This window comes from Streptomyces sp. CB01249, from assembly GCF_001905735.1.
Lineage (GTDB): Bacteria > Actinomycetota > Actinomycetes > Streptomycetales > Streptomycetaceae > Streptomyces.
Map to the genome: position 1 here is coordinate 57,672 of NZ_LISW01000010.1, position 57,671 is coordinate 115,342.

Annotated in this window: 35 protein-coding genes and 1 pseudogene (2 of these 36 cut by a window edge); 11 read left to right on the top strand and 25 right to left on the bottom strand. The window is 71.3% G+C overall.

Annotation, left to right across the window (positions count from 1 at the left end):
- From AMK18_RS32670 to AMK18_RS35410, 3 genes are all read left to right on the top strand, one after another.
- Positions 1-136 carry the 3' end of an FAD-dependent oxidoreductase gene (locus AMK18_RS32670; protein ID WP_073865673.1) on the top strand. Its footprint begins 1,187 nt before the window's first position, so 136 of the gene's 1,323 nt are visible here — the last part of the coding sequence; the start codon falls outside the window, past its left edge; it ends in the stop codon at positions 134-136.
- 241 nt (positions 137-377) lie between these two features.
- On the top strand, positions 378-1,112 hold the full coding sequence (locus AMK18_RS32675) for a hypothetical protein (protein WP_241836705.1): 735 nt from the start codon (positions 378-380) through the stop codon (positions 1,110-1,112).
- Positions 1,113-1,116: 4 nt separating this feature from the next.
- Positions 1,117-1,737, top strand: coding sequence for a Fic family protein (locus AMK18_RS35410; RefSeq protein WP_241836706.1), 621 nt, complete (start codon positions 1,117-1,119; stop codon positions 1,735-1,737).
- A 78-nt stretch (positions 1,738-1,815) separates the two neighbouring features.
- Here the strand turns inward: AMK18_RS35410 and AMK18_RS32685 are convergent, their stop codons facing one another.
- The 4 genes and pseudogenes from AMK18_RS32685 to AMK18_RS35415 all read right to left on the bottom strand — a co-directional run.
- The gene (locus AMK18_RS32685) at positions 1,816-2,217 is read right to left on the bottom strand and encodes a GlcG/HbpS family heme-binding protein (protein ID WP_018105852.1); all 402 of its coding nucleotides are present in this window, start codon (positions 2,215-2,217) and stop codon (positions 1,816-1,818) included.
- Between the two features lie 170 nt (positions 2,218-2,387).
- Entirely contained in the window at positions 2,388-3,134 is a 747-nt protein-coding gene (locus AMK18_RS32690) for an SDR family NAD(P)-dependent oxidoreductase (RefSeq protein WP_073865674.1), read from the bottom strand.
- Positions 3,135-3,442: 308 nt separating this feature from the next.
- On the bottom strand, positions 3,443-3,802 hold the full coding sequence (locus tag AMK18_RS32695; protein WP_018105854.1) for a YciI family protein: 360 nt from the start codon (positions 3,800-3,802) through the stop codon (positions 3,443-3,445).
- Between the two features lie 239 nt (positions 3,803-4,041).
- Positions 4,042-4,210: pseudogene (locus AMK18_RS35415) on the bottom strand (GMC family oxidoreductase); the annotation flags it as partial.
- Positions 4,211-4,623: 413 nt separating this feature from the next.
- Between AMK18_RS35415 and AMK18_RS32705 the strand changes: the two are divergent.
- Positions 4,624-6,948, top strand: a complete 2,325-nt coding sequence (locus AMK18_RS32705; protein WP_073865676.1) for a lantibiotic dehydratase — start codon at positions 4,624-4,626, stop codon at positions 6,946-6,948.
- Between the two features lie 198 nt (positions 6,949-7,146).
- Here the strand turns inward: AMK18_RS32705 and AMK18_RS32710 are convergent, their stop codons facing one another.
- The gene (locus AMK18_RS32710) at positions 7,147-7,650 is read right to left on the bottom strand and encodes a DinB family protein (protein ID WP_079199382.1); all 504 of its coding nucleotides are present in this window, start codon (positions 7,648-7,650) and stop codon (positions 7,147-7,149) included.
- A gap of 311 nt (positions 7,651-7,961) precedes the next feature.
- On the opposite strand from AMK18_RS32710, the gene AMK18_RS32715 reads away from it, so the two are divergent.
- The gene (locus AMK18_RS32715; protein WP_073865677.1) at positions 7,962-9,416 is read left to right on the top strand and encodes a DHA2 family efflux MFS transporter permease subunit; all 1,455 of its coding nucleotides are present in this window, start codon (positions 7,962-7,964) and stop codon (positions 9,414-9,416) included.
- An 81-nt stretch (positions 9,417-9,497) separates the two neighbouring features.
- A complete protein-coding gene (locus AMK18_RS32720; RefSeq protein ID WP_026171887.1) occupies positions 9,498-9,719 on the top strand; it encodes a DUF5988 family protein in 222 nt (73 codons plus the stop codon).
- 69 nt (positions 9,720-9,788) lie between these two features.
- Here AMK18_RS32720 and AMK18_RS32725 read toward each other — a convergent pair whose 3' ends face one another.
- The 7 genes from AMK18_RS32725 to AMK18_RS34690 form a co-directional block, all read right to left on the bottom strand.
- Complete coding sequence (locus AMK18_RS32725) at positions 9,789-10,211, bottom strand: MarR family transcriptional regulator (protein ID WP_073865678.1); 423 nt, start codon at positions 10,209-10,211, stop codon at positions 9,789-9,791.
- A gap of 90 nt (positions 10,212-10,301) precedes the next feature.
- Positions 10,302-11,360: a 2-oxoacid:ferredoxin oxidoreductase subunit beta gene (locus tag AMK18_RS32730; protein ID WP_073865679.1), complete on the bottom strand. Its 1,059-nt coding sequence runs from the start codon at positions 11,358-11,360 to the stop codon at positions 10,302-10,304.
- Complete coding sequence (locus tag AMK18_RS32735) at positions 11,353-13,251, bottom strand: 2-oxoacid:acceptor oxidoreductase subunit alpha (protein WP_073865680.1); 1,899 nt, start codon at positions 13,249-13,251, stop codon at positions 11,353-11,355. Before AMK18_RS32735 ends, AMK18_RS32730 begins: the two co-directional genes overlap by 8 nt.
- A gap of 9 nt (positions 13,252-13,260) precedes the next feature.
- A complete protein-coding gene (locus AMK18_RS32740) occupies positions 13,261-15,018 on the bottom strand; it encodes an acetyl/propionyl/methylcrotonyl-CoA carboxylase subunit alpha (protein WP_073865820.1) in 1,758 nt (585 codons plus the stop codon).
- An 11-nt stretch (positions 15,019-15,029) separates the two neighbouring features.
- The gene (locus tag AMK18_RS32745; RefSeq protein ID WP_073865681.1) at positions 15,030-15,281 is read right to left on the bottom strand and encodes an acyl-CoA carboxylase epsilon subunit; all 252 of its coding nucleotides are present in this window, start codon (positions 15,279-15,281) and stop codon (positions 15,030-15,032) included.
- Positions 15,278-16,897, bottom strand: coding sequence for an acyl-CoA carboxylase subunit beta (locus tag AMK18_RS32750; protein WP_073865682.1), 1,620 nt, complete (start codon positions 16,895-16,897; stop codon positions 15,278-15,280). The genes AMK18_RS32745 and AMK18_RS32750 overlap by 4 nt, the downstream gene beginning before the upstream one ends.
- 839 nt (positions 16,898-17,736) lie before the next feature.
- Positions 17,737-17,931 (bottom strand): hypothetical protein, encoded by a 195-nt coding sequence (locus AMK18_RS34690; RefSeq protein WP_143202287.1) that lies wholly within the window; start codon positions 17,929-17,931, stop codon positions 17,737-17,739.
- A 154-nt stretch (positions 17,932-18,085) separates the two neighbouring features.
- Here AMK18_RS34690 and AMK18_RS32755 point away from each other — a divergent pair, with 154 nt between their 5' ends.
- Both AMK18_RS32755 and AMK18_RS32760 read left to right on the top strand, forming a co-directional pair.
- Positions 18,086-19,096: a helix-turn-helix domain-containing protein gene (locus AMK18_RS32755; RefSeq protein ID WP_164626814.1), complete on the top strand. Its 1,011-nt coding sequence runs from the start codon at positions 18,086-18,088 to the stop codon at positions 19,094-19,096.
- A 118-nt stretch (positions 19,097-19,214) separates the two neighbouring features.
- Complete coding sequence (locus tag AMK18_RS32760; protein WP_143202288.1) at positions 19,215-20,138, top strand: AfsA-related hotdog domain-containing protein; 924 nt, start codon at positions 19,215-19,217, stop codon at positions 20,136-20,138.
- Here the strand turns inward: AMK18_RS32760 and AMK18_RS32765 are convergent.
- Genes AMK18_RS32765 through AMK18_RS32800 form a run of 8 tightly spaced genes read right to left on the bottom strand, consistent with a single transcriptional unit; the run spans position 20,118 to position 31,020 of the window.
- Positions 20,118-20,978, bottom strand: a complete 861-nt coding sequence (locus tag AMK18_RS32765; protein ID WP_079199384.1) for a 4'-phosphopantetheinyl transferase family protein — start codon at positions 20,976-20,978, stop codon at positions 20,118-20,120. The genes AMK18_RS32760 and AMK18_RS32765 overlap by 21 nt on opposite strands.
- 2 nt (positions 20,979-20,980) lie before the next feature.
- On the bottom strand, positions 20,981-21,226 hold the full coding sequence (locus AMK18_RS32770; protein ID WP_073865685.1) for an acyl carrier protein: 246 nt from the start codon (positions 21,224-21,226) through the stop codon (positions 20,981-20,983).
- Positions 21,201-23,129: an HAD-IIIC family phosphatase gene (locus AMK18_RS32775; RefSeq protein ID WP_107422381.1), complete on the bottom strand. Its 1,929-nt coding sequence runs from the start codon at positions 23,127-23,129 to the stop codon at positions 21,201-21,203. The genes AMK18_RS32770 and AMK18_RS32775 overlap by 26 nt, the downstream gene beginning before the upstream one ends.
- On the bottom strand, positions 23,126-24,172 hold the full coding sequence (locus tag AMK18_RS32780) for a 3-oxoacyl-ACP synthase III family protein (protein WP_073865687.1): 1,047 nt from the start codon (positions 24,170-24,172) through the stop codon (positions 23,126-23,128). The genes AMK18_RS32775 and AMK18_RS32780 overlap by 4 nt, the downstream gene beginning before the upstream one ends.
- Positions 24,169-27,171 carry a type I polyketide synthase gene (locus tag AMK18_RS32785; protein WP_073865688.1) on the bottom strand — a complete coding sequence of 1,001 codons (3,003 nt, stop codon included), beginning with the start codon at positions 27,169-27,171 and terminating at the stop codon, positions 24,169-24,171. Before AMK18_RS32785 ends, AMK18_RS32780 begins: the two co-directional genes overlap by 4 nt.
- Complete coding sequence (locus AMK18_RS32790) at positions 27,168-27,458, bottom strand: acyl carrier protein (RefSeq protein ID WP_073865689.1); 291 nt, start codon at positions 27,456-27,458, stop codon at positions 27,168-27,170. The genes AMK18_RS32785 and AMK18_RS32790 overlap by 4 nt, the downstream gene beginning before the upstream one ends.
- A 35-nt stretch (positions 27,459-27,493) precedes the next feature.
- Entirely contained in the window at positions 27,494-29,242 is a 1,749-nt protein-coding gene (locus AMK18_RS32795; protein WP_073865690.1) for an acyl-CoA dehydrogenase, read from the bottom strand.
- Positions 29,236-31,020 carry a fatty acyl-AMP ligase gene (locus AMK18_RS32800; protein WP_241836707.1) on the bottom strand — a complete coding sequence of 595 codons (1,785 nt, stop codon included), beginning with the start codon at positions 31,018-31,020 and terminating at the stop codon, positions 29,236-29,238. The genes AMK18_RS32795 and AMK18_RS32800 overlap by 7 nt, the downstream gene beginning before the upstream one ends.
- Before the next feature lie 244 nt (positions 31,021-31,264).
- Between AMK18_RS32800 and AMK18_RS32805 the strand changes: the two genes are divergently transcribed.
- From AMK18_RS32805 to scpA, 3 genes are all read left to right on the top strand, one after another.
- Positions 31,265-33,883 (top strand): AfsR/SARP family transcriptional regulator, encoded by a 2,619-nt coding sequence (locus AMK18_RS32805; protein ID WP_073865692.1) that lies wholly within the window; start codon positions 31,265-31,267, stop codon positions 33,881-33,883.
- A gap of 81 nt (positions 33,884-33,964) precedes the next feature.
- The gene (locus tag AMK18_RS32810) at positions 33,965-35,833 is read left to right on the top strand and encodes a methylmalonyl-CoA mutase family protein (RefSeq protein ID WP_073865693.1); all 1,869 of its coding nucleotides are present in this window, start codon (positions 33,965-33,967) and stop codon (positions 35,831-35,833) included.
- Positions 35,823-38,018, top strand: a complete 2,196-nt coding sequence (scpA, locus tag AMK18_RS32815) for a methylmalonyl-CoA mutase (RefSeq protein ID WP_073865694.1) — start codon at positions 35,823-35,825, stop codon at positions 38,016-38,018. Before AMK18_RS32810 ends, scpA begins: the two co-directional genes overlap by 11 nt.
- Before the next feature lie 87 nt (positions 38,019-38,105).
- Here the strand turns inward: scpA and AMK18_RS32820 are convergent, their stop codons facing one another.
- The 5 genes in view from AMK18_RS32820 to AMK18_RS32840 are tightly spaced (at most 28 nt apart) and all read right to left on the bottom strand, a layout consistent with a single transcriptional unit that may run on beyond the window.
- Positions 38,106-38,942 carry an alpha/beta fold hydrolase gene (locus AMK18_RS32820; RefSeq protein WP_073865695.1) on the bottom strand — a complete coding sequence of 279 codons (837 nt, stop codon included), beginning with the start codon at positions 38,940-38,942 and terminating at the stop codon, positions 38,106-38,108.
- Positions 38,936-39,967, bottom strand: coding sequence for a ketoacyl-ACP synthase III family protein (locus AMK18_RS32825; protein ID WP_073865696.1), 1,032 nt, complete (start codon positions 39,965-39,967; stop codon positions 38,936-38,938). The genes AMK18_RS32820 and AMK18_RS32825 overlap by 7 nt, the downstream gene beginning before the upstream one ends.
- A gap of 27 nt (positions 39,968-39,994) precedes the next feature.
- Entirely contained in the window at positions 39,995-54,151 is a 14,157-nt protein-coding gene (locus AMK18_RS35420) for a type I polyketide synthase (protein WP_073865697.1), read from the bottom strand.
- Positions 54,152-54,156: 5 nt separating this feature from the next.
- Positions 54,157-57,303, bottom strand: a complete 3,147-nt coding sequence (locus AMK18_RS32835) for a type I polyketide synthase (protein WP_073865698.1) — start codon at positions 57,301-57,303, stop codon at positions 54,157-54,159.
- Between the two features lie 28 nt (positions 57,304-57,331).
- A protein-coding gene (locus tag AMK18_RS32840) for a non-ribosomal peptide synthetase (protein ID WP_073865699.1) crosses the window boundary here: on the bottom strand, positions 57,332-57,671 show its 3' portion. Its footprint extends 2,807 nt past the window's final position; the window shows 340 of its 3,147 coding nt (coding positions 2,808-3,147); its start codon lies off the right edge, out of view; its stop codon occupies positions 57,332-57,334.

Below are 57,671 nucleotides of genomic sequence, written 5' to 3' on the forward strand. Positions count from 1 at the left end.
CATGCCCAAGCTGCAGGCCGCCGCCACGGCTGACCCCGCTCTGTCCGAGGCCTTTCTGCGTGCGGCCGGCATGATCGACCCGCCGCAGGCTCTGATGAGCCCGGAGATCATGGGCCGTGTCTTCGCCGCAGGCTGATCCGGGACGCACCTCGCCGCCCTCTCGGCCGCATCGGTCTCGGACACCCCGATGAGTCGCCTGGGCCGGCGAAGCGTGCCGCGCGCCCGTGTCCGCCTGGAGAATCGCCTCCAGGCGGACACGGGCGCGCCGGCCGGCCGAACCGGACACGCGGCCTCGGGCCCGCGAACTCGCCCCCTGTCGGGCGCAGCAGATGATGGGTGCGCCGGAAATTTGCGTGCTGAGGCTACGAGCTTTTGGCATGATCGCCCGGTTGTCCTACTGCGCCTGGTTCTGGAGGAACACCACGGCTGTCAACCACGAACTCGCTCCGGCCCGGCTGCCGTGGTCTGCCGTCGATCCCGACCACATCGCCTTCGCCTGGGACGAAGCAGAGGCATCCGAGATCACCGCGGTGATCGCCTCGATGGTGCCTCCTGACGATGCTGGGTGGGAAGAGAAACATCGCTTCACCACCGAGGTCACGGTGCTCTTGGCCGCCCGATACGGCCGATGGACCTGCGGATGGCATTGGGCGGTCGGCGAGGGCGGCGGCGGTGGCGTCGTCACCCACTGGTGCTGCACCTCCCACTCCATAGGTGGGCCCGCGGCAACGGCTGCCAAGGTGGTCGCGTCGCTGCTGGAGTGGCGCGACTGGCTGGAGGAGTTGGCGGAGCGGTTCGAGCAGTTGGCTCCACCCAACGGAGCGAATGCCGAGGATCGCAGCTGGCATCTGGAACGGGCGGCCACCCGACTCGTGACCGTGGTCATGGACCGCACGGGTGCCGAATGCGGCTGGTACGGACTCTGTCACACGGTACTGACGTGGTTCCTCTCCTCCACGGGCATGGGGACGCAGGACGCGAAGGACGCGGTCGACACCGCGATCGGCGGGCGGTTCAAGAGCTGGACCGCGCCGTCGCGGACCCTCATCGACACAGTGGGAGAGGACCTTGCCGTAGATCTGACCGGAGTGCGGCCCTACCGTGAACGCTGACGCCTTGACCGCCTGGGTCCGGATCAGGAACCAGATCGACTGGACTTCCGCGGCCGGTGAGGTGCCGACCTCTGTCGAGCCCATCGTGGACGGCCTCACCATCTGGTGCAGGGAAGGGGGCCGTTCCGCGGACCTCGATCGAGGCCGGCGATTGCTCGCGGCGCTGGCTCAGTCGCGCACAGACGCTTCTCATAGGCTGCCTCTCACCTGCACGCTTCTGGCCGGATGGCAGCAGCTGGTCCTCGGCATGCCTGGGGTGCAGTTCCGACAAGGCGATGCCTTCGCCAAGGGTGGCCGGGAACGCTACGCCCTGACGTCACGTACCAAGCGCGACTTTGAGCACTGTCTGCGCGACAGCGCCGACCCGCGAGTCCCTCTGGCCTCCCGCGCGGCCAGGGCTTACCTGGACGTGGCCTTCTTCCACCCCTTCCCGGATGGCAACGCCCGCCTCGCCATGCTCACCCTGGCCTACGTCCTGGAGCTGGAGGGAGTCCGATTGGACCAGGTCGGCCCCTTGCAGACCACGCGCTACGCGGACGATGACGCCGGGGCGGCAGACCTGGCCGCTCTGGTCTTCGTCCTCACCCGCTCGACCCACCAACGGGCCACCGGATTCCCTCGCTGAGGCAGCAGCCCTCCTCCATACGTGCGCGGAGCCGACAACCATCTGTCGGCTCCGCGCACGTATGGAGGAGGGCTGCTGTCACAGGGCCTGGATCATCGCTTCGGCAACATGAGTGTCCTGCTCCACCGTGCCGCCGGACACACCAACCGCGCCGATCGTACGGTTGTTTGCATCCGAGAGCGGGAGGCCGCCCCCGAAGGTGATCAAGCCGTCGTTGCTGTGATCGATGCTGTAGAGCGGGCCGCCGGGCTGCGAGATCTCGCCCAGGGTCGCGCTGGGCATGCGGAACAGCACTGAGGTCTTCGCCTTCTTCAGGGCGATGTCAATGCAACCGAGCCAGGCGTCGTCCATCCTCGTGAAGTGCAGCAGGTGACCGCCGGCGTCGACGATCGCGATGTTCATCGCGACGCCGATGTGCTCAGCGGCCTTCTGGCCGGCAGCGGCTATCCGAGCGGTTGTCTCCAGGGTCAAATCGGTCACGGCAGGTCCTGCCCTTCGGGGTCATCGGTAGGAGCGGAAGGCTGAGGATCGTGGGGTGATGCTCATCGCGCAGGAGCGGACAAGACGCAAAGAGGACGAGCAGGCCGGCCGGGCACGGCACGGCACGGAGCACGAGCGAAGTCCACGTGGAGCCCGCTGTCCGGCGATCACTAGCCGAGCGGGCGCAGACCCGTACCGGCCAGCAGATACGAACCCGTCTGCTCCGTCCCGCCGGCGGCCAGGCTCACGAACGCGGCCCCTGCCACCTCCGGGGTGAGGACCGGGTCCCCCATCCCCTTGATGAATTCCTCGACGCCGATTCCACTCCGGCGGGCGTATGCCTCGGCCGCATCGAGGCCGAATGAGGTGGCTGGCGTCAGCTGCGGCAACACTGCCGCGAAGTTGATCCCGAGACCTTCCCGGTCCGCCTCCTGTGCCGCGTATTCGGTCAGGAAGCGCACGGTCGACTTGGCGCCGGCGTAACCTCCGCTCAGAGGAGATCCGCGCAGGGCCGCCCCACTGCTGGTCACGATCACCTGGCTGCCTGGCTCAAGCGGCCGTACCAAGGCCTCACGTACCCATGTGAAGGCGATCCGGACGTCAACGTCCCACGGCGTCGAGAAGGTTTCCCAGGTCTGCTGTGCAATCGGGCGCAGCAGCGGCGAGGCACCCGCAAGGATCGCGAGCACGTCCGGACGGTGACGGTCGAGCAGCTGACCGGCCAGCACGGGGTCGGCTGCGTCGCCTTGCTCGCAGTGCAGCCGCGGCTGTCCTGCGGCGAGTTCGCTCAGGGGGGCCATGTCGCGGGAGAGCGCCACCACCTCTGCCCCGGCGGTGAGGAACGCCTCGACCACACCTCGGCCGAGCCCTCGGCTCGCGCCTACCACCAGGGCGCGCCGTCCTGCGAGTCGACCCATTCTCCTCGTTCCCTTCCCTCGTGCGCGACAGCGGGTGGCGGCTGTGTCACCGATCTCCGTGGATTCGGCACTACGGCAGTGCCGTGCACGGCGGAAGCCGGGACGTTGCTGGGTACCCGATCGGCGCGAAACGAAAGCCGCAGACGCTGACTTTGGCAGGAGGGCCCGGTGTGGACATCTTTCAGATTGCCGAACCGGAGACCTCTCCTGCCAACACCTGATGGGGTGAGGACTGCCATGCGGCCGAAGAGTCCGAAGCGCGTCCTGATCAACGTGGGGCCGTGTTGATCAGGACGCGGGAACCATCTCTACGACTGAGACGAATCCCCTCGTGCGATCAGTTCCTCAAGGCTGGCGAACGGCCGCAGCTCCAGGCGCCCCAGCTGCGCCAGCGGGTGAGCCCGTGCCACTTCGATGGCCTCGTCGCTGTCTGCGCACTCAAGGATGTCGAAGCCGACGATGACGTCCTGGGTAGCGGCGAATGGACCTTCCGTCACGAGCAACTCGCCGTTGCGGACACGGACGGTCAGGGCCTCCTTGGTGGACACCAGGGGACTGCCCAGCACACGCCGGCCGTTTGCGTCGTTGGCGGCGACCCAAGGACCGCAGTCATCGGATACGCCCGTCTCGGGCTGGCTGTCGGTACACACGAACATCATGAACTTCATTGGTCTGCTCCTTGGGATACCACGATGTGCTCCTTGCCGCGCACCACGCCAGGCAGACGAACAGGGCTGGGCGTCGTCTCCATTGGTGAGGTGCCACCGGATGCAGGACGCCGCGCCGAGGCCGAGTGGAGGTTGGTCCGGCCAGGCGCTCGGTCTCGGCCATCACCACACCGTGCAGACTACTCAACCCGCCAAATGAGACGACGCCAAAAGGCCACGATTGGCTGGAAGAGAGCACTGAGCGAGTTGCGGTCGTCGAGGGGCCGACGTGTGCGGGTCGTCGCCCATCCGGCACGAGGCAAGGGGGCGCACGGTGTAGGCACCGACGACGTCGTGGGTCCAGAGCATGACCTTGGAGAGCCCGTCCTTCTCCAGGATCTCCTTCGCCTCGGCATCGGATTGGGCCCAGGCGGCGATGGTGCTGGGGCTCGGGTATGGGTGCCACATCGCCTGGTCCGGAAGGGGAACGGATCCGCGAGTCTGTGCCCAGAAGCCCGAACGAACCTGATCGCGCGGGTGGGCGGTCTGAGCAATACCAAGGTTGTCGGTGGGCCTGTCAGGGCGTTTGATGGCCGACGGGCTGTACGGACGATCGGAAGAGATCAGCGCGAACGGGTTGCTTCAAGTGACCTCGTCGCGTCGCCGTCCCAGCCTTCGCAGGTGTGTTTCGGTTTCCGTGCGCGCGTGGAAGTCTGCACGTTGTTCTGAACGGCTGAGGTGGTGCGGTATGCGCGATCGGGCGGTCCGCACCCGTGAGGACAACCCCCGCACCGTCACGTTTGCTGCCCTCCAACCACACCGCCGAGGATAGGAAGTGGCCCATGCCGTCGACACAGCACGTGAGGCTCGGCACAACCGAGTGGCTCGCCTGGCCCGACGCACTGTTGCGGAGCACGGGCTTCTCGGCCTCCGGCCTGCTCAGGTTCGCCTCCGACGAGTGTGCGGAGCGCGCTGACGACTTCCTTGCGGGGAGAGCGGACCGCGACGCCTTCGCCACGGTCTTCGAGAAGACCGTGGTCGATATATCGGTCGAGGTGAACCGGGTGGCCGCCGACCCGTCCCTGCGCGAGGCAATCGTCTGGCAGAACCCCGCCGTGGCCGGTCTACTGGACTCTCTCCTGCGGAATCAGGAGCCGATCAGGCGAAATGCCAAGCGGCGATACCGCGAGGTGCAGCTCAGCAAGTTCTGGCAGCGCTACAGCTCCAAGGCGGAGACCATCGGATTCTTCGGGCCGTCCCTGTGGATCACGCTCGACCCGGAACGCTCCGACATCCATGCCGTGCCCGGGCCCCGGCTGATTGACAAGCGCCGGGTGTTCCTGGAGCCGTGGGCGGTTGTCGCGTACGGCGAGTGGCTCACCACGGATGAGGAGATGCGCCGGTGGCTTCCGCCGGCCAGGCACCCCCACCATCTCCTGGAGCGGGAACAGGTGACCCGGCCGGGCGAGGAGCCCGCCGTGATCTCGGAGGCGGAGTTCGTCCTGCTGCGGGCATGCGACGGCAAACGTCCGGCCGCCCTTGTCGCGCAGCAGCTGTCCTCCGGGGATGCCCCTCTGTTCGCGAGCACGGACGAGGTCTATCAACTCCTCGACGCGCTGGTGGAGCGAAAGCTGGCGACTTGGGATGCCAACGTGCCTCTCAACACAGCTGGTGCGGGGATACTTGACGAACGTATCGCGGCCATCGGCGACCCACGGCTGCGCGACAGGGCCCGCTCGGGATTCGATCGGCTCAAGGCGGCCCGGGACGGCGTGGCGAGGGCTGCGGGTGACCCTGCCGCGCTGGAGGCCGCGCAGCTCCACCTGAGCAACGAGTTCACGGAGATCACGGGACGACCGGCACGCCGCCGCGGCGGCGTGACCTATGGCGGCCGGGGGCTGTGCTACGAGGACACGACGCGCGACCTTGAGCTGTCACTCGGACGCGACTTCATCGACGACTTGGCGGCGCCGATGAGCATCGTCCTGCAGGCGACCCGTTGGCTCACCGCGGCCATGTCCGAGGTCTACGAGCAAGAGCTGCGCCGCCTCTACACAGAGCATTCCCCGTCGGGCGAACACCTGACGCTCGGTGACATCTGGCCGCTCGTCATTCGCCTCTTCTTCGGTTCCGGCGCGAAAGCCGCCGACGGGGTGACGCAGGACTTCATCGAGCGGTGGACGCAGGTACTCGGTCTGAACGAATCGACCACCGGCCTGAACGAGTTGCGCTTGTCCGCGGACGCACTTGCCGAGCGGGTCCGGGAGCGGTTCCCGGCGTCGGCGCCCGGCTGGGACGGCGGCCGGGTGCACAGTCCTGACCTGCACATCTGTGCCTCGTCGCCACAAGCGGTGAACGAAGGTGACTACACGATGGTGCTGGGCGAAATGCATGCCGCAGCGGGCACGATGGAAGGGCACCTCTTCGGCTGGTCCCTGGATGATCCGGCAAGTGTGGTGGAACGGCTCGCGGCAGATCAGGGCAAGGACCGCATCATCCCGCTGTTCCCCAAAGTGTGGCCGCGCAACGCCGGCCGAACCGTCCCGTTCGAGCACTCGGTCAATGACCGCTTCCTGGCCTTCGCCTCCGTGCCGGGCGCCGACCTCGACCGCACCACCTCCATCGCCGCGATCGACCTGTCACTTCGAGACGGTCGCGTATGGGCGAGTATGGAAGGCCGTGAGTTTCCGTTGGTGCACGTGCTTTCAGCCTTCCTGTCAATGGCGAACATCGACGCACTCAAGCTCGTCTCGGCAGGCGAGCACACTCCCAGGATCAGCGTCGACCGCCTGGTGCTGTTTCGCGAGACCTGGCGGACCACGGCGGAGGCGACGGGCTTGCTCCCGATTCGGAGCGAATCGGAGGAATTCCTCGCCGCACGTCGCTGGCGTCAGCGCAACAATCTGCCGGAGCGCTGCTTTGTCAAGATCTCCACTGAAACCAAACCCTTCTACGTTGACCTGAGCAGCCCACTGTTCGTGTCCTCCCTCAGTACAGCCCTTCGCGCCGCGCGAAAGTCCGCTCGGGAGAACGAGGTGGTCACCGTGACCGTCACCGAGATGCTCCCCGCCCCTGAACAGGCGTGGGTTCCCGGTCCCGACGGCGAGTCGTTCTTCGGTGAGGTCAGAATGCACGTCGTCGACCCTCAGCCGTGTGCCCAGCCGTAGGGCCAGATGATGCGGGCAGTTGAACGTCGAGGGCCCTCCGGCATGCCTCGACGGCTCACCTGTCCGTGTCGCGTTGAAGCTCCGTTGCGCAGGCAGCCTCCCCAAGTCGGCCTTGCTCAACGGAGCCTCGACGTGCGGTCACCCTGTCGACCCGGACTGCTACGAGAAGCCCGCGACACTCGCCACGTGAGAAATTCCCTACGTGTTCACCAGCCACTGCCGGCCATCAATGAGTTCACGCGCCGCGTCGAGGTGGCCGGCGTGACAGGCAGTTTCGGTGATCACATGAAGGACGACCTCGCGCACATTGTGCAGGCGCCAATCGTCCTCGGGGAAGGGCCACCAGAGCAGGCCCGCGTCTATCGATGAGGCGGCGATGATCGTATCCGCCAGTGCCGCTTCTTGGCGGTAGCGTGCGAGGATCTCCGCGGTCGGCACGCCCGGAGCCACCTGCCATGCGCATTCCTGGCTACCGACAAGGCCGATGGCCTCCGAATCACCAGCCACAACGGCACGAAACCACAGGCGCTCCACGGCCACGGTGAGGTGCTGCACCATTCCCAGGCAGCTCCACCCGGAGGGCAGCACCGCCCGCCGCAATGCTCGATCGTCCAACCCCTCCAGCGCGCCGAGCACATGCTTCCGCTGCGCCTGCAAGTACCGGAGCAGGGCCGACATCTCCAGGTCCACTCCCACGGTCACCTCCGCACCTCCCGCGTGCGGCGCGCTTCGATGGCCGTCAGGTCCTCGACATCGGCAGGGGATACACCGGTCGTACCAAATCCGGCGTAGGTGTTCATGTGCATCATGTGCCTCATACTCCCCCGGAGCACCAGAGGTGTACAGGAAGACATGGTCGTGGCGATGGTCTCCGCGGCGTACGCGCTCGCCCGTCCGAGTGACCCCGACCGGCAGCTCCACCACGCGGGCCGACCCAAGAACGCATCTTTTTTGATGTATCAAAGAAGATGCATTATGCTGAGGGCAGCAGACGGCGCGAGAGGAGCGGACACATGCGGAAGTGGGCCGGAAACCCCTGGGCGGTACTGGCGACCATGTCGCTGGGTTTCTTCATGACCTTGCTGGACCTGACGATCGTGAACATCGCGATCCCCGACATGATCGACGGGCTGGGAGCGACCCTCGACCAGACCCTGTGGGTGATCAGCGGCTACGCCCTCGTGCTGGCGGTGCTGCTGATCACCGCGGGGCGACTCGGTGACGTCTGGGGCCCCCGCAACCTCTTCATCGCGGGTGTCGTGGTGTTCACCGCCGCCAGCATCGCCTGCGGCCTGGCCACCGGCCCGGTGATGCTGATCGTCGCCCGCGGGGTGCAGGGTCTCGGCGCCGCGCTGCTCACCCCGCAGACGATGACGCTGATCATGTCGGTCTTCCCCGCGCAGCGGCGCGGCACCGCGATGGGCATCTGGGGCATGGTGGCGGGGCTGGCCACGCTGTCGGGCCCGACCGTGGGCGGGGTGCTGGTCTCCACCCTGGGGTGGCGGTGGATCTTCCTGGTGAACGTGCCGATCGGGATCGCCGCGCTGGCCCTGGCCTTTCTGGTGGTGCCCGACCTGCGGACGGGCCGGACCCGGACCTTCGACATCCCCGGCGTTCTCCTGGCCACCGGCGCGCTGTTCTGCCTGACCTTCGCGCTCCAGGAGGGTGAGCACTACCACTGGGGCCCGAAGATCTGGGGGCTGCTCGCCGCGGGCGCCGCGCTGACTGCCGGGTTCCTTCTGCACCAGCGCGGCCGTCAGGACCGGGAACCGCTCGTACCGTTCGCGCTGTTCAAGGACCGCAACTTCTCCGTGCTGACGGTGATGGTCGCCCTGGTCTCGATGGCGATGATCGGGCTGGTCCTTCCCTTCAACCTCTACCTGCAGTCCGTCCTCGGTCTGAGCGCGATCAAGGCGGGCCTGGTACTCGCCCCGTCCTCGCTGGTGTCGATGACGGTGGGGCCCTTCGCAGGCCGGCTCTCGGACCGGATCGGCGGCAAGTACCTGCTGATGGCGGGTCTCACCCTCTACGCGGTGGGGATGGCGGCGATCGCGCTGATCGCGGGCCCGGCCTCCCCCTGGTACGCCTTCATCCCGGCCACCCTCATCACCGGGCTCGGCATCGGCTGCGTGATCGCGCCCATGTCCGCGGAGGCGATGCGCAACGTGGACCCGCGGCTGGCGGGAGCGGCCTCCGGGGTCAACAACACGATCCGCCAGACCGGTTCGGTCATCGGCGCGGCCGCGGTGGGCGCCCTGCTCCAGAGCCGGCTCGCCGCGGAACTGGCCGGCGGAAAGGCGTACGCGGACGCCTTCATCGCGACCCTGCACGTAACGGCGGTACTGCCGATCGCCGTGGTACTCGTCGGGGCGCTGGCCTGCTTGCTGCTCCGCGGCCGGACCGAGGAGACGGCGGGTGCGCCCACCGGAGCGGGGCCGGGAAAGGCGGCTGCGGCGACAGGCGTTTAGAACGGCTTTAGCCGGACGGCTGATCCTGTCCGCACAGTGCCGTTCACTGCCTCCGGATCCATGACCCAAGGAGACGACGCCATGACAACACAGCCCCCTAACGTGATCCTCAGCGGCGGACCCGCGACACTCGAACTCAAGCTCGAGGACCGGATCCGTTACGTCGAGGACACGACCTCCAAGGTGAAGCTGCTCAAGGGCAACCGGTACGAGCACTTCGAGCCCACGAGCGGCATGGTCACGGAGAAGGAACTGGAACTCCTGGTCTACTCATGGAGCGGATACACCTACGTCGCCGAGTAGAAGACTTCCGCCGAGAACACCGAAGCCGCCCGGGCACCGAGCACCCGGGCGGCTTCCGTCTGCCGCAGGTCAGTCCGTATCGGGCGCCAGCCGGGCCAGCACCTCCGGCGACAGCCGCCGGGCCAGAGCCTCCAGCAGGGCGATCACCTCGGTGACCTCCACGGGGTCCTCGGTCCCCAGCGCCGTGGCCAGAGCGTCGTCCACACGTGTCGCGGCAACCTCCGCGCGGCGGTCGGTCACCTCGGGGTTCTGACGGACCAGGGTCCGGCGGCGGTCGCGGGCGTCGGTCTCGGTCACCACCGATCCCGTCTCCCGCAACCGGGCCACACAGGCGGACACCGCACTCTGCGGCAGACCGGAACGGGTGGCGATCTCGCCGACCGTCGTGTCCGGGTGCGCGTAGATGTCGAGCATCACGATCAGAACCGACCGTGTGCTCATCTGCCGCTTGCCGAGGCTTTCGGTGGGAATGGCCTCCTCACCGATCTTCATGAGGGTGCGCCCCAGCAGGAAAAGCTGTACTCCATTCACACGGACGACCTTATATCAGCCTTGATGGATCGGATCAAAAGGGCAGAGCTCTCAGCCGACGACGGTCCAGTTGTCGTTGCCGGCGAGGAGTGCGGCGAGGTCGCCCTTGCCGTGGCGTTCGACGGCGGTGTCGAGTTGGTCGGCCATGGTGGTGTCGTAGACCGGGCGTTCCACGCTGCGCAGGACGCCGATCGGCGTGTGGTGCAGGGTGTCCGCGTCCGCCAGCCGGGACAGTGCGAACGCCGTCGTGGGGCTGGGGGCGTGGGCGTCGTGGACGAGGATCTGTGCCTTGTTGTCCTCGGTGACCGGGACGACTTGGAGGTCGCCGGTGAGGGTGTCGCGGATGACGCCCTTGGAGCCGTCCGTGCCGAAGACGATCGGCTGGCCGTGTTCGAGGCGGATGACGGCTTCCTGGGCCTGGTCTTTGTCCTTGAAGACTTCGAAGGCGCCGTCGTTGAAGATGTTGCAGTTCTGGTAGATCTCGACCAGGGCGGTGCCGGGGTGGTCGGCGGCGGCCCGGAGCACGCTCGTGAGGTGCTTGCGGTCGGAGTCGACAGTCCGGGCGACGAAGGATGCCTCCGCGCCGATCGCCAGCGAGACGGGGTTGAACGGGGCGTCGAGGGAGCCCATGGGTGTGGATTTGGTGATCTTGCCCTGTTCGGAGGTGGGCGAGTACTGGCCCTTGGTGAGTCCGTAGATCCGGTTGTTGAAGAGGAGGATCTTGAGGTTGACGTTGCGGCGCAGGGCGTGGATGAGGTGGTTGCCGCCGATGGACAGTGCGTCGCCGTCACCGGTGACGACCCAGACGGACAGGTCGCGTCGGGAGGTGGCCAGGCCGGTTGCGATGGAGGGGGCGCGGCCGTGGATGGAGTGCATCCCGTAGGTGTTCATGTAGTACGGGAAGCGGGAGGAGCAGCCGATGCCGGAGATGAAGACGATGTTTTCTTTGGCGAGGCCGAGGTCGGGCATGAAGCCTTGGACGGCGGCGAGGACGGCGTAGTCGCCGCAGCCGGGGCACCAGCGCACTTCCTGGTCGGACTTGAAGTCCTTCATGGTCTGCTTGGCTTCGGCCTTGGGGACGAGCTGGAGCAGTTCGTTGACCTCAGGCATCGATGGCCTCCTCGAGAGCGGTGGCGAGCTGCTCGGCCTTGAACGGCATGCCGTTGACCTGGTTGTAACTGTGGGCGTCGACCAGGTATTTGGCGCGGATGAGCGTGGCCAGCTGCCCGAGGTTCATCTCGGGGACGACCACCTTGTCGTAACGCGCCAGCACCTCACCCAGATTCCTGGGGAACGGGTTGAGGTGACGCACATGCGCCTGCGCGATGGAACGCCCCGAAGCGCGCAGGCGGCGTACGGCGGCGGTGATCGGGCCGTAGGTGGAGCCCCAGCCGAGCACGAGGGTGCGTGCCTCGGCGGGGTCGTCGACTTCCAGGTCGGGTACTTGGATGCCGTCGATTTTGGCTTGGCGGGTGCGGACCATGAAGTCGTGGTTGGCGGGGTCGTAGGAGATGTTGCCGGTGCCGTCCTGCTTCTCGATCCCCCCGATCCGATGCTCCAGGCCCGGCGTCCCCGGAACCGCCCACGGTCGCGCCAGGGTCTGCGGGTCGCGTTTGTACGGCCAGAAGACTTCGGTGCCGTCGGCGAGTTCGTGGTTGGGGCCGCCCGCGAACTGGACACGCAGGTCGGGGAGTTGGTCGAGTTCGGGGATGCGCCAGGGTTCGGAGCCGTTGGCGAGGTAGCCGTCGGAGAGCAGGAAGACCGGGGTGCGGTAGGTCAGGGCGATGCGGGCCGCGTCCAGGGCGGCGTCGAAGCAGTCGGCCGGGGTGCGCGGGGCCACGATCGGGACCGGTGCCTCACCATTGCGCCCGTACATCGCCTGAAGCAGGTCGGCCTGCTCGGTCTTGGTCGGCAGCCCGGTCGAGGGCCCGCCGCGCTGGATGTCCACGATCAGCAACGGCAGTTCCAACGACACCGCGAGCCCGATGGTCTCCGACTTCAGCGCCACCCCCGGCCCCGACGTCGTCGTCACCGCCAATGAACCACCGAACGCGGCACCCAGGGCGGCGCCGATGCCGGCGATCTCGTCCTCGGCCTGGAACGTGCGCACACCGAAGTTCTTGTGCTTGCTCAGTTCGTGCAGGATGTCGGAGGCCGGCGTGATCGGGTACGAGCCGAGATAGAGCGGCAGGTCCGCCTGCCGGCCCGCGGCGATCAGCCCGTAGGACAGGGCGAGGTTCCCGGAGATGTTGCGGTAGGTGCCGGTGGGGAAGGCTTGTGAGGCGGGGGCGACTTCGTAGCTGACGGCGAAGTCCTCCGTCGTCTCGCCGAAGTTCCATCCGGCCCGGTAGGCGGCCACGTTCGCTTCGGCGATCTGCGGTTTCTTCGCGAACTTCGCCCGCAGGAACGTCTCGGTGCCCTCGGTCGGCCGGTGGTACATCCAGGACAGCAGCCCGAGCGCGAACATGTTCTTCGACCGTTCGGCCTCCTTGCGGGAGAGCCCGAACTCCTTCAGCGCCTCGATCGTCAGCGTCGTCAACGGCACCGGATGAACGTTGTACGCCTGAAGTGAGCCGTCCTCCAGCGGGTTGCTCTCGTAGCCGACCTTCGCCATCGGCCGCTTCGTGAACTCGTCGGTGTTCACGATGATTTCGGCCCCGCGCGGCACATCGGCGATGTTCGCCTTCAACGCGGCCGGGTTCATCGCGACCAGCACGTTCGGCGCGTCCCCGGGCGTCAGGATGTCGTGATCGGCGAAATGCAACTGGAACGACGAAACCCCCGGCAGAGTCCCTGCGGGGGCACGGATCTCGGCCGGAAAGTTCGGCAGCGTGGACAGATCGTTCCCGAAGGACGCCGTCTCCGAGGTGAACCGGTCACCCGTGAGCTGCATGCCATCACCCGAGTCACCCGCGAAACGGATGACCACGCGGTCGACTGACCTGACCTCTTTCGGCGCGAGCCGCAGCTCCACGGGCGCGATGTCGTTGACAACGGACATGAGGGGTTCTCACGACTCCTTGATCTCGCAGATGGTGGCGCCTGAGGTGACAGAGGCGCCGACTGTGGCCGTGAGGCCGGCGATCGTGCCGGAGCGGTGCGCGTTGAGCGGCTGCTCCATCTTCATGGCTTCGAGGACGACGATGAGGTCGCCTTCCTTGACTTCCTGGCCTTCTTCGACGGCGATCTTGACGATGGTGCCCTGCATGGGGGAGGCGAGGGTGTCGCCGGAGACGGCCGAGCCGGACTTCTTGGCCGCGCGGCGCTTGGGCTTGGCGCCCGCCGCGAGCCCGGTACGGGCCAGGCTCATCCCGAGCGAGGAGGGCAGCGAGACCTCCAGGCGCTTGCCACCGACCTCCACGACGACCGTCTCGCGACCGGCCTCGTCGTCCGCGTCCGCCTCGGCGGGGGCGGCGAACGGCTTGATCTCGTTGACGAACTCCGTCTCGATCCACCGGGTGTGGACCCGGAACGGGTCGGCGGTGAACGCCGGGTCCACCACGACCGCACGGTGGAACGGGATGGCGGTGGCCATGCCCTCGACGTGGAACTCCGCCAGGGCGCGGGCCGCGCGCTGCAGCGCCTGCTCACGCGTCGCACCCGTCACGATCAGCTTCGCCAGCAACGAGTCCCACGCCGGCCCGATGACCGACCCGGACTCCACGCCCGCGTCCAGGCGCACGCCGGGGCCGCTCGGGGCCTCGAACTTGGTGACGGTGCCGGGGGCGGGCAGGAAGCCGCGGCCCGGGTCCTCGCCGTTGATCCGGAACTCGAAGGAGTGACCGCGCGAGGCGGGGTCGTCGTAACCCAGGGCCTCGCCGTCGGCGATCCGGAACATCTCACGCACCAGGTCGATACCGGAGACCTCCTCGGTCACCGGGTGCTCCACCTGGAGGCGGGTGTTGACCTCCAGGAAGGAGATCGTGCCGTCCATACCGACCAGGAACTCCACCGTGCCGGCGCCGACGTAGCCGGCCTCCTTCAGGATCGCCTTGGAGGCCGCGTACAGCTCCGCGTTCTGCGCATCGGACAGGAAGGGGGCCGGGGCCTCCTCGACCAGCTTCTGATGACGGCGCTGCAGCGAGCAGTCACGGGTGGAGACGACGACCACGTTGCCGTGCGTGTCGGCCAGGCACTGCGTCTCCACATGCCGCGGCTTGTCGAGGTAGCGCTCGACAAAGCACTCCCCGCGCCCGAACGCCGCGACCGCCTCACGCACCGCGGAGTCGTACAGCTCCGGGATCTCCTCCAGCGTCCGGGCGACCTTCAGCCCGCGCCCGCCGCCACCGAAGGCGGCCTTGATCGCGATCGGCAGCCCGTGCTCCTGAGCGAACGCGACGACCTCGGCGGAACCGGCCACCGGGTCCGGGGTGCCCGCGACGAGCGGGGCACCGGCGCGCTGCGCGATATGGCGGGCGGCGACCTTGTCACCCAGGTCCCGGATCGCGTGCGGCGGCGGCCCGATCCACGTCAGACCCGCGTCCAGCACCGCCTGGGCGAACTCGGCGTTCTCCGAGAGGAAGCCGTACCCCGGGTGGATCGCGTCCGCCCCCGAGTCCTTGGCAGCCTGGAGCACCTTGGCGATGTCCAGATAACTGGCCGCCGGGGTGTCACCGCCCAGAGCGAATGCCTCGTCGGCCGCACGGACGTGCAGAGCGTCACGGTCCGGGTCGGCGTAAACGGCCACGCTCCCGATCCCCGCGTCCCGGCAGGCCCGAGCAACACGGACAGCAATTTCGCCACGGTTGGCGATGAGCACCTTGCGGATTCCGCCGGTCGTCACGAGACCCACGCTCCGGGTGCGCGGTAGTAGCCCGCGGGCTGCTCCCAGCGGCTGCGGCCCCGCCCGGGAGCGCGCGGCTCGTCGCCCCGCACGCCGTCCGCGGCGGCACCGGGCTCGGCGTCGGGTGCGAAGCGGGCGGCGAGCACCGCGGCAAGCGCGGCGACGTCCTCGGCGCTCGGGTTGCCTCCGGTGATGCGCAGCGAGGCCAGTGAGAGTTCCGCCCCGGTGCGGGGCTCCCCCGCCGTCACAGCGGGAGGTTTCCGTGCTTGCGGCCCGGGAGCGGCACGTGCTTCGTCCGCAGCATGGCGAGAGCGCCGATCAGCCGGCTGCGGGTGTCGGCGGGGTCGATCACATCGTCGACGAGGCCGCGCTCGGCAGCGTAGTAGGGGTGCATGAGCTCGGTCGTGTACTCCTTGATCTTCTGTGCGCGCATCTCCGCCGGGTCGTCGGCGGCGGCGATCTCGCGGCGGAAGATGACGTTGGCCGCGCCCTCGGCACCCATGACCGCGATCTCGTTGCTGGGCCAGGCCAGGGCGACGTCGGCGCCGATGGAGCGGGAGTCCATGACGATGTAGGCGCCGCCGTACGCCTTGCGCAGGACGAGCGAGATCCGTGGGACGGTGGCGTTGCAGTACGCGTAGAGCAGCTTGGCTCCGTGCCGGATCACTCCGCCGTGTTCCTGGTCCACGCCCGGAAGGAAGCCGGGCACGTCGACCAGCGTCACCAGCGGGATGCTGAAGGCGTCGCAGAACTGGACGAAGCGGGCGGCCTTCTCGCTGGACTCGATGTCGAGCACACCGGCGAGGACGGCGGGCTGGTTCGCGATGATGCCGGTGACCCGGCCGTCGAACCGGGCGAGACCGCAGACGACATTCTGCGCCCACTGCCCGTGGACCTCGAAGAAGTCACCGTGATCGACGATCTCCTCGATCACCCGGCGCATGTCGTAGGACTGGTTGGGCTGGGAGGGAACGAGGTCCAGCAGGCGTTCGCACCGGCGGTCGGCGGGGTCGTCGGCCGGGGCGACGGGCGGAAGCTCGCGATTGTTCGAGGGGAGCATCGACAGGAGGTGGCGGACGTCCTCCAGGCAGCTCTCCTCGGTGTCGTAGGCGAAGGCGGCCACTCCTGAGACCGCCGCGTGCACATCGGCGCCGCCGAGGCCGTTCTGGGAGATCTCCTCACCGGTCACCGAACGGACGACGTCGGGGCCGGTGATGAACATCTGCGAGGTGCCGCGGACCATGAAGACGAAGTCCGTGAGCGCCGGGGAGTACGCCGCGCCGCCCGCGCAGGGCCCGAGCATCACCGAGATCTGGGGAATGACGCCGGAGTTGCGGACATTGCGCTGGAAGATGCCGCCGTAGCCGGCCAGCGCCGAGACGCCTTCCTGGATACGGGCGCCGGCGCCGTCGCACAGGCCGACGACGGGGGCGCCGGCGGCCTCGGCGAGGTCCATGACCTTGTGGATCTTCTCCGCGTGGGCCTCGCCGAGGGCGCCGCCGAAGATCCGGAAGTCATGGGCGTACGTGAAGACGGTGCGGCCGTGAACGGTGCCCCAGCCGATGACGACGCCGTCGCTGTGCGGCTTCTTGTCCTCCAGGCCGAAGCCGGTGGCCCGGTGACGGCGCAGGCCCTCGATCTCGACGAACGTGCCCTCGTCGAAGAGGAGGGCGACGCGCTCACGGGCCGTCAGCTTGCCTTTGGCGTGCTGGGCGTCGGTGGCGCGGTCGCTCGGGCCGCGGAGCACCTGCTCCTGGAGGGCGTTCAGTTCAGCCGTGCGTTCGCGCAGGGTGGTGTTCGGAACGGGCTGGGGCGTCGGCGGGCGATCCGCGGGGCGGACGGGCCTGTCCTCGACGATGCTCATTCAAGATCACCTTTCGACGCGGGTGTGCCAGTGGGCCGGCTGGCGCGCCACAGAGGTTCGGTGGACCCCCTAAAGCCGGGCTTGCGCGCGGGGCGGCGGAGCGTCCTGGCGGCCGGGGGCGGGCGTACGGCCACGCCGGCACCCGTACCTGGTGCGGGTGCATGTGTGGTTATCGCACGCGTCTGTTGATGACCTTATGAAGACGGCCGCGTGATCAGTTTCTCCACTGCATGCACCGGACGGAAAACCGGACGGCGGTCCTGTTTTCCCGCTCGCACTGGGTGCCACCCAATTAGCACTGAGCGACGGGTCGGCGATTCCCCGGAACTGCGGCGCGGCGAAAGCCGAGCCGCCCCCGAGTCGCACTGATGTACGTGGCAGCCCTGCGGGACCGGCCACACGTTCCACGCGCTGACGTCCGCAGCGGTGGAGGTCGTCGAGCACGCGACGCCCCTCCCCCGGACGGCCCGGGCTCGCGCACGGCCGGAGACGACACTGCGGCCGCGGAGCGCCCGAATGCGTGAATGCCGTAATGCCACCCGCGCCCCGGACGGAAATCCGGACCATACCGAGGCACCACGGAAGAAGCTGACACAATGAAAAGGGTGGCCGCCAAATGAACGGCTTATTGTCTGCGCGTGCACATGCGCGAGACATATGCGTCGAGCATTCGGGAAACCCGGCACGCATTAACGTACGGAAGTGGCGCACACCGTCGGCCGAAGTGGTTCGGAGCAAGTCCTCATAGGTCACGGGTTGCCCCAGGAACGGCAAAGCTCCCGCAACCGGCCATGTCGGCCGGTCGGGGAGCGGACGCACGCCTCCGACCCGGGGTCGAGTCAAGGGTGGGCAACACCCCACTGGTCGTCGAGGACGTGGAACTGCACGTCACCGGCGAGGGACGAACCGGAAATATCAACCTTCGCCTGAAGATCCGGAGTTGATGCTTCCGCCAAGCCCATTCCAAGACTTCCCCAAATTCCGAACGTTACGAGCAATCCCGAGAATATGCGCTTCGCCGCTACCTTGTTCATCGTTACCCCCTGTAGACATCCGTGCGGTGCGAGGTACACACTGCCAACGGCTCAAGTCACTTCCAAGCGAAACTCGATGACGTAAAGTGGCCTGGCAACTAGTTCCATGGCGTACGGGGGAGTGACCAAAGGGATGGCCGGGGAACCGCTTTACTTGCCACACTCCGATGCCTTCGACGACGACTGTGCGATTGCTTATCAGCACGCCGTCACCCATGGGCGGTACACGCGGCACGGAGTGGCCGAGGCCCTCGGGATCAGCCTCGAAGAGGCCGCCCAGATCGAGAAGAAGCTGCAGACCCTGAGCCTGCTCCACCCCACGCCCGGCGAGCCGGGCACCTTCGTCCCGGTCAGCCCGGACGCAGCCGCCGCCGACCTCGTGGGGCCCACCGAGACACAGATCCGTGAGCTCCAGCAGGCCGTCACCGACGTGCGCACACGGATGCGGGCTCTGGAGCCCACGTACTTCGAGAGCCGCCAGCGCCGCAACCAGGCGGAGGCCTTCGACATCATCAGCGACATCGGCGTCCTGCAGTCGATGCTCAACGACTGGGGCGCCCGGTGCCGGACGGAAGTGCTCACCGCACAGCCCGGCGGCCCCCGACCCAGCCACTTCCTCGACAACGCGCGGCCGCTCACACTGACGCGCCTGGCGCGCGGGGTGACGGTGCGCCACCTCTACCAGCACACCGTGCGCAGCGATCTGGCGACCACCGCGTACGTACGGGTCGTGACGGCCGCCGGGGCCGAGGTCCGTACGACGGACGAGCTGATCGACCGCATCGTCATCTACGACCGGGAGATCGTCTTCCTCCCCGAGCAGAACGTGGACGGACGCGCCCCGGGGGCGGTCGTGGTCCGCGAGCCGGCGCTCGTGGCCTTCCTCTACAAGGTGTACGAGCACCTGTGGGCGGCCGCCACATCCTTCTCACCGGGGGCCGAGGAGCCCACGGCCGTGACCGATGACCTGAAACGATCGATCGTCAGGCTGATGGCCCAGGGGCACAAGGACGAGGTGGTGGCGCGACGACTGGGCATGTCGGTACGGACCTGCCGGCGCTACATCTCCCAGATCATGGAGGAACTGGAGTCCACCAGCCGGTTCCAGGCGGGCGTGAGCGCGGCCGCGAGCGGGATGCTCGACGACCCCAACGGCATGACGTAAGGCATTACGTGCCGGGCCACTTGCTGCCATCACGGATGGCTGGTTCCGGCGCCCGCCATCGGTGCACCCTAAATCGGGCCGAGACCGTGTCCGGTCCGGTTCTGAGGGGGTGTGACGTATGCGGAGTCCCGCAGTCCGTCATCTGATCCACCGGCCGAGGTCGTGGCAGTATCCGGTCCCGGCCGTACCTGACACCGAGGAGGAGTTCGTCCTGGTCTGTGAGTTCCCCGCTGGGAACGCACAGGGGCGGCGCTTCCATGAGCTGCTGGACGTGGTCGGTGCGGTCCAGGAGGCCGCCGAGTTCATCGGACGCTGCCATTTCGCCGTGAAACCCGACCGCGTGGCGGTGTTCTACCGCTTCGGGCTGTGGGCGGACGACATCGCGGCCCTGCACTGCCGGGTGCCGGACGGACGGCTCGACGTCCGGCTGAGCGTACGCCCGGACAAGGTCGTGGACGGCGTACCGCGGGTTCTGGAGTTCCGCATGGCGATCCGGATCGACGGCAGTCCCTGCGGTGCCGGGGAAGCCAGCCTGGTCTTCCTGGCGCCCGGCGTGCACACCAACCACCGCCGCCACAGCCGCGCGGCGCTGCTCGCCGCCTGCGGCACGGCCGGCGGGGGTGGCGCGGCCGCCCCGGCGGGTTCTCCCGTCGACCCGGCCGACATCGGGTACGGGGACCCCCGTGACGTGCTGCTGCGCAACCCCGGTACGGCCGACGGACGGCTCTCCGTCGACGTGACGCTGCCCCCGCCCGTCGACGGGGAGGTCCCGGCGCGGGTCCTGCTGGAGGCCGTACGGCAGGTTTCGCTGTACACCGCCGTGCGGGCGCACGGGCTGGCGGCCGGGCGGAACACGCTGGCCTCGCTGCGGGCCCACTTCCGGGGCTACGCGGAACCGGACCTGCCGCTGCGCTGCGCCGCGGTGTGGGAGCCGCTCGGCAAGGACGGGCGGGGGCGGCGGCTGGCGCCGGTCTCCCTGAGCCTCATCCAGGCCGACCGGGCGATCCTGGAGACGACCACCTCAGTGGTCGAGGACCTGTGACCAGTAGTCATGCGACCACTCCCCTTCCAGTGCCTCGGTGAGCGCGGCCACCGCGTCGGAGTCGAGCATGGTGGTGATCTGGGCGTCCACAGTCCGGCCGAGACCGGCGTCGTAGACGGCGGCGCTGACGCAGAACTCCAGGCCGTCGCTGACGAGGAGGCATGTCCGGAAGGACCATTCGTCGCCCGCTCCCGGTGTCCCGTCCGGGCGCTGCACCTGGGTGGGCCGGCCGTCGGGGCCGAAGCCGAACTCGGTGAACCGGAACCGCATCCCCTGCCCGATGGCCTTGCTGTACGCCTCCTTGAGCGTCCACAGCCGCAGCAGGCTCGGGTTGCGCTCCTCCTCCGGCAGCTCGGAGACGAGCAGCCGCTCGTGCGGGGTGCAGATGTGCCGGTCGAGCCCGCGGCTGTAGATGCGCCGGTCGGACCGCTCGGCGTCCACACCGACCAGGCCGCGCGTGGTCAGGCCGACCAGCAGCAGGTCGTCGGTGTGGCTGAGGCTGATGTCGATCTGGTCGCAGCCGCGCAGGTACGGCCGGCCGGTGGGTCCGTACATCAGTTCCAGGTCCTGCGGCTCGGCCTCCAGCGCGGCGGCCGCGGCGTGTTTGAGCAGCAGGCGGGAGGCGGCGAACTGGTCGCGTATCTCCTCGTGCGTGATGTCCCGGTAGCGGGCCCAGTCCCGGCCGAGGGTGGCGCGCAGCGCGGCCCCTCCGGGTTCGGCGGGGCGCCAGTCGTCGAGGCGGCCGTGCACCAGCGCGGTACCGTGCGCCGCCAGTTCGGTGCGTACGGCGGTCCAGTTGGTACCCGCCACTGTCACGGCGAGGGGGTCGCCGATGGCCATGGTCACGGGGCGACCACCAGACGGTGGACCTCGGCGAGGTTGCGGGCCTGGAGCACCCGGGCGACCGGGACGGGCCTGCCGGTGGCCCGCTCGGCGAGCATGACCAGGCGCAGCAGGTGCACCGAGTCCCAGTCCAGCAGGGTGTCGAAGTCCGCTGCGGCTTCCTCCGGGGTCAGGTCGAGACCGAGTTCCTCGCAGACGTGGGTGAGGAAGCGGGGCAGGTCAGTGATGTTGCAGGTGGTGTCCATGGACCCTCCCTCCGAGTCGCGCGTCGAGTGTCAGATGGCCCGGTACGGGTGGCAGGGCGTCCAGCGTGTGCCGGAACCAGATGCCGTCGCCGTCCGTCCCGTCCTCCTGGGTGAAGCCGAGGGACGGGTAGAAGCCGCGCACCCTCGCGTTGCTGCGGGTCGGGCGGTAGCGGGCGCGCACGGCGGCCAGGCGCTGACCCCGGGCATGGGCCAGTACGGTGGCGAGGCAGGCGTCCTCGATGCCCCGGGCCAGTGCCCGGCAGCTGAGGAACACGTTGTCCACGGCCAGGGTGTCCCCGTCACGGCGGACGAAGAGCGCGCCGACCAGGCCGCTGTCGCCGAAGCGGTCGCTGACGCGGACGGCGAGCACCTGGTGGCCCTCGGTGTGGTGGAAGGCGGCGACGCGGTCGGCCTGGACCCGTTCGCCGGTGAGGTTGAACTGATTGGTGCGCAGCGACAGCTGGGAGAGCCGGCGGATCTCGTGCGGCTCGGGTTCGGAGAGGGTGACCTCGGTACGCAGCTCCGCCAGGTAGTCCTCGTAGGAGCCGGTGCTCCCGCGGAACTCCTCGCGTGCGGCGGCCTCCTGGTAGCGAACGGTGCGACGGGTGTCGTCGTCGGTGATCTGCGGCGTGTCGAACCAGCCGTCCCGGAGCAGGGCGTGCAGGTGCAGAGCCGGTTCGGTGCCGAGCGGGACGACGGCGGTGCCCGGCAGATGGCGGCGGATCAGGGCCCGCTCCGCGGGCGAGTCGTCGAGGAAGACGAGGAAGTCGGCGGAGATGCCCAGCCGCCGGGCGATGGCGTGGAGGCTGCCGTCCTTGGGCTCCCACCCGGCGTGGACGGCGACGAAGTCCGCGGGGCGCAGGGTCATGTCGGGGTGGCCGGCGAGCACGTCGCGGACCGGGCCGGGGTCGTTCTTGCTGCTGACGGCGAGCAGGACCCCCTGGGCCGCGAGTTGTTTCGCCACCCGCTGGACCGCCCGGTACGGCTCGCCGATCAGAGTGCCGCCCGGCGCGATGCCGTCGGGCCCGTCCTCGCCGAGGACCCCGCCCCACAGGGTGTTGTCGAGGTCGAGGACGAGGCACTTCTTGGTCAGGCCGGACCGGGAGCGCAGCACGTGGGCCGCGTCGCGGGCGTAGGCGGAGAACAGCTCGTCGCTGAAGGGCGAGCGGGTGTAGAGGGCCAGCCGGGGATCGCCGGCCGGGCCCGAGGACGCGATGACCGGGTCGAGGTCGAGGACCACGAGGGCGGGGTGGCTCTCGGTCAGGCGCAGCAGGCGGGCGTTGAACTCGCGCCACACCGCGCCCAGCCGGGCGCGCCCGCGCTGGTCCACGAGCTGCTGGGCGCAGTGGCGGGGCAGCGGCAGGGTGTTGAGGACCAGGGTGCCGGTGCCGTGGGCGGTGTGCGCCTCGGCGACGAGGGTGAGGTGGGCGGCGAGTTCCGCGCAGGCGGCCTCGACGTCGTCGGGGCCCCAGGGCAGCGGGAGCCGGCCGAGAACCGCGTCGGCGTCCATGACGCACAGGGTGAGGTCGGGGCGGGCGGTGCGCAGTTCCCCGTCGGGGTCGGTGAGATCGCGCAGGTAGGCACCGTGGGTGCCGTGGACCTGGTGGGCCAGCAGGCCGTGCCGGGCGAGCTCGGCGGTCAGCGGGTCGGTGAGCTGGGCCAGCGTGGAGTGACCGGTGACGGCGACGGTGACCACGGGCGTCGCCGGGTGACCGGCGAGGACGTCCTCGGTGCGCAGGGAGGCCAGGAGGCGGCCGCAGCGGCGCAGTTCGGACAGCAGGTCGGTCTCGGTCCGGGAGGGGTCGTCGGTGATCTCGGCCAGCAGGGAGCGGACCCGCGGGTAGCGGGCGGCGAGTCTCCCGGTGGTGTGCAGTGCGCGGAGTTCCTCCAGCGGTGTGGTCACCGTGTGTCCTCCTTCTCCAGGGCGAGACCTGCCTTGATCCATTTGCTGGACTCGACGACGAGGGCCAGGGCCCGGTCTCCGGGGCGCAGCTCCGGCACGAGGCGGTCGAGCTGTACGAACGGCAGGGCGTTTCCGGTGTTGCCGGTTTCGGCGACGCAGGAGATCTCCCGGGGGCCGGGCAGCGACAGATCGTCGACGATGCGCCGGGTCATCCGGCCGGAGAGCTGGGGCGGCAGCAGGAAGTCGATCTCGTCGGGGCTCCAGCCGGTGGTCTCCAGCAGCTGCCAGAGGATCTCCCCCGCCATGAGGGGCACGCCCTCCTCGATGGCCTTGTAGTCCTCGTGGAGCATGCGGCGGTCCGGGTCCCGGCGGGCGGGCCCCTCCCAGTCGATGGTCTGGCCCGGGGCGCGGCCCTGCCCGGTGAAGCAGTTGAGCAGCGCCCGTACGCCGATGGCCTCGCCCTCCGGGTCGGCGCTGACGACGGCCGCGCCCGCGCCGTCGCCGAACAGCACGTAGTTGATGAGCTCCTGGGTGGGCAGGGTGGCGGCGCCGCGCGTGGGGTCGAGGAAGCGGGCGGTGACGTCCCCGCCGACGACGAGCCCGGCCCGGTGGCCGGAGGCGATCAGCGCGCGGCCGAGGTCGAGGGCCTGGACGGCGCCCGCACAGCCCGCCTGGATCTGGTACACGGGCAGGTAGTTGAGCCCGAGCCGGTCCGCGACCTGGGTGGCCGTGGTGGGGAGCAGGGTGTCGGGGGTGGTGGTGGTGAGGACCAGGAAGTCGAGTTCGGAGGCCGCGAATCCGGAGGCGTCCAGCGCCCGCCCGGCGGCCTCGGCGCACAGGTCGGCGAGGGAGTGCAGGACCTCGCCGGTGCCCAGGTCCCAGCCGAAGTGGCGGGTGCGGGTGCCCACGAAGAGGTCGATCCACTCCTCGCTGATGCCGAAGACCTTGCCGAGGTCGGCGTTGGTGACGGCTGGTCCGGGCAGGGCGGCGGCGGTGCCGGCGATGTGGAAGGCGGGTACGGGCGTGCCCGTGGGGCGGCTCATGGGGTGGCTCCTACGCTGATCCACTCGCCGAGGAACGCGGCGAGCGAGCCCACCGTCCGCAGGGCCGGGAGGATTTGCTGGACGGTGGCGCTGCCGGTCTGCGGCAGTTTCGATTCGACGCGGTCCTTGAGCTGCATGATCATCACGGAGTCGAAGCCGAGGTCGGCGTAGAACCGGGTCTCGTGGCCGACCCGGGCCGGGTCGTACCCGCCGACCTCGACGACGGCGGCGATCACGGCTCCGAGCACGGGGTCCTCGGGCCCGCACGGCGCGGGGGCGGCCGGACCGGCAGGAGCTCCGGTACCGGCGTCGGCGGGGGATGCGGCCCCGGGCCCGCCGGGGGGAGCGGGGTCCGGGGCCGCGGTCATGGGGGCGGCACGGGGCACCGGCGCGTGCCAGTACCGGTGCTCGGTGGCGAACGCGTACGGCACCAGCCGCTCCACGGTGCGGTGCGCGGGCTCGTACAGCTCCTGCCAGTGCGGGTCGAGTCCGCAGCGGTAGAGGGCGGCGACGGTCTCGGCGAGGTCGGCGCCGCCCGCGCAGATGCCGGGCGCGGGGTGCAGCAGCCGCACTCCCCCGGGCAGTCCGGTGCGGCCGGCGAGCTGGACGAGCTGGGGGGCGGGGCCGATCTCGATCAGCACCCCGGGCATCAGGTCGGTCATCAGGGCGTCCAGGGCCGCTTCGAACAGCACCGGTTCCCGGGCCTGTTCGCGCCAGTACGCGGCGTCCAGCGGCTCGTCACCGAGCATGCGCCCGTAGCGGGTGGAGGCGAAGGGGATGCGGGGGGCGGTGCAGGCGACCCCGGCCGCGGACTCGGCGAACCGGTCCAGGGCCGGTTCGGTCAGCGGCGAGTGGAAGGCGTGCGAGACGCGCAGCCGGCTGCTGCGGATACCGGAGGCGCGCAGTTCGGCGGCGACGGTGTCGAGTGCTTCCAGGGAACCGGACAGGACCGTGCTGCCGGGCCCGTTGACGGCGGCCACGGCCACCGCGCGCCGGGTGGCGGGCGGGAGGGCCTTCAGCACCTCCCGCGCCTCGGCCGCGTCCGCGCGCACGGACAGCATGCCGCCGCCTTCGGGAAGTTCCTCCATCAGCCGGGCTCGTACGGCGATCAGCCGGACGGCGTCCTCCAGGGTGAGCGCACCGGCGGCGACGGCCGCGGCGAACTCGCCGACGCTGTGGCCGAGCACGGCGTCGGGGTGGACCCCGAGGTCGCCCAGGGTGCGCCACATCGCGTAGCCGACGGCGAACAGGGCGGGCTGGGCCCAGCCGGTGCGGTGGACGGCCGGGTCCTCGCCGAGGATCAGGTCGCGGACCGAGCCGCCCAGGTGCGGGGCGAGTGCGGCGTCGGCCTCGTCGAGGTGGCGGCGGTAGGCGGCGCTGTCGCGGTAGAGACCGGCGGTCATGCCCGGTTCCTGGACACCCTGGCCGCTGAAGAGGAAGCCGACGGCCGGGGGGTGCCAGGCCCGGTCGGCGATACCGGCCCGCAGCTGGGCGTCGTCGGCGGCCGCTCTCAGGGCGGTCGCCAGTTCCGTGGTGTCGCGGGCGGTGATCGCGGCCCGGTAGCCCAGGCCGGTCTTGACCTGGTTGCTGGTCCAGCACAGGGCGGCGGCGTCGCCGCGCGGTCGGCGGGCGACGGCCTCGGCCTGACAGGCGAGGTTGCGGCGCAGCGCCTCGGGGGTGTTGCCGGAGACGGTGAACACGCCGACGGGGGCGGCGGTACGGGTACGGCGAGCGGGTGCGCGGCGCACCCGCGGAGCTGCGGCGAGGACGGCATGGGCGTTGGTGCCGCCCATCCCGAAGCTGCTGACTCCGGCGAGGACTTCTCCGGCCGGGAGCCGCAGGGGCGCCTTGAGCAGGCTCAGGCCGCGCTCGGCGAGCCGGAGCTGGGGGTTCTCGCGGGCGGCGTGGCGGCTGGCGGGTACGAGGCGGTGGTGCAGGGCGAGCGCGACCTTGATGAGGCCGGCGATGCCGGCGGCGCCCTCCGTGTGCCCCAGGTTGCCCTTGACGGAGCCGATGGCGCAGGGCTCGGGGCGCTGCACGGCGTGGAGTTCGCCGAGGGCGGCGCACTCGATGATGTCGCCGAGCGCGGTGCCGGTGCCGTGGGCCTCGATGAAGCGGATGCGGTCGGGGGTGACTCCGGCGCGCCGGTAGGCGGCGGCGACGACCTCGCGCTGCGACCACCGGTTGGGGGCGGTGACCCCGTTGCTGCGGCCGTCCTGGTTGACCGCGGAGCCCCGGATGACGGCGTACACGCGCTGTCCGTCGGCGAGCGCGTCCTCCAGCCGTCGCAGCACGACGGTGCCCGCTCCGTCACTGCGCCCGATGCCGTCGGCGTCGGCGCTGAAGGGCTTGCAGCGGCCGTCGGGGGCGGCCAGGCCCATCTGCGCGTAGACGCGGCCGAGGGCCGGGGTCAGCACGAGGTTGACGCCTCCGGCGAGCGCGGTGTCGCACTCCCCCGCCAGCAGGGAGTTGACGGCCAGGTGCACGGCGACGAGAGAGGAGGAACAGGCGGTGTCGACGGCGAGGCTGGGGCCTTTGAGGTCGAGGTGGTACGAGATCCGGTTGGCGGCCATGCAGGAGCTGGTGCCGGCGCCGAGCTGCGGGGTGACCCGGGAGTGGTCGGCCATGTGGAGCTGGGCCCACTCGCTGCCCATCGCCCCGACGAAGACCCCCGTGTCGCTGCCGGCGAGGGCGGCCGGGGACTGGCCGGAGTCCTCCAGCGCCCGCCACGCGCACTGGAGGAGCAGCCGGTGCTGCGGGTCCATGGCCGCGGCCTCGCGGGGCGAGACGGTGAAGAAGTCGTTGTCGAAGGTGGCGATGTCCTCGATGAACCCTCCGCGCACGGAGGCGTCGAAGCCGGTCCCCTCGCGCCGCCCGGCGGGCAGCTCGCCGATGCTGTCGCCGCCGCGGACGAGCAGCTCCCAGTAGCTCTCGGCACCGACCGCGCCGGGAAAGACGCAGTCCATCCCGACGACGGCCACCGCGCCCGCGCCCGTCATGGGCGCGTCCGGCCGGCCGGGACCCGGACGCCGCGCGAGGCCAGGTGGGTGGCCAGTGCGGCCACCGTGGAGTGGTCCCAGGCCATGGACGGGTCGACCGGGATGCCGAACTCGTCCTCCACGTCGCCGCAGAGGCTCAGTGCGCACACCGAGTCCATGCCGTACACGGCGAGCGGAACGGTGGGGTCGATGCTTTCGGGCTCCCGGTCCAGGTAGACGGCGAGCCGGTCGGTCAGCCACCCGTACAGCGGGGCAGCCGCGCTGCGCGGCGGCGCGGGCAGGGTCATGCCGGACTCCTTCGGTGCAAGGCCATGCCGGCCGGTCAGCCGGGAAGGGGGACGTTGTACAGGTCGTAGCTGCGCTGGTCGCCGAAGCGGGCGAGGACCTCCTGGTGGATCCGGGCCGTGCACTCGGCGGGCAGGTCGACGCCGGGGGCGCCGAGGCGCCGGGCGATGTGGTGCAGGGCCAGGGCCGCCCAGGCGGGGTCGGCGAGGAAGGGGTCGCGGTCCGCGTCGCCGTGCCGCCACACGCCGAGGACGGCCGCGGCGGCGAGCACCAGGACGTACCGGTCGGTGAGCGTGAACCAGACGGGGCTCACGGGGGCTCCGCCACCGGGCGGGGGCAGGGCCAGCACGCGGGTGCGCAGGTCGCGGAGTTCGTCGACCATCTGCCCGGCGAGTTCGCGCAGGGCACGCTCGACGGGGCTCCGGCCGGTCAGCGTCCCCGCGGTCTCCACGAGAGAGGCGCTGAGGCTGTCGCGGCCGCAGGCCAGCGCCAGCTGGTCGTAGTCGAACGGGGGCAGCGGGGCGCCGGGCTTGAACAGGGCGTCGGAGGCGGGCGGTTCGTTGAACCAGGACCGGGCGGCCAGGGCCGGGAGCTGAGGGATGATCGTGGCCTGGCAGGCGACGGTCCCGGCGTGTCCCAGGCTGACCACGGGCACGTCCCGCAGGTGCTTCTGGAAGACGCCGACGGTGCCGCCCCGGGTGTAGAGCTGCGAGCCGAGGACGGTGGACAGGTCGTACATCGTGTCGCTGAGCACGCGCGGCAGCAGCGACTTGACCGCGGCCGAGTAGACGCTGGTCTCGGCCGGGTGCAGGTGCAGGGCGCGGGTGGCGACGACGGCCAGGCAGTCGTAGAACAGCAGGTTCACGAAGGCGTTCGCCAGGGTGACCGCCGTGTGTTCGGGATCGACGGGGGCGCCGTGCCCGGGTTTCTGGGTGCGGTCGACGAGGACGGCGGTGCGCAGGCAGGTGTCCACGGCGGCGGCGACCAGGGAGGCCATGACGGTCCGGCTCATCTGGAAGGACCGCAGGGAGGTGGGCACGCCGCTGCCGAGCGGGCCGAGCAGGGCCTGCTCGGGCACCGGGCAGTCCTCGAACGCGACGGAGTCGAAGTGGCAGCCGCGCATGCCGGTACGGGGGCGGCGGCGGGTGACCCGGTAGCGGTCGGCCGGCAGGGTCCGCGGATCCAGCAGGAGGGCGGAGTGGCTGCCGCTGCCGGGGCGGTCGTCCGTCCGGCAGAACAGCACGAGGGCGTCGGCCCGGTGCAGGTTGTTGACGACGGACTTGGCGCCGCTCACGGACAGGCCGGCCGCGGTGCGGGTGGCGGCCACCTGGCTGCGGACGAAGTCGTTCGTGTGGGCGGTCTCGTGCTGGGCGATGGCCGCTTTGGAGCCGGACAGCAGCAGCTGGGCGAGCCAGTCGCGCTGGTCCGTGCTGCCGCTCATCCACACGTCCGACGCGGCCATGAAGGTGCTCATGCCGTAGCCGGCGCCGAGGGCGGCGTCGCGCCGGAAGACCGGGCGCATCACGCGCAGCAGGGTCTCGGCGGAGTCGAAGCGCCCGCCGAGTTCGCGCGGCACGTACTCGGCGTTCAGGCCGAACGCGTCGAGGAGGGCTTCCGCGTCCGCGGACAGCGTGCCGCGCCGGTCGGCGACCAGCAGCTTCGCGTACCCAGTGGGGTTGCCAGCGTCGGTGGGATCTCCCAGCAGCCGCTCCAGCTCGGCGGCCCGGTCCCCCACCGGCGTACCGGGGGTACGGGGCCGGGGCCCGAGCGTGAGGGTGCTCACCACGGCAGGTCCTGGGCCCGGCGGGCCGCCGACGCGGGGACGGCCTCGTCGTCGGCCGGCAGAAGGGGGGCGTCCACCAAGGCGCGCACGGCGGGGTCGAGGACTTCGTGGAGGCTGGAGAGGCCGCCTCTCAGGAACAGTTTCCGCATCAGGGCGCGCTGGATCTTGCCGCTCGTGGTGCGGCGCAGGGTGCCGGGCCGGACCAGGACGACGTTGCCGACGGGCACGTCGAAGTCGCGTCCGGCCAGGGTCTGGATCCGGCAGGTCAGGTCCTGGAGCCGGGCCGTGTCGGTGTGGGGGACGCGCACCTCGTGCACGATGACGAGTTGTTCGCGGTCGGCGTCCACGGTGAAGACCGCTCCGCCGCCGGCTCCGAGCGCCGGGTCGATCTCGCGGACGGCCCATTCGACGTCCTGGGGGTAGATGTTGCGGCCGTTGAGGATGATGACGTCCTTCAGCCGCCCGGTGACGTACAGCTCGCCGTCCTCGACGACGCCCAGGTCCCCGGTGCGCAGGAATCCGGAGTCGCCGCCGGCCAGGACCGCGTGGAAGGTGTGCGCGGTCTCGGAGGGGCGCCGCCAGTAGCCCTGGGCGACGCTGTCGCCGCGCAGCCAGATCTCGCCCACCCGGCCGCCGGGCAGCGGGCTGCCGCTGACGGGGTCCACGATGCGCAGGTCGAAGTCCTGGTCGACCGGGCCGCTGGAGACCAGGGTGCGGGAGGCTTCGCCGGGCGCGGGGGCGCGCAGTTCGTCGCGTTCGAGAGCGGCCGGGTCGACGGCGCGGTGGCGGTACGGGGCGCCCGGGGTGGTCCCGGAGACGACGAGGGTGGCTTCGGCGAGACCGTAGGCCGGGTACATGCTGCCGGGGCGCAGGCCCGCGGCGGCGAACCGGGCGGCGAAGGCGTCGAGGGTGTCGGCGCGGACCGGTTCGGCGCCGTTGAGGGCGAGTCGCCAGCCGGAGAGGTCGAGTCCGGCGAGCTGGGCGTCGGTGACCCGCCGCAGGCACAGGTCGTAGCAGAAGTTCGGTCCTCCGCCGACGGTCACCCCGTGTTCGGAGATCATCCGGAGCCAGTTGACGGGCCGTTTGACGAAGGCGGTGGCGGACATCTGGACGGACGCGGAACCCAGCCAGAGGGGGTGCAGCAGGTGCGCGATCAGGCCCATGTCGTGGTAGTGCGGCAGCCAGCTGCCGAACCGGTCGGCGGGTGAGGTGCCGAGCGCCCGTCCGATGGCCGCCTCGTTGGCGAGGAGATTGCGGTGGCTGACCATGACGCCACGGGGCCGGGTGGTGGAGCCGGACGTGTACTGGAGGAAGGCCAGGTCGTCGGGCCCGGTCGCGGGCGGTTCCCAGTCCTGCGCGGCCGCGGTCGCGCCGACGACGTCGGAGGCCAGGACGACGGCTTCGGCGCGGGTCTCCATGGCGAGCCACAGGGACACTTCGGCGGCGCTCGCCGCGTCGGTGAGGACGAGCCGCGCGCCGGTGTCCTTGATGATCCCGGAGACCCGGTGCAGGCGCTCGCCCCGGTCGCCGGGGAGCGGGGCGGGCACCGCGATGGCGCCCGCGTAGAGGCAGCCGACGAACGCCTTGAGGAATTCGGGGCCCTGCGGGTGGAGCAGCAGCACCGGCTGGCCCTGGGCGCCGTGGGAGCGCAGCCGGACGGCCAGGCTGCGCGCGGCGGCGTCGAGGTCCGCGTACGAGAGCCGTTCCTCGACCGTGCCCGCGGCCGTGTCGCGCAGGAAGATGTGCGCGTCCGCCTCGCCCAGGGCCCGTGCCCGATCCATGATCAGCTCGGTAAACGTACGGTACTCGGTCAACGTAGGCCCCCTCGTGGTGCGCTCGGGGCAGCAGCGGTACGCCCCTCGTCCGCTCCCACCTGGGCGCCCGCATCGTCCGTTCCGCGGCTAAAGCGGGGCTTGCAGCGTGCGTGTGCGGGGGTTGCGGCGCCCGGTTCAGGGGGGCGCCTGTCCGGAGCCGGGGTCGGTCGCGTGCCTAGCCTGGCGATCGAAATCAGCCGGGGGAGGCCGTATGCGTTTTCGAATACTGGGGCCGTTGGAGGTCGGTGGGGCCGGAGGGCCGGAGCACGACTCCGGGAGCTCCGGAAACCTGACACCGCGCGCCGCGAAGATCCGGGTGGTCCTGGCCGCGCTCCTGGTACGGGCGAACGAGATCGTCTCCGTGGACACCCTGATCGACGAGCTGTGGGGCGAGGAGCCGCCGCGTACGGCCACCACCACGTTGCAGGTGTACGTGTCCCAGCTGCGCAAGCTGCTGGACGAGGCAGACGCCGAGTACGGCAGGGACGCGCTGGTGACCCGGGCGCCCGGCTACGAACTGCGGCTGGATCCCGCGCAGCTCGACCTCACCGTCTTCCAGGAGCTGTACGAGCGCGGGCAGGAGCGGATGGAGCGGCGCGAGTACGAGGCCGCTTCGCGGCTTCAGCGCCAGGCCCTGGCACTGTGGCGCGGCCCGCTGCTTTCGGACACCCCGCACGGTCCGCTGCTGGACGGCACGGCGGTGCGGATGACGGAGGTGCGGACGGCGGCGCTGGAACAGCGGATCCGGGCCGACCTCCACCTGGGACGGCAGCAGGCGCTGATCGGTGAATTGCAGTCGGTGGTCGCGGAGTTCCCGCTGCGGGAGGAGTTCTTCGCCCACCTGATGGTCGCCCTGTACCGGTCGGGGCGGCAGGCGGACGCCCTCCAGGTCTTCGCCCGGCTGCGGCGCGGGCTGGTGGAGGAACTCGGCATCGACCCCGGCCTGGAACTCCAGACGCTGCACCGGCAGATCCTGGCCGGCGACCCCGAGCTGCTGCGGCCGGCGGGGCACGGCGGCACCGTCGAGGTCTCGGGGGCGGACCGTGCCCGGGGCCCGGTCCCGGGTGCCGGGCCGGGGACGCCGGACGGCCCCGATGCCCCGGCCGCGCACCGGTCCGTGGTGGAGCTGCCCGCGGCCGACCAGCTGTTCACCGGCCGCGAGGAGGAGCTGGGTGCGCTGGCCGCGCTGCTGGCCGCGCCCGGCGGCCGGGTCGTGGTCCTCGGCGGCCAGGTGGGCGTCGGCAAGACCGCCCTGGCCACGGAGGCCGCACACCGGGCGGGCGAGCGCTTCCCCGGCGGCCGGGTCCTGCTCCGGATGCGGCCCGACGCGCACGAGGGCCGCGAAGGCATGGACGGTCCGGCCGCCGTGGCGCGGATCGCCCGGCTGTACGGCGCCGAGGGCGCGCTGCCCGGGGACGCCCGCGAACTGCGGGACCTGCTGCGGGGGCTGACCGGCGGGCGGCGCCTGCTGGTGGTCCTGGACTCGGTGGACCGCGCGGACCAGGTCGAGCCCTTGGCGGAGGCCCTGCCCGAGGCCCGGTTCCTGGTCACCTGTCGGCGGGTGCCGCCCGGGCTGGACGGGCGGGTGCTCCTCCTCGACGTGCCCGCGCCCAGGGACGCACGGCGGCTGTTGGTGGCCGCGCGCCGGGGTGCCGGTGCTCCGGACGAGGCGGAGGCTACGGAGATCGCCGAGCTGTGCGGACAGCTTCCGCTGGCGCTGCGCGCCGCCGCCCGCGCCGAACCGTGCGCGGCGGCCCGGTTCCGTGGCGCGCCGGGGCGCCTCGCGGAACTGGACGCGGTGAATCCTGGGTTCCTGGACCGGCTGGGCACGGCGTACGAGGACGTCGACAGCACGCGGCAGCGGGAGTTCCGGCTGCTGGGACTGCTGCCCGAGGGCCCTTTCGGGGCGGAGTCGGCCGCCGCGGTCCTGGGCACGGACGCGGCCGGCGCACGAGCCGCGGTGGCGGAGCTGGTGGCGGCCGGGCTGGTCCGGGAGGAACTGCCGAGCGCCGGGCGCCCGGCGTACTACCGGCTGTCCGAACCCCTGCGGCTGCTGGCGGCGGACCGGCTCGCCGCGCACGAACCGGCGGACTCGGTGCGGACGGCCACCGGCCGGTTGTGCGCCACGTACGAGGAGGCGCTGCGCGAGGTCGCCGGGCAGGTGGACGGGGCCCACTCCCTGGAGTGGCTGGCCCGGCAGCGGCCCGCGTTCGTCACGATGGTCCGGCAGGCGGCCCGGTCCGGGCTGTGGGAGCAGACCGTACGCCTGACCGACGCGCTGACCGGCCTGCTGGAGACCCTGGCGGCATGGGACGACTGGGAGAGCTGCCACCGGCTGGCCCTGGACGCCGCCCATCGGCTGGGCGATCTCCCGGCCCAGGCACGGCTGCTGCGCTCGCTGGGCGACCGGGCCTGGCAGCGCCGCGAACTGCCGGCCGCCGGTGAACTGTACGAACGGGCCCTGCTGGCCGCCGACATCGCCTCCGACCTGCTCGAACGGAGCCGCGCCCTGACGGGCCTGGCCGATCTGCGGCTGGACGCGGGCGCGGTCGACGGCGCGGCGGCCCTCCTCTCCCCCGCTCTGGACGCGGCCGCGCAGGACCCCCGTGCCCGGTTCGAGGCGCTGCGGGTGATGGGGCTGCTCGCGGTCGAGTGCGGGCGCCCGGCCACCGCCGAGGAGCACTTCGGCCAGTGCCTGTCCGAGGCGGTGGTCCTGGGGGACGCCCGTCTGGAGTCCTATGCCCGGCGTCGGCTGGCGGCGCTGCGCGCCCCGGCCCCGGACTGCTCGGAGGTCCGCCCGGGGGTCTGGCGGCTGCGCCCGGCGGCGTAGCGGGGGTGGGCGGGATCGGCCGGGCCCGTGTCCGTCATCGGCTACGGCCCCGGTTTAGCGGAGCGCCCTAGCATCCGCGCCATGACGGTCCTGCCTGACGACGGGCTCTCCCTGGCCGCCGAGTTCCCCGACCCGACACATGAGCAGTGGCAGCGCCTGGTAGAGGGCGTACTGCGCAAATCGGGCAGGGACGCCTCCGGCGACGCCGCGGAAGAAGCATTGTCCACCCAGCTCCAGGACGGGCTCACCGCCCGTCCGCTGTACACCGCGCGCGACAGCCCGCCCGAACCCGGCACCGTGGGCCTGCCCGGCTTCGCCCCCTTCGTCCGCGGAGGCAGGGCCGCGGGCAACGCCGCGAGCGGCTGGGACGTACGCCAGCGGCTCACGGGCACCGACCCCGCACGCGTGAACGAGGCCGCACTCGCCGATCTGGAGAACGGAGGCACCTCGCTCTGGCTCCCCGTCGGCACCGACGGCATTCCGGCCGGGGACCTCGCCCAGGCCCTGGCCGGGGTGCACCTGGACCTCGCGCCCGTAGTACTGGACGCGGGTGCCGACTACGCGGAGGCGGCACGCGCGTTCCTGGACCTGTGTGCCGAGCGCCGGACACCCCCCGCGTCCGTACGCGCGAACCTCGGGGCCGATCCGCTGGGCCACGAGGCCCGGACCGGCGAGCCGCTTGACCTCTCCGGCGCCGCCGAGCAGGCCCGGGCCCTCGCCTCCCGGTACCCCCTGATCCGTACGCTGACCGTGGACGTCCTGCCGTACCACGAGGCGGGCGGCAGCGCCGCGCAGGAGCTGGGGCTGTCCCTGGCCACCGGGGTCGCCTACCTGCGCGCCCTCACCGAGCACGGTCTGGACGCGGAAGCGGCCCTGGGCCGGCTGGAGTTCCGGTACGCGGCCACCGCCGACCAGTTCCTGACCATCGCCAAGCTGCGGGCGGCGCGCCGGCTGTGGGCGCGGGTCGCCGAGGCCTCGGGCGCCCCGGAGGCCGGAGCGCAGCTCCAGCACGCGGTGACCTCGCCGGTGATGATGACCCGGCGCGACCCGTGGGTGAACATGCTGCGCACCACCGTGGCCGCTCTGGCCGCCGGAGTGGGCGGCGCGGACGCGGTCACCGTGCTCCCCTTCGACCACGGGCTGGGCCTGCCCGACGCGTTCGCCCGGCGCATCGCCCGCAACACCTCCTCCATCCTGCTGGAGGAGTCCCATCTCGCCCGCGTGATCGACCCGGCGGGCGGCTCGTACTACGTCGAGCGCCTGACCGACGAACTCGCGCACGCCGCCTGGGCGTTCTTCCAGACCGTCGAGAAGGCGGGCGGCCAGGCGGCCGCGCTGCGCTCGGGCCTGGTCGCCGAACGCCTCGCCGCCACCTGGGCCGAACGCCGGAAGGGCCTGGCCAAGCGCCGCGAACCGGTCACCGGAGTCAGCGAGTTCCCCCTCCTGGCCGAGAAGCCGGTGATCCGTGAGCCCGCGCCCGCGGCTCCGTCCGGCGGCCTGCCCCGCGTCCGGCGCGACGAGGACTACGAAGCGCTGCGGTCCCGCTCGGACGCCCATCTGGCGGCGACCGGGAGCAGGCCGCGCGTGTTCATCGCCGCGCTGGGCCCGGTGGCGGTGCACACCGCGCGGGTCTCCTTCGCCTCCAACCTGTTCCAGGCGGGTGGCATCGAGCCCGTCCACGAGCCGGTGTCCGTCGACCCTTCGACCGTCGCCGAGGCGTACCTCGCGAGCGGCGCGGACGCGGTCTGCGTGTGTTCCAGCGACGCGCTGTACGAGGAACAGGCCGAGGCGGTCGTCGAGGCGCTCGTCGAGGCGGGTGCGCCGCTGGTGTTCCTGGCCGGCCGCCCGGGGACGTATCGCGGTGTGGACTCGTACGTCTTCGCGGGATGCGACGCGGTCGCCGTGCTGGCCCTTGCCTTCGACCGTATGGACGTGACCCATGAGCAGTAGGAACATCATCCCCGACTTCTCCGCCCTGGGCCTGGGCTCCCCCGCTCCCGCCGGTTCGGACGATCTGTGGCAGGCGGAGGTGAAGGAGACCACGGGTTCGGCCCCGGCCGATCTGCTGTGGGAGACCCCGGAGGGCATCGGCGTCAAGCCGCTGTACACCGGGCACGACCTGGAGGGCCTGGACTTCCTCGGCACGTACCCGGGCGTCGCGCCGTATCTGCGGGGCCCGTATCCGACGATGTACGTGAACCAGCCGTGGACGATTCGGCAGTACGCGGGTTTCTCCACAGCTGAGGAGTCCAACGCGTTCTACCGGCGGAATCTGGCGGCGGGTCAGAAGGGCCTGTCGGTCGCCTTCGACCTGCCGACGCACCGCGGCTACGACAGCGACCACCCCCGGGTGACCGGCGATGTCGGCATGGCCGGTGTGGCGATCGACTCGATCTACGACATGCGTCAACTCTTCGACGGCATCCCGCTGGACCGCATGTCGGTGTCGATGACGATGAACGGCGCGGTCCTGCCCGTCCTCGCGCTGTACATCGTGGCCGCCGAGGAACAAGGAGTGCCGCCCGAGAAGCTGGCCGGGACCATTCAGAACGACATTCTGAAGGAGTTCATGGTCCGCAACACCTACATCTATCCGCCGAAGCCGTCGATGCGGATCATCTCCGACATCTTCTCGTACACCTCGCAGAAGATGCCGCGCTACAACTCGATCTCCATCTCCGGTTACCACATCCAGGAGGCCGGGGCGACGGCCGATCTGGAGCTGGCGTACACCCTGGCCGACGGGGTGGAGTACCTGCGCGCCGGGCAGAACGCGGGCCTCGACGTCGACGCGTTCGCACCCCGCCTGTCCTTCTTCTGGGGGATCGGCATGAACTTCTTCATGGAGATCGCGAAACTGCGGGCCGCCCGCCTCCTCTGGGCCAAGCTCGTGCAGCAGTTCGACCCGAAGAACCCCAAGTCGCTCTCCCTGCGCACCCACTCGCAGACCTCCGGGTGGTCGCTGACCGCGCAGGACGTGTTCAACAACGTCACCCGCACCTGCATCGAGGCCATGGCGGCCACCCAGGGGCACACCCAGTCGCTGCACACCAACGCCCTGGACGAGGCGCTGGCCCTGCCCACCGACTTCTCCGCCCGCATCGCCCGCAACACCCAGCTCCTTCTCCAGCAGGAATCCGGCACCAGCCGGGTCATCGACCCGTGGGGCGGCAGCGCGTACGTCGAGAAGCTGACGTACGACCTCGCGCGGCGGGCCTGGCAGCACATCGAAGAGGTCGAGGCCGCAGGCGGCATGGCCAAGGCCATCGACGCGGGCATCCCGAAGCTCCGCATCGAGGAGGCCGCCGCCCGTACCCAGGCCCGCATCGACTCCGGCCGCCAGCCGGTGATCGGCGTCAACAAGTACCGCGTCGAGACCGACGAACAGATCGACGTCCTCAAGGTCGACAACTCCTCCGTGCGCGCCCAGCAGATCGAGAAGCTGCGCCGCCTGCGCGAGGAACGCGACGAGCAGGCCTGCCAGGCGACGCTGAGTGCACTGACCACCGCCGCCGACCGGGGCGACGGCAACCTCCTCGCCCTGGCCGTGGACGCCGCCCGCGCCAAGGCCACCGTCGGGGAGATCTCCGACGCGCTGGAGAAGGTGTACGGCAGGCACGCGGGCCAGATCCGCACCATCTCCGGTGTGTACCGCCACGAGGCGGGCGGATCTCCTCGCGTCGAACGCACCCGGGCCCTCGTCGGCCGGTTCGAGGAGGCCGAAGGGCGCCGCCCCCGTGTCCTGGTCGCCAAGATGGGCCAGGACGGGCACGACCGGGGCCAGAAGGTCATCTCCACCGCCTTCGCCGACCTGGGCTTCGACGTGGACGTCGGCCCGCTCTTCCAGACCCCGGGCGAGGTCGCCCGGCAGGCGGTCGAGGCGGACGTGCACATCGTGGGCGTCTCCTCCCTGGCCGCCGGTCACCTCACGCTCGTCCCCGCGCTGCGCGAGGCGCTGGCGGCCGAGGGCCGCGAGGACATGATGATCGTCGTCGGTGGCGTCATTCCCCCCGCCGACATCCCCACCCTCCTCGGCATGGGCGCCACCGCGGTCTTCCCACCCGGGACCGTCATCCCCGACGCGGCCCATGATCTGGTGGGGCGGCTCGCCGCCGAACTCGGCCACGAGCTGTAGCGGGCCACCGGCTGTTCCCCATACGACGACTGCCGCTCGTGGTCACCTGGACGGTGACCACGAGCGGCAGTCGCTTTCCGGAAGGGGTCAGGACGCGGTCAGGACCTCGTCGAGGCGGGCCGCGAAACCCGTGGGGTGGGTCTTGAGGCCGTTGTGGCCGCCGGGGACGGACTCCAGCGGGGTGCCCAGACGGTCCGCCAGATTCCGGGCGCAGCGGTAGGACCAGCTGCGCTCGGAGGGGCGGCCGGCCAGGGGGACGATGCGGGCCGGTCCGGACTTGAGGGCGTCGAGGTCGGCTTCGGACATCAGGTGGTGGCGGTAGGAGCCGATCTCGTGGGCGAGGAAGAACTCGATGTTGGCGAGCTGTTCCGGGGTCATGGGCGCCGGTACGACGTCCGGTTCGGCGTCCTGGGCGGTCACGTCGATGTCGTTGAACCGGGCCATGTGGCCCAGTGCGGGACCCCAGCCGGAGGTGCGGTAGTCGCTCTCGGCCGCGGCGATCAGACCGGCGGCCGCCTCCCGGTCCGCGCCCGTGAGCAGGGCCAGTTCGGACGGCTCGTGCGCGGCGTACACCGACACCAGGTCGGGCCGGCGTGCGGTCAGGTGCAGACCGATGACTCCGCCGACGCTGTGGCCGAACAGCAGCGAGGGTCCGTCCGCGAGGGCCTCCATCAGCAGCGCCAGGTCCTCGGTGTGCACCTGCGGGCCCAGCTCCGGCGCGGGGTCGCCCACGGCGGAGCGGGACATGCCGCGCCGGTCGTAGGTGACGACCGTGTACCGGTCCGCGAGCCGCTCGACGAGGGCCGCGGTGCGGCGCGCGTCGCCCCCGCCGCCGTCCATCAGGAACAGCAGCGGACCGGTCCCGGTCTTCTCGTAGTAGAGCTCGGTGCCCGGTACGGACACGTGGGCGGTCGTGGTCACCATGCGGGAACTTCCTTGATCGTCACGACGCCGGCGGAGCTGATCCAGCCGGGTCCCTGGGAGAGCAGCAGGACGTGGTCACCGGGCGCGAGCTCTCCGGTGCGCACCAGGTGGTCGAGGGAGATGACCAGGTCGGCGGCGCCGACGTGGCCGACGGAGCGGCCGAAGTCCCAGCTGGAGCGGGACATCGGGAGGCCGAGGGGGGCCATGACCGAGAACTCGATCATGCGCCCGTCCTGGTTGATGGGGATGACGCGGGCGATGTCGGAGGCGTTCAGCCCGGCGTCGACCAGCGAGCGGTGCACGATGTCGAGGTCGAACGCGCCGATCCGTTCGACGGTCTCCGCGAGCGACATCTCCCGCTCGTTGAACAGGGCGGCCCGCTCGGCCACGGCCAACTGCTCGCCCGCCCCGTCCTGCGGCGGCAGCAGCGACTCGTCGCCGCGGTGCCAGGCCTCTAGCTCGGGCAGCGTCCCGGAGTTGACCGAGCGCAGCTCGGCGAAGCCGTCCTCGCTGCTGAGTACGGCCGCGGCCGCCCCGTCGGCGAGGATGTAGGAGTCGCCGAAGCCGCGCCAGCGGTCGATCAGCGGGGTGGAGAAGTTCTGCGCGGTGGTCAGCAGCGCCGTCTCCACCTCGGCGGCGCCGGTCATCTGCCCGACCGCGACCTCCATCGCGGCGAGCATGCCGTTGCAGCCCTGCCGGATGTGCAGCGACGGCACCCGCCCGACCCCGAGTTCGCGCAGGACGTACGCGGGCGGGTAGGACCCGTCGGGCCCCTGGTAGTAGACGCCGCTGTGCACGTGCGACTCGACGTCCTCGGCGTCCAGGCCGGACCGTTCCAGTGCCTGCCGGGCGGCGGTGACCGCCATGTCGAGCGCCGGGATCCCGTCCGACACGTGGGTGCCGGTCAGACCGCTCGCCTTGTACACCTCCTCGTCGTAGAGGCCGTCCGCGACCGCGTCCTCGGCACTCGTCCGGCGGGGCAGGAACACCCCGACCGAGCTGATGTACACGCCTTCCACTCTCACGCCATGTCTCCTTGGTGACTCGGCTGTCTATCGGCCGAAGATCTGCTGCTTGATGTGCTGGGCCAGCTCAGCCGAGGTGGGCTGGTCGAAGACGACACCGGGTGGCATGCGCAGCGCGGTGACGTCGTTGAGGGCGTTGCGCAGGGCGAGTGCCGAGAGCGAGTCGAAGCCCATGTCCCGGAACTTGCGGTCGGCGTCGATGGCGTCGCCCGAGCCGTGGCCGAGCACGTTCGCCGCGTGTTCCCGGACGAGGTCCAGGAGCAGGGCGTCGCACCCGGCGGCGTCGAGGGCGAGCAGCCGCTGCTTGAAGCCGCCGGCCCCGGCCGGGCCCTCCTTGACGGTGCGTCGGGCCGGTCCGCGGACCAGGCCGCGCCACAGGGCGGGAAGCCGTCCGGCCGCGGCGAGCGCGGCAAGTGCCTCGAAGTCCGGCTCGGCCACGACGACTCCGGCCGCGCCGACCGCCGTCGCGGCGTCCAGCAGCTCCGCGTCGACGGGTCCGGCCGTCCCGGGGCGGCCGGACAGGGCCACGGCAGTGGTCCCGCCGCTGCGCAGCACCCGGGCCCAGGCCTCCAGGAAGGCCCCGGAGGCCCCTTCCTCCTCGGCGAGCATGACGTACGCGGCGCCGGGCCCGGTCGCCTCGCGCAGTGCCAGCGCGGTGCGGGCCGTGCGGGCCGCCTCCGCCGATGCGTCCGCCTGCGGGTCCACGGCGTGGACGACGGCGATGACCGGGTGGGCCGGGGGGAGCGCCGCGAGGGCTTCCGCCAGGGCCGTCGGGTCGGCCGGGTCGACCGGCGCGACGGTCACCCGGGCTCCGGCGGCGGTGAGCCCGGCTTCGAGGTCCGCCGTGTCCCGCGCGCCGACCAGCAGCAGGTTCCGCACCCCGTGCCGTTCCGCCAGCCGGTGGGCGTACGGCTCGGCCTGGCGGCCGACGACGAGGACCGTGCCCTCGGGGTCGTACGCGGGCCACGTGCCGGCGACCGCCGGGACGAGCCGGGGCACCTTCAGCGTGCTGCGGCGCAGGGCCAGTTGGTCGTGGCCTGCGGCGAGGGCCTTGACCAGGGAGCGCCACGACGCCTTGCTCCCGTCGGTGTCGGCCAGGACGAAGCGGTCCGGGTCCGTCTCCTGGGCGGCGCGGATCAGACCCCATACCGCCGCGGCGGCGGGGTCGCCGCCCTGCGGCGCCGAGGCCGCGGTGGCGTCCTTGGTGAGGAACACCAGCCGGGAGCCGGCGAACCGGGCGTCCGCGAGCCAGGTGCGGACGCGCTGCGCCGCCTCCTCCACGCCCCGTCGTACGGAGGTGGCGACGTCGCCGTCCGCGGTGGCCGCCACGGACACCAGGACGACATCGGGCGCGGGTGCGCCCTCCGCCTCGATCCGGGCCGCCAGGGCGTCCAGACCGGGGTGGGCCTCGGCGTACGTACCTGCGGCCATGAGCCCGGAGCGGGCCCGGAAGACGTCCTCGCCGACCACCGCCCAGCTGTGCGGGGCCGCTGTGGCGACCGGGACGGGCTTCTCGTCGGTCCATTCGACGGTGTACTGCCCGCCGCGCTGGGCGGACGCCGCCTGCCGGATCCGGTCGTCGGCCCCGTCCTCCAGCAGCATCGCGCCGACGGTGGCGACGGGCGCCCCGCTGCCGTCCGCGATCTCGACGGCGACGCCGAGGGGTCCGTCAGCGGTGGGCACGACGCGCACGCGCAGGGTGGTGGCGCCGACGGCGTGCAGAGTGACGTCACGCCACTCCACCGAGGTGGCCCCGGCCGGGAGACCGGTCAGGACGGCGGAGCCGAGCGCCGCCTCCAGCAGGGCGGGATGCAGGGCGTACCCCGCCGGGTCGTGCCCCTCACCGGACACGATCTCGGCGTACAGCTCTCCGTCGCGCCGCCAGGCCGCCCGTATGCCGGGCAGCGAACCCGCGTCGAGCGGTTCGGCGTCGAGCGGCGGCCAGACCTCCAGGTCCCATTCCGGGGCGGGCTCGTCGGCGGCCAGGACGGCCGTGGCGTGCCGGGTCCAGGCGGTGCCCGGAGCCCTGCCCTCGCGGCGGGAGTGCACGGACAGCCTGCGCAGCCCGTCGTCCTCCGGCTCTCCGACCTCGACCCGCAGCTGCACGCCGCCCCGGCGGGGTACGACGAGCGGTTCGTGGAGCGTGAGTTCGTCCACCCGGCCGGTGCCCGCCTCCTCGCCGGCCCGCAGGGCGAGCTCCAGGAACGTGGCACCGGGCAGGGTCTCCGCGTCGCCGAGCCAGGGCTGGGCGGTGAGCGAGAGGCGCCCCGTGTAGAGCAGTGATCCGGAGCCCGGCAGCTCGACCGCCGCGCCGAGGAGCGGGTGCGGGAGGGCACCGGGGCCCAGGTCGGAGACGGTGGGGGCGGCGGTGTGGGAGGCGGAGAGCCAGTAGTGCTGACGCTGGAAGGGGTACGTGGGCAGGTCGACCGGGTGGGTGACCTCGGGAAGCTGCGGGGTCCAGTCGACGGGGACGCCGTGGGTCCACGCCTGGCCGACGGAGAGCAGGAACCGCTCGAGCCCGCCCTCGTCACGGCGGAGCGACGGCACCGCGAGCGCCGCGACCGCACCGGCGGCCTCGAAGGTCTCCTGGAGACCGATCGTCAGGACCGGGTGGGCGCTGGACTCGATGAACGTCGTGAAACCGTCCGCGAGCAACTTCCACGTCGTCTTCTCGAACTCGACCGTCTGACGCAGATTCCGGTACCAGTACCCGGCGTCCAGTGCCGCGCTGTCGACCACCTCGTTCGTGACGGTGGAGTAGAACGGGATCTCCGGCACCCGAGGGGAAACCGGGGCCAGGAGCTGCGCCAGCTCGGCCTGGATGGACTCCACGTGAGGGGAGTGCGAGGCGTAGTCCACCGCGATACGGCGCGAGCGCACACCGTCTGCGTCGAGTACCGCGACCAGCTCGTCCAGGGCGCTGTCCGTACCCGAGACCACGGTGGACGACGGGCCGTTGACCGTAGCCACACCCAAGTCGTCCGGCCACCGCGTCAGATACGGACGCACCGCGTCGGCAGGCAGCGCGACCGACAGCATCCCGCCCCGGCCCGCCAGAGCGATGATCGCCCGGCTCCGCAAGGCCACTACCAGCGCACCGTCCTCCAAGGACAGCGCACCCGACACCACAGCCGCCGCGATCTCACCCTGCGAGTGCCCCACCACCGCATCCGGCACCACGCCGTACGAGCGCCACGCCTCAGCCAGGGACACCATCACCGCCCACAGCGCGGGCTGGATCACATCCACCCGCCCGAGCAGCCCCTCGGGGTCGCCCTGGAGCAGCACCGGCAGCAGGTCCCAGTCCGTGTACGCGGACAAGGCACGCGCGCACTCCTCAAGCCGCGCCCGGAACGCGGGCGACGCCTCGAACAGGCCCGCCGCCATGCCCACCCACTGCGAACCCTGGCCCGGGAAGACGAACACCGTGCGCCCCGTGACCGCCTCGCCCGTCACCACCGAGCCGGCCGCATCGCTCCCGGCCAGGGCGCCGAGGCCCGCAAGGAGCTCCGCGCGCCCGCTGCCGAGCACCACGGCCCGGTGATCGAAACGCTCACGCGAGTCGACCAGGGCCGCAGCCACCGCCCCGACCGACTCCTGCGGATTGCGCTCGACGAAGCCCGCGAGCCGCACCGCCTGCTCACGCAGAGCCGACGGACTCTTCGCGGAGACCACCCACGGCACGTTCGCCGGCGCCTCCGTATCGGCCCGGTACTCCTGCTCCGGGGCCTGCTCCAGGATCATGTGGGCGTTCGTGCCCGAGATGCCGAAGGAGGACACGGCCGCGCGGCGCGGACGCTCCAGCTGCGGCCACGGCCGCTGCTCGGTCAGCAGCTCCACCGACCCCTGGGACCAGTCCACGTGCGACGTCGGCGTGTCGACCCCCAGGGTCTGCGGAAGGACTCCCTCGCGCAGGGCCAGCACCATCTTGATGACGCCGGCCGCGCCGGAGGCGGCCATGGTGTGGCCGATGTTGGACTTCAGCGAGCCGAGCCACAGCGGCTGTTCGGCCGAGTGCTCCTGACCGTAGGTCGCGATCAGCGCCTGCGCCTCGATCGGGTCGCCGAGCTTGGTGCCCGTACCGTGCGCGTCCACGACGTCGACGTCCGTACCCGTCAGACCGGCATTGGCCAGCGCCTGGCGGATGACGCGCTGCTGGGAGGGGCCGTTCGGGGCGCTGAGGCCGTTGCTCGCACCGTCCTGATTGACCGCCGAACCCTTGATGAGAGCGAGGACCGGGTGGCCGTTGGCCCGGGCATCCGACAGCCGTTCCAGCAGCAGGACGCCCGCGCCCTCGCCCCACGCCGTCCCGTCGGCCGCGTCCGCGAACGCCTTGATGCGGCCGTCGGTGGCCAGGCCGCGCTGGCGGCTGAACTCGGTGAACATGCCGGGCGTGGCCATCACCGAGACGCCGCCCGCGACGGCGAGCGAGCACTCCCCGCCGCGCAGCGACTGCGCGGCCTGGTGCAGGGCGACCAGCGAGGAGGAGCAGGCCGTGTCCACGGTGATCGCGGGGCCTTCGAGGCCGAGGAAGTAGGCGAGGCGGCCGGATATGACGCTGGTGGTCTTGCCGGTGAGCAGCAGGCCGTCGACTCCTTCCGATGCCTCGTGCATGAGGGAGCCGTACTCCTGGAAGAGCGCGCCGACGAACACTCCGGCCTGGCTGCCCTGCACCGACTCCGGCGGGATGCCCGCTCGTTCGAACGCCTCCCAGGCCGTTTCCAGCAGCAGGCGCTGCTGCGGGTCCATGGCAAGCGCCTCACGCGGCGAGATCCCGAAGAAGTCGGCGTCGAACTCGGCCGCCTCGTAGAGGAAGGAGCCCTTGCGGACATAGCTCTTGCGGGAGCGGTCGGGGTCGGCGTCGTACAGGGCCTCCAGGTCCCAGCCGCGGTCGTCGGGCAGGTCGGCGGCGGTGCCGGCGCCCGCGGTGAGCAGTTCCCACAGGTCCTCGGGAGAGGACACCCCGCCGGGGAGCCGGCAGCCGAGGCCGATGATGGCTATGGGGTCGTCGGCGGTCCCGGCGCCGTCGGTCGGCGGGCCCTGACGGACGGCTGCCGGGGCCGCGGTCGTGTCCTCGACGCCGAGCAGGCCGCGCAGGTGGGCGACCATCGCGTCCGGGGTCGGATGGTCGAAGACGGCGGTGGCCGACAGGCGCAGCTTGGTCGCCTCACCGAGCCGGTTGCGCAGTTCGACGGAGGAGAGGGAGTCGAACCCGAGCGTCTTGAACTTGCTGTCGGGCCGGATCGACGCCGGGGAGGAGTGCCCCAGCACGGTCGCCGCGTTGGTCCGTACGAGGTCCAGCAGGGCCCGGTCCAGGTCGCTGCCGGTGAGTCCGGCGAAGCGGTCGGCGGCCCCGGTGGTCGCGGCGGCCGCCGCTGCGGACCGGCGCGCCGTTCGGGCGCGGACGAGTCCGGAGAGCACGGGCGCCAGCGCGCCGCTGTCGGCCTGGGTACGCAGCCGGGCGAGGTCGAGACGGGCCGGGACCAGGGCGGCACCGGGGTCGGTGAGCGCCCGGTCGAAGAGGGCCAGGCCCTCGGACGAGCCGAGGGGCACCAGACCGGCCCGCGTCATGCGGGCGAGGTCGGCCTCGTCCAGGTCACCGGTGAGTTCGCTGCGCTGGTCCCAGAAGCCCCAGGCCAGTGAGGTGGCGGGGAGTCCGGCGGCCCGGCGGTGCGCGGCGAGGGCGTCCAGGTAGGTGTTGGCGGACGCGTAGTTGGCCTGGCCGGCGCCTCCGATGGCACCCATGACGGAGGAGAAGAGGACGAACGCGGCGAGGTCGGTGTCCCGGGTGAGCTCGTGCAGGTGCCAGGCGGCGTCGGCCTTGGGACGCAGGACGGTGTCCAGGCGTTCGGGGGTGAGCGCGGTGACCGTGCCGTCGTCCAGGGCACCGGCGGTGTGGATGACCGCGGTGAGGGGGTGGGCGGTGGGCACGGCGGCCAGGAGCGCGGCGAGCGCGTCCCGGTCGGCGACATCGCAGGCGGCCAGGGTGACGGTCGCACCGAGGGCTTCGAGTTCGGCCCGCAGGGTGTCGGCCCCGGGTGCCCCGTCCCCCCGGCGGCTGGTCAGGAGGAGGTGGCGGGCTCCGTACGCGGTGACCAGGTGGCGGGCGAAGAGCGCGCCCAGAGTGCCGGTGCCACCGGTGATCAGGACCGTCCCCTCCGGGTCGAGCGCGGGCGGCACGGTCAGGACGATCTTGCCGACGTTCTGCGCCTGGCTCAGGAAGCGGAAGGCCTCCGGGGCCCGGCGGATGTCCCAGGCACGGACCGGCGAGTGGCGCAGTGCGCCCGACTCGAAGAGGGCGACGATCTCGGTCAGCATGCGCCGGAACTTCTCGGGGTCCCGGTGCGCGACCTCGATCAGGTCGAACGCCTGGTAGGCCACCCCGGGATGGGCGGCGGCGACCTCGTCCGCGTCGCGGATGTCGGTCTTGCCCATCTCGACGAAGCGGCCGCCGCGCGGCAGCAGCCGCAGCGAGGCGTCCACGAACTCCCGAGCCAGGCAGTCGAGTACGACGTCCATGCCGCGGCCGTCCGTCGCCTCCCGGAACCGGTCCTCGAAGTCGAGGGTGCGCGAGGAGGAGATGTGGGCGTCGTCCAGGCCGGAGGCCCGCAGCGCGTCCCACTTGGTGGGGCCGGCGGTGCCGTAGACCTCGGCGCCCAGGTGGCGGGCGAGCTGCACGGCCGCCATGCCGACTCCTCCGGCGGCGGCGTGCACGAGCAGGGTCTCGCCGGACCGCAGTCCCGCGAGCTCGACCAGGCTGTAGTAGGCGGTGCCGAAGACGATCGGCATGGCGGCCGCGTCCTCGTACGACCACGCGTCGGGGATACGTACGACGAGCCGGTGGTCCACGACCGATACGGGTCCGAAGGAGCCGGGCAGCATGCCGGTGACCCGGTCGCCGACGGCGAGACCGGTGACGTCCGCGCCGGTCTCGGTGATCACACCGGCGCCCTCGGTGCCCATGGACGCCTCGCCCGGGTAGACCCCGAGCGCGATCAACACGTCACGGAAGTTGAGCCCGGCGGCCCGGACCGCGACCCGCACCTCCAGCGGCCCGAGCGGGGCGGCCGCCTCGGCACCGGTCACCAGGGCGAGAGCTTCCAGCGTGCCGCGGGCGGTGACGTCCAGGTGCCAGGGCTCGTCCCCGGCCGGGGGGAGCAGGAGGTCGGCGCGCCCCGCCGCACGGGCCAGGCGCGGGACGAGCACCTTGCCGGCACGCAGGGCGAACTGCGGCTCGCCGCAGCCGAGTGCGGCCGTCAGTGCCGCAGCGGAGGCCGGTTCCTCGTCCAGGTCCACGAGGACGAAGCGTCCGGGGTTCTCCGTCTGGGCGGTACGCAGCAGGCCCCAGACGGGTGCGTACGCGGGTGCCCCGGGCGCGGTCGCGGAGTCCGTCGCGACGGCCCCCTGCGTCACGACGACCAGGCGGGCATCGGCGAACCGGTCCTCGGCCAGCCACTCCTGGACCGCGGTGAGCACCTGGTGGACGGCGGCCCGGGCGGCGTCCGGCGTGCACCGGTCATCGGTCCCGTCCGCGGTCAGGAACAGCAGGGCGTCGGTGGAGTCCCCGTCCGTCCGCGCGTCGCGGAGAGCGGTGAGGTCCGCGTAACGCATGGCCTGTACGGAAGCGAGCCCGTCCCCGACGACGACGAACGGCCGGGCTTCGGTGTCCTGGGCGGCCTGCACCGGGGTCCAGTCCAGGTGGTACAGCGCGTCGTCGGCGCCACCGGAGCCCTGCCCCAGCTGGGCGGGGTCCACCTCGCGGAGTGCGAGGGAGGTGATGGTGGCGACGGGTTGTCCGGTGGTGTCGGTGATGCGGAGGGTGATGCCGTCGGTGGGGGTGGGGGTGATGTGGACGCGGACGGTGGTGGCGCCGGTGGCGTGGAGGTGGATGCCGGACCAGGCGAAGGGGAGCCGGGGTGCGGGCAGTTCGGTGCCCGGGGTGAGGAGTGCGGTGTGAAGGGTGGCGTCGAGCAGGGCGGGGTGAATGCCGAAGGTGTCGGCGTCCTGGTGCTGGTCCTCGGCGAGGGCGACCTCGGCAAAGACGTCGTCGCCGTTGCGCCATGCGGCCTGGACGCCCTGGAACACCGGCCCGTACTCGTAACCGGCCGACGCCAGCTCCTCGTACAGCGCGCTCGTGTCCAGCCGGACCGCCCCGGCCGGGGGCCACGCCACGTCGGCGGGCACGCCGGGGGTGCTGCCGTGGCCGAGTTCGCCGGTGGCGTGCCGGGTCCAGAGGGCGCCCTCGGTGTCGGGGCGGGAGTGGATGCCGACGCTGCGGCGGCCGTCCTCGTCGGGCTCGCCGACCTCGACGCGCAGGAGGACGGCAGCGGAACCGGTGAGGACGAGGGGGGCTTGGAGGGTGAGCTCTTCAAGGACCTCGCAGCCGGTCTCGTCGGCCGCGTGCAGCGCGAGGTCGACAAAGGCGGTGCCGGGCAGCAGGACCGTGCCGGACACGGCGTGGTCGGCGAGCCACGGGTGCGACTTCAGCGAGAGCCGCCCGGTGAGGACGGTGCCGTCGGAGCCGGCCAGGTCGACTACGGCACCCAGGAACGGGTGCGCGGCGGTGGTGAGCCCGGCGGTGGAGACGTCGCCGGTCGTCTTGACGGGGTCGAGCCAGTAGCGGGTGCGCTGGAAGGCATACGTGGGCAGGTCGAGAGGGCGCTGAGGCTCGGGGAGCGCTGTCGTCCAGTCGACGGGGACGCCGTGGGTCCACGCCTGACCGACGGAGAGCAGGAACCGTTCCAGGCCGCCTTCGTCACGGCGGAGCGACGGCACTGCGAGCGCCGCGACCGCGTCGGCGGCCTCGAACGTCTCCTGGAGGCCGATGGTGAGGACCGGGTGGGCGCTGGACTCGATGAACGTCGTGAAACCGTCCGCGAGCAGGGCCCGCGTCGTCTTCTCGAACTCGACCGTCTGACGCAGGTTCCGATACCAGTACCCGGCGTCCAGGACCGCGCTGTCCACGACCTCATTGGTGACGGTCGAATAGAACGGGATCTCCGGCACCCGAGGAGCAACCGGCGCCAGAAGATCCGCCAGCTCGTCCCGGATCGACTCCACGTGCGGAGAGTGCGAGGCGTAGTCCACCGCGATACGACGCGAACGCACCCCGTCCTTGTCGAGCACCGCGACCAGCTCGTCCAGAGCACTGTCCGTGCCTGAGACCACGGTGGAGGAGGGGCCGTTGACCGTGGCGACACTCAGGTCGTCCGGCCACCGCACCAGGTACGAGCGGACCGCGTCGGCGGGCAGTGCGACCGAGAGCATGCCGCCCCGGCCCGCCAGAGCGATGATGGCCCGGCTCCGCAAGGCCACTACCAGGGCGCCGTCCTCCAAGGAGAGGGCACCGGAGACGACAGCAGCCGCGATCTCACCCTGCGAGTGCCCGACCACGGCGTCCGGCACGACTCCGTAGGAACGCCATGCCTCGGCGAGGGAGACCATGACCGCCCACAGCGCGGGCTGGATCACGTCCACCCGTTCCAGCAGGCCTTCCGGATCGCCCTGAAGCAGGACCGGCAGCAGATCCCAGTCCGTGTACGCGGACAGGACACGCGCACAGTCTTCGAGCCGGGCCCGGAACGCCGGCGACGCCTCGAACAGACCCGTCGCCATACCGATCCACTGAGAGCCCTGACCCGGGAACACGAACACCGTGCGGCCCGTGACCGCCTCGCCCGAGGCGCCGGCGTCCGCACTCAGAGCGTCCAGCAGTTCCTGCCGGGTGCTGCCGACCACCACCTTCCGCTGTCCGAACGCCGTGCGGTGCGAGGCCAGCGCGGTCGCGATGGCATTGGGCGTGAGCTCGGGGGCGTGCTCCACGAACTCCGTCAGACGGGCCACCTGATCGCGCAGGGCCTCCTCGGTCCGGCCGGACAGGATCCACGGCACCGCACCACCGGCGGAAGGCTCCGGCAGCGAAGCCTCCGGGGCCTGCTCCAAAATCATGTGGGCGTTCGTGCCGGAGATGCCGAAGGAGGACACGGCCGCGCGGCGCGGGCGGTCCACCTCGGGCCACGGCCGCTGCTCGGTCAGCAGCTCGACCGATCCCTCGGACCAGTCCACGTGCGACGTCGGGTCGGTGACATTCAGCGTCTGCGGGAGGATTCCCTGACGCATCGCCATGACCATCTTGATCACACCGCCGACACCGGCGGCGGCCATGGTGTGCCCGATGTTGGACTTCAACGAACCCAGCCACAGGGGCTGTTCGGGGGTCCGCTCCTGCCCGTACGTCGCGATCAGGGCCTGCGCCTCGATCGGGTCACCGAGCTTGGTACCCGTCCCGTGCGCCTCCACGACGTCGACGTCCGTGCCGCTCAGTCCCGCATTAGCCAGGGCCTGACGGATCACACGCTGCTGGGACGGGCCGTTCGGGGCGCTGAGCCCGTTGCTCGCACCGTCCTGGTTGATCGCCGAACCCTTGATGAGAGCGAGAACCGGGTGGCCGTTGGCCTGGGCATCGGACAGCCGCTCCAAGAGGAGGACGCCCGCGCCCTCGCCCCAGGCCGTACCGTCCGCGCTCGCGGAGAACGCCTTGCACCGGCCGTCCTGCGACAACCCCTGCTGCCGCGAGAACTCCACGAACATCCCCGGCGACGACATCACCGTCGCACCACCGGCCAGCGCGAGCGAGCACTCGCCAGTGCGCAACGACTGAGCCGCCAGGTGCAGAGCGACCAGAGAAGCCGAGCACGCCGTATCGACCGTGACCGCCGGGCCTTCCAGGCCGAGGGTGTAAGAGATACGGCCCGAAGCGACACTCGCTGTATTGCCTGTCAGGAGGTACCCCTCCGTGCCCGCAACCGGCTCGGCCAGACGGGGCCCGTACTCCCCCGTCATCGCACCGACGAACACGCCCGTCCGACTGCCCTTGAGCGACTGCGGAACAATCCCGGAACGCTCCAGCGCCTCCCAGGCCGTTTCCAGCAGCAGACGCTGCTGCGGGTCCATGGCAAGCGCCTCACGCGGCGAGATCCCGAAGAACTCCGCGTCGAACCCGTCCACCCCCTGCAAGAAGCCGCCATACCGCGCATACGACTTGCCCGGCACACCACGCTCGGTGTCGTACAGCCCCTCAAGATCCCAGCCACGGTCCTCCGGCCAGTCCCCGATCGCGTCCCGGCCTTCAGCGACCAGCCCCCACAGCCCTTCCGGGGAGACCACTCCACCCGGATAGCGGCACGCCATGCCCACGATCGCCAACGGCTCGTCGGAGCCAGCGGCAGAAACGGCGTCGGGGAGGTCGAGCGCATCGCTGGTGCCGAGCAGCGCCGTCACGATGTGGCGGGCCAGCACGAGCGGCGTCGGGTAGTCGTAGACGAGCGAGGACGGCAGAGCGATGCCGAGGTCGGCGGCCAGGCGACTGCGCAGCTCGACAGACGACAGGGAGTTGTGGCCCAGTTCCTTGAAGGGCAGGGCGGGGTCGAGCACGTCGGTCGCGTCGTACTCCAGCACCTCTGCGGTGTGGCGGCAGATGAGGTCCGCGATCAGCGACTCCCGCTGCTTCTCGTTCAGCCCGCGCAGCCTGCCGGCCCAGGTCGTCCCGTCCGCCTCGGCCTCGTCGGCCTCCTGCTGGGGGGCGGAGGCGGGGGACGCCTGGGGGGCGTCGGGGACGTCGATCCAGTAGCGCTTGCGCTGGAAGGCGTACGTGGGGAGCTTGACCCGGTTGCCGCCGGGCAGGAGAACGGCCCAGTCGACGTCGGTCCCGCCGGAGTAGGCGGTGCCCAGGGCCCGCAGCAGCGTTTTGGCCTCGTCACGCTCGCTCTTGAGTGCCGAGGCGGCAGTCGGGGTGTCCAGGGTGTTCTGAACGAGGGAGGTCAGAACCGGGTCCGGACCGAGTTCGAGGTAGGTGGTGATGCCCTGGGCGTCCAGCGTGCGGATGCCGTCATCGAAACGCACCGCCGCACGGATCTGGCGGGCCCAGTAAGCGGGGCTGGTCAGTTCGTCGGCGACCTGCCCGGTGACGTTCGATATGACGGTGATGTGCGGCTCGTTGAACGTGAGAGAGCCGATCTCCTGCTCGAACTCCGCCAGGGCCGTGTCCATGTGCGCCGAGTGGAACGCGTGGGACACCGTGAGGCGCTTGACCTTCACGCCCCGCCCCCGGAACAGCTCCTCCAGGACCCCGACCGCATCCGCGTCACCAGAGACCACGACCGCTGCGGGACCGTTCACCGCAGCGAGAGACACGCCGTCACCCAGCTCGGGCAGGACATCGGCTTCGGGGGCGGCGATGGCGAGCATCGCACCGCCCGCACGCGCGGCCTGCATCAGCCGGCCTCGTACCGCGACCAGCGCACACGCGTCCTTAAGCGAGAACACTCCCGCTGCGTAGGCGGCGGTCACCTCACCGATCGAGTGACCGATCAGCGCATCCGGACGCACCCCGAACGACGACACCAACGTGAACAGAGCCGACTCAAGCGCGAACAACGCGGCCTGCGTGAACCGGGTCTGATCCAGAACCGGATCACCCCCGAACACCACATCCTTCAACGACCGGCCCAGATGCCCGTCCAGGTACGCACACGCCGCATCGAACGCCTCCGCGAACACCGGGAACGCCTCATACAGCTCCCGGCCCATCCCCGCCCGCTGGCACCCCTGCCCCGTGAACAAGAACGCCGTCCCCGCAGCACCTACCGCACCCGCAGCACGAACCTTCTCCAGACCCGTGACCAGCTCCTCGCGGTCCGCGCCCACGACCACCGCACGGTGCTCGAAAACCGTGCGCGACGAGGCGAGCGAGTACCCGATATCGAGCAGCGACGCGTCAGAGCCGCGTACGAATTCCGCAAGCTTCCCCGCCTGCGCGCGCAGCGCCTCCGCGCTGCGGCCCGACACCACCCACGGCACCAGGACCGGGTCCGCACCCTCCACGACAGGGGCCCTCTCGGGTGCCGGGCGAAGAATCAGGTGGCAGTTCGTCCCGCCCATCCCGAAGGACGACACACCCGCAATACGGGACCCCTCCCACACACCCGTCGATGTCTGGACCCGCAGATTCAATCCATCAAGATCAATCGCCGGATTCGCCGACTCGAAATGCAGACTCGCCGGCACCACCCCATACCGCACCGACATCGCGGCCTTGATCAGACCGACAATCCCCGCAGCACCCTCCAAATGCCCGACATTCGTCTTCGCCGAACCCACCACCAAAGGCTCGGCGCGCCCGGGGGCATTCCCCAGCACCATTCCCAGCGCCGCAGCCTCGACCGGGTCACCCAACGCGGTTCCGGTTCCGTGCAGCTCCACGTAACCGACCTCGCCCGGCGCCACACCCGCACGCTCACACGCAAGCCGCAACACCCCGGCCTGACCCTCCACCCGAGGAGCCGTCAGACCATCACCACCACCATCATTGTTGACCGCACCACCCGCGATCACACACACCACATCATCACCATCAGCGACCGCATCCTCCAGCCGCTTCAGAACAACAAGACCCCCACCCTCACCCCGCACATAACCATTCGCCCGACCATCGAAAACAAACGCACGCCCATCCGGCGACAACCCACCGAACTTCGACACCGCCACCGAAGACTCCGGCGCCAGCATCAAATTCACCCCACCCGCCAACGCCAACGACACCTCACCACGACGCAACGCCTCACACGCCTGATGCACCGCCACCAACGCCGACGACTGACCCGAATCCACCACCAACGACGGACCCGTCAAACCCAACAAAAACGACACCCGATTCGCGATCACACTCCGCGCAAGACCCGTCGACGTGAAAGCACCAATCCCCTCCACACCACCCCGACGCGCCAAAACCGCATAATCATCCGCCATCGCCCCAACAAACACACCCGCAGCGGACCCACGCACCGAACCCGCCACCACACCAGCGTCCTCGAACGCCTCCCACGCCAACTCCAACACCAACCGCTGCTGCGGATCCATCGCCACAGCCTCACGCGGCGAAATACCGAAGAACCGCGCATCAAAACCATCAACCCGACTCAAAAACCCCGCACGCCGAGCCACCGACTTCCCCGCCACCGACGGATCAGGATCATGAAAACCCTCACCGTCCCAACGGTCCGAAGGCACCTCACCCACCGCATCGAGCCCACCGACCAGCCCCTCCCAGAACTCCCCCGGGCCACCCTCAGCACCCGGGAATCGGCACGACATTCCGACAACGGCAATGGCCATGGACTCGTTCATCTGGTTCAGCCTCGATCCGTGTTCATGAGCGAGTCCACATAGCTCGCCAGCGCTTCGAAAGTGGGGTGGTCGTAGACGACCGTGGCGGGCAGGTCGACACCGGTCGACTCGATGACCTTGTTGCGGAGGTCGACCGCCATCAGGGAGGTGAAGCCCAGCTCCAGCAGCGGGGTCTCGACGTTCACCTCGGACGGTGAGTCGAGGCCCATCACCTCGGCCGCGACCTCCAGTACGGCGGCCAGGATGAGCGCGGGGCGGTCCGCCGCCGGGGTCGCCGCCAGACGGGCCGCGGTGGACGGTGCGCTGTCCTCGGGGACCTCGTCCGCGGGCACCGGCACCGCGGTATCGGTGCGGGCGCGACCGGGACCGGCGGTGGCCCGGGGCGCGACCTCGTCGAGCCAGTACCGGCGGTGCTGGAAGGCGTACGGGGGAAGGGCGACCGTACGAGGGGCCGCGCCGGCCGTCGCGGCCGGCCAGTGCACGGAGCGGCCGCCGACGTGCAGGCGGGCCAGGGCGGTCAGGAAGGCGAGGGGTTCGTCCTGGTCGCGGCGGGCCAGCGCGATGACTCCGGCGCGGGCGCTGTCGGGGGTGTCCGCGAGGATCTCGGTGATCATCGAGGTCAGGACGCTGTCCGGGCCGGCCTCCAGGAAGGTGGCGACGCCCAGTTCGGCCTGTCGGCGGATGCCGGAGGCGAAGCGGACGGGGCGGCGGACGTGGTCGGCCCAGTAGCCGGGGGTAAGAAGTTCGTCCCCGGCGACGTCCCCGGTGAGGTTGGAGACGACGGGAATGCTCGGCCGGTGGTAGATGAGCTGCTGGGCGACGGTCTCGAACTCGGCGAGCATGCCGTCCATGTGCGGGGAGTGGAAGGCGTGGCTGACCTTGAGCAGCTTGGTGCGGCGGCCCTGCGCGGTGAAGGCGGCGCCGATCTCCCGTACGGCTTCGGGGTCACCGGAGAGCACCACGGAGGAGGGGCCGTTCTCGGCGGCGAGGGAGACCTCGTGCTCCCGGCCCGCGAGGAGCGGTTCCGCCTCGGCGGCGGTCGCCTCGACGGCCAGCATGGCGCCGCCGCCGGGCTGGGCCTGCATGAGGCGGCCCCGGGCGGCGACGAGGGCCGCCGCGTCGGACAGTGACCAGACCCCGGCGACATGGGCGGCCGCGAGTTCGCCGACGGAGTGGCCGGAGACGTAGTCCGGGGTGACGCCGAAGTGTTCGAGCAGGCGGTACAGGGCCACCTCGACGGCGAAGATGCCCGCCTGCGTGTAGGCGGTCTGGTGGACGAGTTCGCCGTCGACCGCGGGGTCCTCGCCGAGGAGCACCGTACGCAGGGGGATGTCGAGGTGGCGGTCGAGCTCCGCGCAAACCTTGTCGAAGGCCTGGGCGAACGCGGGGAAGCGGGCGTACAGCTCGCCGCCCATGCCGGGCCGCTGGGAGCCCTGCCCGGAGAACACCACGGCCAGCGGCGCCTTCGCGGCCGGGTCGGGGGCGCCCTTGGTGAGTCCGGCGGCACCGGCGCCGCGGGCGAGCTTCTCCAGGCCCTGGATCAGCTGGGCGGGCTCGCTGCCGACGAGTACGGCCCGGTGGGCGAAGGGGGTGCGGCCGGTGGCCAGGGTGTGGGCGACGTCGACGGTGGCGGTGGGGGTGCGGTGCAGGTGCGCGGCGAGGCGGGCGGCCTGGTCGCGCAGCGCCTTGGGGGTGCGGGCGGCGAGCGGCCAGGCGACGGCGGTGTCGCGGGCGGCGGGGCGTACGTCTTCCTGCGGGGCCTCCTCCACGATCACATGGGCGTTGGTGCCGCTGATGCCGAAGGAGGAGACTCCGGCGCGGCGCGGCCGTGCCGGGTCGCGCGGCCAGGCGACGGGTTCCTGGAGCAGGGCGACGCTGCCGGAGCTCCAGTCGATGTGGGAGGTCGGGTTCTCGGCGTGCAGGGTGCGCGGCAGGAGCTGGTGGCGCAGGGCCATGACGGTCTTGATGACGCCGCCGACGCCCGCGGCGGCCTGGCTGTGTCCGATGTTGGACTTGAGGGAGCCGAGGCGCAGCGGGCGGCCGGGCTCCCGTCCGGGGCCGTAGGCGGCCTGGATGGCCTGGCCCTCGACGGGGTCGCCGAGGGTGGTGGCGGTGCCGTGGGCCTCGACGGCGTCGACCTCGCCGGGGGTGAGCCGGGCGTCGGCCAGGGCCTCCTGGATGACCCGCTCCTGGGCGGGACCGTTGGGGGCGGTCAGGCCGTTGCTGGCGCCGTCCTGGTTGACGGCGCTGCCCCGGATGACGGCGAGGACGGGGTGCCCGGCCTTCCGGGCGTCCGAGAGGCGTTCGAGGTAGAGGACGCCGACGCCCTCGGCCCAGCCGGTGCCGTCGGCCTCGGCGGAGAAGGACCGGCAGCGGCCGTCCGTGCTCAGCCCGCGCTGGCGGGCGAACTCGGTGAAGACGGTGGGGGTGGCCATGACCGTGACGCCGCCCGCGAGGGCGGAGGCGCACTCGCCGCGGCGCAGCGACTGGACGGCGAGGTGCAGGGAGACCAGCGAGGAGGAGCAGGCGGTGTCCACGGTGAGGGCGGGTCCGTGCAGGCCGAGGGTGTACGAGATGCGGCCGGAGGCGACGCTGGCGGCGCTGCCGCTGCCGATGTAGCCCTCGAAGCCCTCGGGGGCGGGGTTCAGCCGTGCACCGTAGTCGTTGTACATGACGCCGACGAAGACCCCGGTGCGGCTGCCGCGCAGGGACCGGGGGTCGACACCGGCCTGTTCGACGGCCGCCCAGGCGTGTTCGAGCAGCAGGCGCTGCTGGGGGTCGATGGTGAGCGCTTCCTTGGGGGTGATCCCGAAGAGCCCGGCGTCGAACGAGGCGGCTTCGGGCAGGAAGCCGCCGTGGCGCGTGTAGCAGGTGCCGGGGGACTCGGGGTCGGGGTCGTAGAGGGCGTCGAGGTCCCAGCCCCGGTCGGCCGGAAAGTCTCCGACGGCGTCGGTGCCGGAGGCGACCAGGTCCCAGAGGTCGTCGGGTCCGGCGACGCCCCCGGGGTAGGCGCAGGCCATGCCGACGACGGCGATGGGCTCGTGATGCCGGTCCTCCAGGTCCCTGATGTGCTGCCGGGCCTCGCGCAGATCGATCGTCATCCGCTTGAGGTAGTCGAGCAGCCTGGCGTCTTCGCCGGTCGCGGTCGTCATGTCTCCCCCTTCCCTTGTGGGTGGTGCGTCACTGGTTGTTCGTCTTGCGGATGCGTGCCGCGAGCCGGGCGGGTGTCGGGTCGGCGTACAGGTCGGCCATGGCGAGGGTCGTTCCGGTGGTGTCCTCGACCCGTTGGACGAGCTGGGCGCCGAGCAGCGAGTGGCCGCCGTGCGCGAAGAAGTTGGCGTCGGCGTCGATGTCCGTGCGTTCCAGGAGCTGCTGCCAGAGGGCGATGAGCGCGACGGTGAGCTCGTCGCCCTGGTGGGTGGTGTCGCCGGTGCCCGTGCCGCGTTCGTCGCGGAGCCGGCCGGCGAGGCGCTTGAGGGCCAGGTAGTCGGTCTTCTGGCTGACGGTGGTCGGGAACGTC

Excerpts from the sequence above, each read along its gene's own strand:
- AMK18_RS32675 (WP_241836705.1), top strand. The coding sequence starts at position 378 with ATGATCGCCCGGTTGTCCTACTGCGCCTGGTTCTGGAGGAACACCACG.
- AMK18_RS32690 (WP_073865674.1), bottom strand. The coding sequence starts at position 3,134 with ATGGGTCGACTCGCAGGACGGCGCGCCCTGGTGGTAGGCGCGAGCCGA.
- AMK18_RS32695 (WP_018105854.1), bottom strand. The coding sequence starts at position 3,802 with ATGAAGTTCATGATGTTCGTGTGTACCGACAGCCAGCCCGAGACGGGC.
- AMK18_RS32705 (WP_073865676.1), top strand. The coding sequence starts at position 4,624 with ATGCCGTCGACACAGCACGTGAGGCTCGGCACAACCGAGTGGCTCGCC.
- AMK18_RS32715 (WP_073865677.1), top strand. The coding sequence starts at position 7,962 with ATGCGGAAGTGGGCCGGAAACCCCTGGGCGGTACTGGCGACCATGTCG.
- AMK18_RS32720 (WP_026171887.1), top strand. The coding sequence starts at position 9,498 with ATGACAACACAGCCCCCTAACGTGATCCTCAGCGGCGGACCCGCGACA.
- AMK18_RS32725 (WP_073865678.1), bottom strand. The coding sequence starts at position 10,211 with ATGAAGATCGGTGAGGAGGCCATTCCCACCGAAAGCCTCGGCAAGCGG.
- AMK18_RS32730 (WP_073865679.1), bottom strand. The coding sequence starts at position 11,360 with ATGCCTGAGGTCAACGAACTGCTCCAGCTCGTCCCCAAGGCCGAAGCC.
- AMK18_RS32735 (WP_073865680.1), bottom strand. The coding sequence starts at position 13,251 with ATGTCCGTTGTCAACGACATCGCGCCCGTGGAGCTGCGGCTCGCGCCG.
- AMK18_RS32750 (WP_073865682.1), bottom strand. The coding sequence starts at position 16,897 with ATGAGCATCGTCGAGGACAGGCCCGTCCGCCCCGCGGATCGCCCGCCG.
- AMK18_RS34690 (WP_143202287.1), bottom strand. The coding sequence starts at position 17,931 with ATGAACAAGGTAGCGGCGAAGCGCATATTCTCGGGATTGCTCGTAACG.
- AMK18_RS32760 (WP_143202288.1), top strand. The coding sequence starts at position 19,215 with ATGCGGAGTCCCGCAGTCCGTCATCTGATCCACCGGCCGAGGTCGTGG.
- AMK18_RS32765 (WP_079199384.1), bottom strand. The coding sequence starts at position 20,978 with ATGGCCATCGGCGACCCCCTCGCCGTGACAGTGGCGGGTACCAACTGG.
- AMK18_RS32770 (WP_073865685.1), bottom strand. The coding sequence starts at position 21,226 with ATGGACACCACCTGCAACATCACTGACCTGCCCCGCTTCCTCACCCAC.
- AMK18_RS32780 (WP_073865687.1), bottom strand. The coding sequence starts at position 24,172 with ATGAGCCGCCCCACGGGCACGCCCGTACCCGCCTTCCACATCGCCGGC.
- AMK18_RS32785 (WP_073865688.1), bottom strand. The coding sequence starts at position 27,171 with ATGACGGGCGCGGGCGCGGTGGCCGTCGTCGGGATGGACTGCGTCTTT.
- AMK18_RS32790 (WP_073865689.1), bottom strand. The coding sequence starts at position 27,458 with ATGACCCTGCCCGCGCCGCCGCGCAGCGCGGCTGCCCCGCTGTACGGG.
- AMK18_RS32800 (WP_241836707.1), bottom strand. The coding sequence starts at position 31,020 with ATGGATCGGGCACGGGCCCTGGGCGAGGCGGACGCGCACATCTTCCTG.
- AMK18_RS32805 (WP_073865692.1), top strand. The coding sequence starts at position 31,265 with ATGCGTTTTCGAATACTGGGGCCGTTGGAGGTCGGTGGGGCCGGAGGG.
- AMK18_RS32810 (WP_073865693.1), top strand. The coding sequence starts at position 33,965 with ATGACGGTCCTGCCTGACGACGGGCTCTCCCTGGCCGCCGAGTTCCCC.
- scpA (WP_073865694.1), top strand. The coding sequence starts at position 35,823 with ATGAGCAGTAGGAACATCATCCCCGACTTCTCCGCCCTGGGCCTGGGC.
- AMK18_RS32820 (WP_073865695.1), bottom strand. The coding sequence starts at position 38,942 with ATGGTGACCACGACCGCCCACGTGTCCGTACCGGGCACCGAGCTCTAC.
- AMK18_RS35420 (WP_073865697.1), bottom strand. The coding sequence starts at position 54,151 with ATGAACGAGTCCATGGCCATTGCCGTTGTCGGAATGTCGTGCCGATTC.
- AMK18_RS32835 (WP_073865698.1), bottom strand. The coding sequence starts at position 57,303 with ATGACGACCGCGACCGGCGAAGACGCCAGGCTGCTCGACTACCTCAAG.